38 protein-coding genes and 5 tRNA genes are annotated in these 42,793 nt (G+C 74.5%); 12 read left to right on the forward strand and 31 right to left on the reverse strand.

Annotated elements, in window-relative coordinates:
• Positions 1–122 precede the first annotated feature (122 nt).
• The 14 genes from ACGF5G_RS34060 to ACGF5G_RS34125 form a co-directional block, all read right to left on the reverse strand.
• Entirely contained in the window at positions 123–944 is an 822-nt protein-coding gene (locus tag ACGF5G_RS34060) for an HpcH/HpaI aldolase/citrate lyase family protein (protein ID WP_393270739.1), read from the reverse strand.
• On the reverse strand, positions 945–2,162 hold the full coding sequence (locus ACGF5G_RS34065) for a CaiB/BaiF CoA transferase family protein (protein ID WP_393270741.1): 1,218 nt from the start codon (positions 2,160–2,162) through the stop codon (positions 945–947).
• Positions 2,159–4,324 carry an alpha/beta hydrolase-fold protein gene (locus tag ACGF5G_RS34070; RefSeq protein ID WP_393270743.1) on the reverse strand — a complete coding sequence of 722 codons (2,166 nt, stop codon included), beginning with the start codon at positions 4,322–4,324 and terminating at the stop codon, positions 2,159–2,161. Before ACGF5G_RS34070 ends, ACGF5G_RS34065 begins: the two co-directional genes overlap by 4 nt.
• Positions 4,325–4,328: 4 nt before the next feature.
• Positions 4,329–6,278 (reverse strand): SUMF1/EgtB/PvdO family nonheme iron enzyme, encoded by a 1,950-nt coding sequence (locus ACGF5G_RS34075; protein ID WP_393270746.1) that lies wholly within the window; start codon positions 6,276–6,278, stop codon positions 4,329–4,331.
• Positions 6,275–7,213 (reverse strand): PfkB family carbohydrate kinase, encoded by a 939-nt coding sequence (locus ACGF5G_RS34080; RefSeq protein ID WP_393270749.1) that lies wholly within the window; start codon positions 7,211–7,213, stop codon positions 6,275–6,277. The genes ACGF5G_RS34075 and ACGF5G_RS34080 overlap by 4 nt, the downstream gene beginning before the upstream one ends.
• Complete coding sequence (locus tag ACGF5G_RS34085) at positions 7,210–8,604, reverse strand: ADP-ribosylglycohydrolase family protein (protein WP_393270752.1); 1,395 nt, start codon at positions 8,602–8,604, stop codon at positions 7,210–7,212. Before ACGF5G_RS34085 ends, ACGF5G_RS34080 begins: the two co-directional genes overlap by 4 nt.
• On the reverse strand, positions 8,601–9,797 hold the full coding sequence (locus tag ACGF5G_RS34090) for an ADP-ribosylglycohydrolase family protein (RefSeq protein ID WP_393270754.1): 1,197 nt from the start codon (positions 9,795–9,797) through the stop codon (positions 8,601–8,603). Before ACGF5G_RS34090 ends, ACGF5G_RS34085 begins: the two co-directional genes overlap by 4 nt.
• 2 nt (positions 9,798–9,799) lie before the next feature.
• Positions 9,800–11,092, reverse strand: coding sequence for an ABC transporter substrate-binding protein (locus tag ACGF5G_RS34095; protein WP_393270757.1), 1,293 nt, complete (start codon positions 11,090–11,092; stop codon positions 9,800–9,802).
• 37 nt (positions 11,093–11,129) lie between these two features.
• Positions 11,130–11,969, reverse strand: a complete 840-nt coding sequence (locus ACGF5G_RS34100; protein WP_357463140.1) for a carbohydrate ABC transporter permease — start codon at positions 11,967–11,969, stop codon at positions 11,130–11,132.
• A gap of 58 nt (positions 11,970–12,027) precedes the next feature.
• Positions 12,028–12,954, reverse strand: coding sequence for a sugar ABC transporter permease (locus ACGF5G_RS34105; protein ID WP_357463171.1), 927 nt, complete (start codon positions 12,952–12,954; stop codon positions 12,028–12,030).
• 5 nt (positions 12,955–12,959) lie between these two features.
• Positions 12,960–14,027, reverse strand: coding sequence for a LacI family DNA-binding transcriptional regulator (locus tag ACGF5G_RS34110; RefSeq protein WP_393270759.1), 1,068 nt, complete (start codon positions 14,025–14,027; stop codon positions 12,960–12,962).
• A gap of 218 nt (positions 14,028–14,245) precedes the next feature.
• The gene (locus tag ACGF5G_RS34115) at positions 14,246–14,872 is read right to left on the reverse strand and encodes a hypothetical protein (RefSeq protein ID WP_393270760.1); all 627 of its coding nucleotides are present in this window, start codon (positions 14,870–14,872) and stop codon (positions 14,246–14,248) included.
• Between the two features lie 145 nt (positions 14,873–15,017).
• Entirely contained in the window at positions 15,018–16,208 is a 1,191-nt protein-coding gene (locus ACGF5G_RS34120) for a snapalysin family zinc-dependent metalloprotease (protein ID WP_393270763.1), read from the reverse strand.
• Positions 16,209–16,446: 238 nt separating this feature from the next.
• Positions 16,447–16,866, reverse strand: coding sequence for an NUDIX domain-containing protein (locus ACGF5G_RS34125; RefSeq protein ID WP_357463128.1), 420 nt, complete (start codon positions 16,864–16,866; stop codon positions 16,447–16,449).
• Positions 16,867–17,209: 343 nt separating this feature from the next.
• Here ACGF5G_RS34125 and ACGF5G_RS34130 point away from each other — a divergent pair, with 343 nt between their 5' ends.
• The 4 genes from ACGF5G_RS34130 (at position 17,210) to ACGF5G_RS34145 (ending at position 20,927) form a co-directional block, all read left to right on the forward strand.
• Positions 17,210–17,788, forward strand: a complete 579-nt coding sequence (locus ACGF5G_RS34130; protein ID WP_393270766.1) for a hypothetical protein — start codon at positions 17,210–17,212, stop codon at positions 17,786–17,788.
• A 94-nt stretch (positions 17,789–17,882) separates the two neighbouring features.
• Positions 17,883–18,563 carry a response regulator gene (locus tag ACGF5G_RS34135; RefSeq protein WP_393270768.1) on the forward strand — a complete coding sequence of 227 codons (681 nt, stop codon included), beginning with the start codon at positions 17,883–17,885 and terminating at the stop codon, positions 18,561–18,563.
• A gap of 13 nt (positions 18,564–18,576) precedes the next feature.
• The gene (locus ACGF5G_RS34140; RefSeq protein ID WP_393270771.1) at positions 18,577–19,971 is read left to right on the forward strand and encodes an ATP-binding protein; all 1,395 of its coding nucleotides are present in this window, start codon (positions 18,577–18,579) and stop codon (positions 19,969–19,971) included.
• Positions 19,968–20,927 (forward strand): Gmad2 immunoglobulin-like domain-containing protein, encoded by a 960-nt coding sequence (locus tag ACGF5G_RS34145; protein ID WP_393270774.1) that lies wholly within the window; start codon positions 19,968–19,970, stop codon positions 20,925–20,927. The genes ACGF5G_RS34140 and ACGF5G_RS34145 overlap by 4 nt, the downstream gene beginning before the upstream one ends.
• Positions 20,928–21,066: 139 nt before the next feature.
• On the opposite strand, the gene ACGF5G_RS34150 is transcribed toward ACGF5G_RS34145, so the two are convergent.
• From ACGF5G_RS34150 to ACGF5G_RS34190, 9 genes are all read right to left on the reverse strand, one after another.
• Positions 21,067–22,635 (reverse strand): amidohydrolase, encoded by a 1,569-nt coding sequence (locus tag ACGF5G_RS34150; RefSeq protein ID WP_393270777.1) that lies wholly within the window; start codon positions 22,633–22,635, stop codon positions 21,067–21,069.
• Between the two features lie 152 nt (positions 22,636–22,787).
• Complete coding sequence (locus tag ACGF5G_RS34155) at positions 22,788–24,140, reverse strand: hypothetical protein (protein ID WP_393270780.1); 1,353 nt, start codon at positions 24,138–24,140, stop codon at positions 22,788–22,790.
• Between the two features lie 270 nt (positions 24,141–24,410).
• Entirely contained in the window at positions 24,411–25,499 is a 1,089-nt protein-coding gene (locus ACGF5G_RS34160) for an SRPBCC domain-containing protein (protein ID WP_393270783.1), read from the reverse strand.
• Between the two features lie 126 nt (positions 25,500–25,625).
• A tRNA-Gln gene (locus ACGF5G_RS34165) sits at positions 25,626–25,697 on the reverse strand.
• Between the two features lie 33 nt (positions 25,698–25,730).
• Positions 25,731–25,803, reverse strand: a tRNA-Arg gene (locus ACGF5G_RS34170).
• A gap of 39 nt (positions 25,804–25,842) precedes the next feature.
• Positions 25,843–27,042 (reverse strand): RtcB family protein, encoded by a 1,200-nt coding sequence (locus tag ACGF5G_RS34175; RefSeq protein WP_393270786.1) that lies wholly within the window; start codon positions 27,040–27,042, stop codon positions 25,843–25,845.
• Between the two features lie 155 nt (positions 27,043–27,197).
• Positions 27,198–27,275, reverse strand: a tRNA-Gly gene (locus tag ACGF5G_RS34180).
• 31 nt (positions 27,276–27,306) lie between these two features.
• Positions 27,307–27,379: transfer RNA gene (locus ACGF5G_RS34185), tRNA-Glu, on the reverse strand.
• A 38-nt stretch (positions 27,380–27,417) separates the two neighbouring features.
• Positions 27,418–27,490, reverse strand: a tRNA-Pro gene (locus tag ACGF5G_RS34190).
• Between the two features lie 479 nt (positions 27,491–27,969).
• Between ACGF5G_RS34190 and ACGF5G_RS34195 the strand changes: the two genes are divergently transcribed.
• The 3 genes from ACGF5G_RS34195 to ACGF5G_RS34205 are packed head-to-tail and all read left to right on the forward strand — an operon-like array spanning position 27,970 to position 29,643.
• The gene (locus tag ACGF5G_RS34195) at positions 27,970–28,425 is read left to right on the forward strand and encodes a helix-turn-helix domain-containing protein (protein WP_393270789.1); all 456 of its coding nucleotides are present in this window, start codon (positions 27,970–27,972) and stop codon (positions 28,423–28,425) included.
• Positions 28,418–28,810, forward strand: a complete 393-nt coding sequence (locus ACGF5G_RS34200) for a DUF4180 domain-containing protein (RefSeq protein ID WP_393270792.1) — start codon at positions 28,418–28,420, stop codon at positions 28,808–28,810. Before ACGF5G_RS34195 ends, ACGF5G_RS34200 begins: the two co-directional genes overlap by 8 nt.
• Positions 28,811–28,863: 53 nt before the next feature.
• Entirely contained in the window at positions 28,864–29,643 is a 780-nt protein-coding gene (locus ACGF5G_RS34205; protein ID WP_393270794.1) for an alpha/beta hydrolase, read from the forward strand.
• 64 nt (positions 29,644–29,707) lie between these two features.
• Here ACGF5G_RS34205 and ACGF5G_RS34210 read toward each other — a convergent pair whose 3' ends face one another.
• The 4 genes from ACGF5G_RS34210 to ACGF5G_RS34225 all read right to left on the reverse strand — a co-directional run bounded on the left by ACGF5G_RS34210 (position 29,708) and on the right by ACGF5G_RS34225 (position 33,677).
• Positions 29,708–30,166 carry a DinB family protein gene (locus tag ACGF5G_RS34210; RefSeq protein WP_393270824.1) on the reverse strand — a complete coding sequence of 153 codons (459 nt, stop codon included), beginning with the start codon at positions 30,164–30,166 and terminating at the stop codon, positions 29,708–29,710.
• A 235-nt stretch (positions 30,167–30,401) separates the two neighbouring features.
• Positions 30,402–31,262 carry a M15 family metallopeptidase gene (locus ACGF5G_RS34215; protein ID WP_393270797.1) on the reverse strand — a complete coding sequence of 287 codons (861 nt, stop codon included), beginning with the start codon at positions 31,260–31,262 and terminating at the stop codon, positions 30,402–30,404.
• A 122-nt stretch (positions 31,263–31,384) separates the two neighbouring features.
• Positions 31,385–32,200: a peptidylprolyl isomerase gene (locus ACGF5G_RS34220; RefSeq protein ID WP_393270800.1), complete on the reverse strand. Its 816-nt coding sequence runs from the start codon at positions 32,198–32,200 to the stop codon at positions 31,385–31,387.
• 220 nt (positions 32,201–32,420) lie between these two features.
• Positions 32,421–33,677, reverse strand: a complete 1,257-nt coding sequence (locus ACGF5G_RS34225) for a D-alanyl-D-alanine carboxypeptidase family protein (protein ID WP_393270801.1) — start codon at positions 33,675–33,677, stop codon at positions 32,421–32,423.
• Positions 33,678–33,948: 271 nt separating this feature from the next.
• Between ACGF5G_RS34225 and ACGF5G_RS34230 the strand changes: the two genes are divergently transcribed.
• The 4 genes from ACGF5G_RS34230 (at position 33,949) to ACGF5G_RS34245 (ending at position 35,937) form a co-directional block, all read left to right on the forward strand.
• Complete coding sequence (locus ACGF5G_RS34230; RefSeq protein WP_350712288.1) at positions 33,949–34,281, forward strand: cupin domain-containing protein; 333 nt, start codon at positions 33,949–33,951, stop codon at positions 34,279–34,281.
• Positions 34,278–35,066, forward strand: coding sequence for a YwiC-like family protein (locus tag ACGF5G_RS34235; RefSeq protein WP_393270804.1), 789 nt, complete (start codon positions 34,278–34,280; stop codon positions 35,064–35,066). The genes ACGF5G_RS34230 and ACGF5G_RS34235 overlap by 4 nt, the downstream gene beginning before the upstream one ends.
• Positions 35,067–35,156: 90 nt before the next feature.
• The gene (locus ACGF5G_RS34240; RefSeq protein ID WP_393270807.1) at positions 35,157–35,768 is read left to right on the forward strand and encodes a flavodoxin family protein; all 612 of its coding nucleotides are present in this window, start codon (positions 35,157–35,159) and stop codon (positions 35,766–35,768) included.
• 7 nt (positions 35,769–35,775) lie between these two features.
• Positions 35,776–35,937, forward strand: a complete 162-nt coding sequence (locus ACGF5G_RS34245) for a hypothetical protein (RefSeq protein ID WP_393270826.1) — start codon at positions 35,776–35,778, stop codon at positions 35,935–35,937.
• Here the strand turns inward: ACGF5G_RS34245 and ACGF5G_RS34250 are convergent.
• Positions 35,901–36,641: a MerR family transcriptional regulator gene (locus ACGF5G_RS34250; protein WP_393270810.1), complete on the reverse strand. Its 741-nt coding sequence runs from the start codon at positions 36,639–36,641 to the stop codon at positions 35,901–35,903. The two genes, ACGF5G_RS34245 and ACGF5G_RS34250, sit on opposite strands and share 37 nt — an antisense overlap.
• 132 nt (positions 36,642–36,773) lie before the next feature.
• On the reverse strand, positions 36,774–38,747 hold the full coding sequence (locus ACGF5G_RS34255; RefSeq protein WP_393270813.1) for a hypothetical protein: 1,974 nt from the start codon (positions 38,745–38,747) through the stop codon (positions 36,774–36,776).
• A 371-nt stretch (positions 38,748–39,118) separates the two neighbouring features.
• On the opposite strand from ACGF5G_RS34255, the gene ACGF5G_RS34260 reads away from it, so the two are divergent.
• Complete coding sequence (locus ACGF5G_RS34260) at positions 39,119–41,392, forward strand: ATP-binding cassette domain-containing protein (RefSeq protein WP_393270816.1); 2,274 nt, start codon at positions 39,119–39,121, stop codon at positions 41,390–41,392.
• A 67-nt stretch (positions 41,393–41,459) separates the two neighbouring features.
• Here ACGF5G_RS34260 and ACGF5G_RS34265 read toward each other — a convergent pair whose 3' ends face one another.
• The gene (locus ACGF5G_RS34265; RefSeq protein WP_393270819.1) at positions 41,460–41,708 is read right to left on the reverse strand and encodes a hypothetical protein; all 249 of its coding nucleotides are present in this window, start codon (positions 41,706–41,708) and stop codon (positions 41,460–41,462) included.
• Positions 41,709–41,833: 125 nt separating this feature from the next.
• The gene (locus ACGF5G_RS34270) at positions 41,834–42,253 is read right to left on the reverse strand and encodes a protein-tyrosine phosphatase family protein (RefSeq protein ID WP_393270821.1); all 420 of its coding nucleotides are present in this window, start codon (positions 42,251–42,253) and stop codon (positions 41,834–41,836) included.
• Between the last annotated feature and the right edge of the window lie 540 nt (positions 42,254–42,793).

Consider the following 42,793-nt stretch of genomic DNA (forward strand, 5'->3'; position numbering starts at 1 on the left):
CTGGATCACCACCGAGGCCCTCGCCGACTGGATCGCCACCCGCGGCTACGCCGCCTGATCCCACCACCACCAACGACAAGGGCCGGCCCCGAACGGGGCCGGCCCTCTCGTCGTACGCCCGGTCAGGCCGCGTAGCGGGCGGCCAGGTCGACCGTGCGACGGGCGGCGGCCACCATCGCCCGGTCGGCGAACCGGCCGTCCGGCAGCACCACGGTCCCGGAGTCCCGGGTCTGCGCCTCGGCCACCGCGGCGAGCAGTTCCTCGGCCCGCGCGACCTCCCGCTCCGCCGGCCGGAACGCCTCGGCAATCACCGGTAGCTGGCGCGGGTGGATGGCCGCCCGGCCGAGGAAGCCGAGCCGCCGGCCCACCGCGCAGGAGGCGGCCAGGCCGTCGGCGTCGGCCACGTTCGGGTACACCGACATGGCGGGCGGGGGCAGGGCGGCGGCGCGGGCCGCCACCACGATCCGGCCGCGCGCCCACGCCAGACCGGCCTCGTCGTCGACGCCGAGGTCGGAGCGCAGGTCGGCCTCGCCGAGGCCGATCGAGGCCACGGCGGGAGCGGCGGTGGCGATGGCGTACGCGGCCTCCAGACCGAGGGCCGACTCGACCAACGGGTGCAGCGGGGTGTCCACCCGGGCGGCAAGGGCGGCGACGGCGGTCGCCGACTCCACCTTCGGCAGCCGCAGGCCCGCCAGCCCGGGGCGGCCGACCACCGCGGCCAGGTCGGCGTCGACGTCCGGGCCGGTCAGCTCGTTGACCCGGACCTGGACCGCCACGGGGTGCGACTGCCCGAGGAACTCGGCGACGGCCTGCCGCGCGTACGCCTTGCGGTCGGCGAGCACCGCGTCCTCGAGGTCGAGGATCACCGCGTCGGCGCCGGAGGCGACCGCCTTGGCGAACCGGTCCGGCCGGTCACCCGGCACGTAGAGCCAGGTCAGCAGCATTCAGATCACCCCCTTCTCGCGCAGTGCCGCCAACTCGCCGTCGGTCAGGCCCAGCGACCGCAACACCGCGTCGGTGTCCTGGCCGTGCCGGCGCCCGGCGTGCCGGATGTCCCCCGGCGTCTCCGAGAGCCGGAACGGCACGTTCTGCATCCGTACCTCACCGAGTTCCTCGTCGGGGACCGTGCGGACGGTGCCGAGCGCGGCGTACTGCGGGTCGGCGAGGATGTCGCGTACGTCGTAGACCGGGGCGACGGCCGCCTCGGCGGCCTCGAACGCGGCCACCACCTCGTCCCGGTCGCGCCGCGCGACCCAGGCGCCCACGGCGGCGTCCAGTTCGTCGGCGTGCGCGGCCCGGCCGCTGCCGGTGGCGAACCACGGCTCGTCCACCAGTTCCGGGCGGCCGACCAGCCGCAGCACCCGCTCGGCGATGCTCTGCGCGCTGGTCGACACCGCCACCCAGCGCCCGTCGGCGCAGCGGTACGTGTTGCGCGGCGCGTTGTTGTTGGACCGGTTGCCCAGCCGGGGCTGGACGTAGCCGAGCTGGTCGTACCAGGTGATCTGGGGGCCCAGCATCGCCATGATCGGTTCGATGATGGCGAGGTCCACCACCTGGCCGGCGCCGGTGAGGTCGCGGGCCCGCAGGGCCAGCATGACCGCGTACGCGGCGGCGAGCGCGGTGACCGAGTCGGCCAGCCCGAACGGGGGCAGCGTCGGCGGGCCGTCCGGCTCGCCGGTGGCGGCGGCGAAGCCGCTCATCGCCTCGGCGAGGGTGCCGAAGCCCGGCCGCCGCGCGTACGGGCCGACCTGACCGAAGCCGCTGATCCGGGCGATCACCAGCCGGGGGTTGACCTCGTGCAGCTCGGCCGGGCCGAGCCCCCACCGTTCCAGGGTGCCGGGGCGGAAGTTCTCCACCAGCACGTCCGCGTCGGCGAGCAGGCGGCGCAGCAGTTCGGCGCCCCGCGGGTCGGACAGGTTCAGGGTCATCGTGCGCTTGTTGCGTCCGAGCACCTTCCACCACAGCCCGACGCCGTCCTTCGCCGGGCCGTGCCCCCGCGACGGGTCCGGCTTGGCCGGATGCTCCACCTTGACCACGTCGGCGCCGAAGTCGCCGAGGAACGCCGCCGCGAGCGGCCCGGCGAAGAGGGTGGCCAGGTCGACCACCTTCACCCCGTCGAGCGGGCGGGTCCGGTCGGCACCGGCGTCAGCTGGGCTGTTCAAGGCGTCCCTTTCGTCGGATCGACGGCGGCGAGGAAGACGTCGCCGTTGCCGAGCGCCGCCCCGCCCGACGTGGTCCCGGCGGTGAGCCCGGTGACCAGTAGCCGCCCGTCGGCACCGAGGGTCGCGTAGACGTTCTCCTCGCCGAAGGCGTCGGCGGCGTCGTCGCGGGCGGTGCCGTACTGGGCCACCCCGGCCTGGCGGCCCCGCGCGTCCAGCCGCAGGGTCAGCACGTCCGCGCCGCCGACCGGCAGGCCGAGCGCGCTGCCGGTGAAGCCGACCACGGCGACCGCACCGTCGGGCAGCGCCACCACGTCCGCACCCGCGTCCGCGCCCCGCCCGCCGGTCACCGTCCGCCAGCGCTGCCGGCCGGCACCGGTGTACGCCACGGTGAGCACGTCGCTGCCGCCGGCGGTGGCCTCGCCGCCGGTGGAGCCGGTGGCGACCACGAGGCCGTCGGCGCTGATCGCGACGCCGCCGAGCAGGTCGTCGCCGGCGCCGCCCACCGAGGTCACCCACGTGCGGGTGCCGCTGGCGTCGAACCGGGCGAGCCACCCGTCGCTGCCGCCCAGCGCGGTGGTGTCGGGCAGGCCGGCGGAGGTGCCGCCGGCCACGTACACGCCCTCGGCGTCGGCCGTCACCGCGTACGCCTTGTCCTCGCCGGAACCGCCGAACTGCCGGCTCCAGGCGATCCGCCCGTCCGGGGCGATGCGGGCCAGGATCGCGTCCTTGTCCCCGGCGCCGCTCTGCCCGGCGAACGAGCCGCTGGTGTAGCCGGCGACGTAGGCGCCGCCGTCGGGGGCCGCCGCGACGGCGTAGAACCGGTCGGCCTTGGCCGGGTCGCCGGCCTGGGTGAGCCAGGCCCGCTGCCCCGTCCCGGTCAACCTGACGACGAAGCCGTCGTCGGCGGGGCTGCCCGGGTGCGTCCCGTCCAGGTCGCCGCGGGTGTAGCCGGCGGCGACCACCCCGCCGTCGGCGAGCGGCACCACGCCGTGGAGGCGGTCGTTGGCGGCCGTGCCGAACTGCCTCGTCCAGGCCGGGGCCCCGCCGGCCGTGACGCGGCTGACCACGGCGTCCAGCCCGCCGGCGTACGGCTGGCCGGCGACCGGGCCGGAGGCGGCGTACCCGAGGGTGGTGCTGCCGTCGGGGTGGGCGGCCACGCCGCCGGCCCAGTCGGTGCCCGCGGTGCCGTGCGGCGGCCCGGGCAGCCCGGCCGGCGGGGTGACGCTCAGCGTCGCCGCCAGGTGCCTCAGCCCGTCCGCGAAGGCGGGTCGCCAGACGTCCCAGTCGTGCCCCCCGTCGAGCACCCGGAACTCCGCGGCGATCGCGTCGGAGCGGCGCACGGTGTTGTAGAGGGTGGCGGCCTCGTAGTCCAGGTCGTGGGCGGCGTCGGCCGGGTCGGGGTTCGCCCACTCGTCGTCGCCGACCGCGACGTACATCCGCACCGGGGACTCCGCGTCCAGGCCCGGCAGCAGGGCCGGGTAGTTCAGTCGCCGGTAGACCTCGTCGGAGAAGCGCTGCCCGCCGGAGCCGAAGCCGCCGAACTCGCGCGCCGACGAGTCGGCTGGCGGCAGCGGCCGGTACACCGCCGGGCTGAGCACCAGCGCGTGGCCGAACAGGTCCTGGTGGGCCAGGGCGTAGCGCAGCGCACCGGCGCCGCCCATCGAGTAGCCGCCGACCAGGCGCGCCCCCCGGTGGGCCGCGGTGCGGTAGGTGGCGTCGACGTGCCGCACCAGATCCCCGGTGAGGGCGGTCTCCACCGGCCGGCCGGGATCGTCCGCGCCGGTGTACCCGGAGTCGACGTACCAGCTGCCGCGGCTGCTCCACGGCGCGTCGGGCAGCACCGCGATCACCGGCGGCACGTCGCCGTCGGCGATCAGCCGGTCCAGGTCGGCCTTGACCCGGGTCCACGCCTGCATGGTGTCGCCCCGCCCGTGCAACAGGTACAGCACCGGGTAGCGGCTCGCCGTCGCCTCGCCGTAGCCGTGCGGCAGGTAGACCGTGTAGTCGATCGGAGCGCCCAGCGCCGCGGACGGCGCCGCGGCGGTGGTCAGCGTGCCCGCCCGGAGACGCTCCGCGCCGGCCGCGCCGGGCACCGCGCCAGCCAGGCCGAACACGAGGAGCACGGCGGCCACGCCGCCGCCGATCCGCCAACGTCTTCTCATCGGGTCACTCCTCGGCGGGAAGGTCGGCGGCGCAGCGGAAGCCGACCTGGTCGGATCGGGTCAGGCCGGCGCCGAGCAGCAGCAGCTTCACCGACACGTCCGGCGGTTGCGGGCCGCCGTCGAGATACCAGTCGGAGCCCTCCGCCCGGTACGCGGCGCCACCCTTGAGGATCACGAAGCGGGTCCGCCCGTCGGAGTGCTCGCTCTCGGTCAGGTTCCACACCAGCGGTTCCCGGCGGTGCAGCAGCCCCGCCTCGGCGGCCGCCTGCCACTCGTCCTCGGTGGGCAGCCGCAGCCCGGCCCAGGCCGCGTAGGCCCGGGCGTCGGCGAGGTCGACGCCGGTGACCGGGGCGTCGGCCGGGCCCTGTCCGGCGGTGAACCGCTCGGGGCGCGCCGGCCGGTGGCCGGTGGCGCGCAGGAACTCGGCGTACCGGCCGTGGGTGACCTCGTGGGTGTCGATGGCGAACCGGCCGAGCCGGACGGCGCGGCGCAGCGTGCCGGTGTGGTGCAGCCGGGGCGGCAGCGGCTTCCACTCGTCGACGTACGGGGTCTCGCCGTAGAGTCCGGTCTCCCGCACCCGGTGGCGTACGAGCAGCTCCCGTCGTCCGCCGTCGACCGCCACCATGCCGTCGGGCACGTCGCGCCGGGGCGCCCACGGCACGCGCAGCCGCTGCGCCGTCCGGGCCGGGAAGGACGGGTCGCCGACCGCCGCCGGGTGCGACGGCACCGACGCGTCGGCGGTGGCGACGACCGCGGCGACCGCCCCGGCCGGCAGCGGACCACCGACGGCGACCGTGCCGTCCGGCTCTGCGGTGACGGCCAGTTCGGCGCCGGTGACCAGGTCGACGAAGCGCCGGCCGGGACGCGGCGCGGTACGCAGCCACGGCCCGTCGTGGTCGTCGCCCCGGTTCACCACCGTCCACAGCGGCTCGCCGTCGTGCGTCCAGCGGGACGCGTACACCTGGCCGGAGCCGGGGTGGTCGGCGAGCGGAACCCAGTCCTCGGCGCGCAGCCACGCGGCGTGGCTGGCCTGCACCCGGCGCATCGCCCGCAGCACGGCCCGGTCCCGGTCGTTCCAGCCCACCCAGACGCCGAACACGCTCTCCCAGACCAGCACGCCGCAGCCGTTGAGCCAGGCGGAGTGCAGCTCGTCGAGGTGGCTGCGGTGCCAGCGGCGGGTGTGGTGCAGCACGTGCCGGCGCTCGAACCACTTGGCGCGCAGCACGCCGGGGACCTCGGAGTCGGCGAACCACTGCGCCCACGACATCGCGTGGTCGGCGATGCGGGCCAGCGGCACGCGGCTCTCGCCTTCGAGGACGATGCCGGGGCGAACGGCGTCCAACTCCCGGCGCAGCTCGTCGGCGCCCTCCTTGAGGGTGTCGAGGAAGACCCCGTCGACGCCGAGCTTGCCGGCCAGCGCGGCGACCTCCTGCGCGTCGGTGCCGGCCTCGCGCCGGGTGCCGGTGTCCCACGGGTTGTAGTCGACGAACACCCGCACCCCGCGCCGCTGGAAGGCGCGCACCACCTCGGGCAGCTCGGGGACGTCGCGGTAGTAGTCGAACTGGTTGCGTTCGTCCAGCCCGATCACCGGGTACGCGTGCCACAGGACGATCCCGTCGAAGCCCCCGAAGTCCCGCTCGGCGGCGTCGAGGAACGCGTCGACGGTGAAGACGCCCCGCTCGTGGTCGTAGAGCGTCTCGTCCCACAGCCAGGCGAGGCAGACGCTGAAGCAGTCGCCGGGGATCTCGTCGTAGTGCGCACCGGTGTAGCCGAGGCGGGCACGGGCGTCGGCGCGCCAGCGGGTGAGCTGCTCCCGCCAGGCCGGCCAGTCGGCCGGGTCGCCCGGGGCGGCGAAGACCTTCGCCTCGTCCAGCGTGGTCAGGTCGGCGTGCCCGCCCAGCGGGACCTCCGTCGGCCGGTCGATGGGGCGCGGCACGTAGGGGTTGAAGCTCACGGGGCACCTCGGTAGGTCGCGGCGTACAGGTCCTCGATGGCGGCCCGGTCGGGCAGCGCGGTGGACGCGCCGGGGCGTTGCGCGCACGCCGCGCCGGCCGCGCAGGCCCAGCGCAGGACGGCGGCGACGGCGTCGGCGTCGCGCGCGGCGCCGCGTTCGGCCCAGCCGACGGCGAGGGCGCCGGTGAAGGCGTCCCCGGCGGCGGTGGTGTCCACCGCCGCGATGCGCGGCGCCGGGATCTCCAGTCGCGAACCGCGCCGGTCGGCGTACGCGGCACCCCGCGCGCCGAGCGTCAGCACCACCCGGGGCACCAGCTCCAGCAGGGCGTCGAGCAGGACGCCCGGCTCGTCGGGGGCCGTCGTGGCGACGACGGCCGCCTCGTGCTCGTTGACGACCAGCACGTCGACCAGCCCGAGCAGGTCCGCCGGCAACGGCGCCGCCGGCGCGGCGTTGAGCACCACCGTGGTGCCCGCGGCGCGGGCCCGGCCGGCGGCCTCCAGCACGGTCGGCAGCGGCACCTCCAGCTGGAGCAGCAGCACGTCGGCCGCGCCGATCGCCGCCTCGTCGGCGGCATCCAGGCCGGTCAGCGCGGCGTTCGCGCCGGGGGCGACCACGATGAAGTTCTCCGCCGCCCGGTCGACCCCGATCAGGGCGACCCCCGAGGGGCCGGGGACGGTACGCAGGCCACGCACGTCCACCCCGGCGGCGACCAGGTTGTCCCGCAGCTGCTGCCCGAACTCGTCGGCGCCGACCGCGCCCACGAACGCGCAGTGCGCGCCCGCCCGGGCGGCGGCGACGGCCTGGTTGGCGCCCTTGCCGCCGGGCACGGTCCGGAAGTCCTCCCCGAGCACCGTCTCGCCGGGGCGGGGCAGGTGCGGCGCGGTGACCACCAGGTCCAGGTTGGCGCTGCCCACCACGACCACCCGCGCGCTCACGCCGGCCCGCCCTCGGTCGTGGCGACGCCGACGGGTGCCCCGGCGGCACCCGGCGTCGCGAGGGCGACGGTGCGGGCGGCCAGTTCGTCGAAGCCGATGCCGTCGAATCCGGCGATGCTGCTGGCGAGCCGGCCGCGCAGCGGGCCGACCCAACGCTCGGGCAGCCCGGACGCGCCGGTCAGCGCCCCGGTCACCGCGCCGACGGTGGCCCCGGTGGAGTCGGTGTCCCAGCCGCCGCTGACGACCGCGCAGATCGACCGCTCCAGCTCGCCCCGCCCGTACGCGAGGGCGGCGGCAACCAGCGCGGCGTTGTTGCGCACGTGCACCCAGTGCAGGTGGCCGTGCCGGGCGTACAGCTCGTCCACCACCGCCTCCCAGTCGTCCGTGCGCGAGCCGAGGGCGCGCGCCTCCCGGACCGTGGCGGCGAACCGGCTGCGCGGCGGCAGCACCGCCTCGCCGGCGTCGAGCACCTCGTCGACGTCGCCCGCCACCGTGGCGGCGGCGGCCAGGGCCGCGACCCACATCGCCCCGTACACCCCGGCGCGGACGTGGCTGACCGTGGCGTCGCGCCAGGCCAGCTCGGCGGCCAGGTCGGGGCGCCCGGGGTTGACCCAGCCGTACACGTCGGTGCGGATCTGGGCGCCGATCCACTCCCGGAACGGGTTGTGCCGCCGCGCCGTGTCCGGCGGGGCCAGCCCCAGCAGCAGGTTGCGGTAGGCCACCCGTTCGGCGGTGAAGACCCGCCCGCCGGGCAGCCAGTCCAGCCACGCCTGCGCCACGTCGGCGCTGGTGAAGTCCCGCCCGTACGTCTCCAGCACGCGCAGCGCCAGCAGCGCGAAGTTCAGGTCGTCGTCCTCGGGCATCCCGTCGATGTTCTCGGCCAGGCTGGTCGGGGCGCTGCGCCGGTTCCACGGCCAGCGGGCCGCCACGTCGGCGGGCAGCCCCCGGGCGGTGAACCAGTCGCGCAGCGGCCAGCGGCCGGTGGCGACGAGGATCTCCCGGATCCCGTGGCGGGGGATCTTCTCGACCGGCTTGCCGAGCAGGCAGCCGGCCGCCCGGCCGAGCCACGCGCCGCGCACCCGGTCGTACGCGGCCGGGCCGGCGGGCAGCGACCACTCCGCCGGCCAGGTGACGCGGACGGCGGCCAGCTCCTCGGGCTCGTCGGGGCTGCCGGCTCCCGGCAGCGCGTCGGCCTCGTCGAGCAGCCGCGTGGCGAGGGCCCGCAGCCGGGGTGCCGCGGGCGTGGGCGACGCCCCGCTGACCGGCGGGGTGAGGTTTCCGCCGGCCGCGCGCCACTGCTCGGCGATCGCGCCGACGTCGCGCCCCTCGTCCCGGCTGGCCGCGATCTCGTGCGGCAGCAGGTCCTCGGGCTGCACCCAGGTGATCCTCACCGGCCCGACTCCCCGGGCGCCTGCTCAGGCCCGGCGGGGTCGGTGCCCCGCGCCGGACCGTCGGCGAGGCCGGCGAAGCGCTCGGCACGGCGGGCGAAGCGCTCCCGGTCGCGCTCGAAGACCTCCGTGGCCACCGCGGCGAGCACCCGGGCGGGCGCGACCAGGTCGGTGCGGGAGGCGATGGCGACCGCCTCCGACCACTCCGCCGGCACCGCCGCCGCGCCGCCGAGCGCCCCGGCGATCGCCGCCGCCATGGTGGCGGTCGAGTCGGCGTCCCGGCCGTAGTTGACCGCGCCGAGCACCGCGTCGCGGAACTCGCCACCGGCCACCACCAGCATGCCGATCGCCACCGGCAGTTCCTCGATGGCGTGCAGCCGGCTCGGCCGCCGGGCGCCCAGCCCCGGGCTGCGGTACTCCTCCCCCACCGTGTCGAAGGGGGCGACCGCACCGCGCAGCGGGCCGATGGCGGCCCGCCAGTCGTGGTGGCCCCGGGCCTCCTTGACCACCGCGTCGATGGCCACCCGGGTGCCGTCGCGGGCCAGGTCCAGCGCGGCGGCGACCACGTCGTCGACGCCCGCGCCGGGGGTCGCGGCGGCGGCGACCGCGGCGGCGAAGACCGCCGCGGCCTCCCGCCCGTAGCTGTGCTGGTGCGCTCCGGCGATCTCCACCGCCTCGGCGTACGCCCCGGCCGGGTCGCCCGCGTTGACGATGCCGACCGGGGCCATGTACATGGCGGCGCCGCAGTTGACGATGTTGCCCACCCCGCCCTCGCGGGGGTCGGCGTGCGCGTGGTGCAGGCGGGTGACCAACCACCGCTCGGCGGCGGCGAGCCGGTGGAAGGTCACCCCCTCGCGCTCCAGGTCCGGGATGTACACCACCCGCTCGATCAGGTCGGGGACGAGCAGTTCCACCACGTCGTAGGCGTCGAGATGGTCGCGCTTGGCCGCGTACGCCCGCACCAGCGCGTGGGTCATCAACGTGTCGTCGGTGATGTGCCCGTCGCCCTTGTGGTACGGCGCGAGTGGCCGCGCGGTCGCCCAGTCGGCGTGGTACGGGGGCACGATGCCCTCCACCCAGCCGCCGAAGCGGGCGCGGATCTGCTCCGGAAGTGCCGTCTCGGTCGCCCCGCCGAGGGCGTCACCCACGGCGGCGCCGACGAGACATCCGACCGACTTGTCGAGAAGGAGAGACATGGTTACCTCAGAACCTGCTTGCCACCGTCGACCAGCTGCGTGCCGAGCTGATCCAGGGTGATCTTGTTGGCGAAGTACTGCTGGAGGGCCGGGGTGGCGTACTTGGTCTTCCACTCCGGGTAGCCGTCGGCCTTCTGGAACGGCGCGACGGTCAGGTCGGCGGCGCTGTCGGCGGCCACGTCCCAGCCCTGCTTGCCGCCGGTCAGCTTGACCAGCTCCGCGTTGGCCTGCTTGCCGGTCGGGATCAGCCAGTCGCCCTTGGCGAGGGTGGCCATGTTGGTCGGGTTGAGGAAGAACTCCAGGAACTGCGCGGCCTGCTTCTTGTGCGTGGAGTCCTCACTGACGGACAGCGTCTGCGGGTTCGCCGCGTGGGTCGCGGACAACCCCTTCAGCGGCGGCAGGGTGACCCACTCGAAGCCGGCCGGCGCCTGCTCGACCATCTGCTGACGCAGCGACACCGAGCCGGGCAGCATCGCGTACTTGCCGCCGAAGAAGCCGGGCAGGGTGTCCGCGCCGCTCATCCCGAGCGCCTCCGGCGAGGCCGACTTCGCGGTGTAGATCATGTCGTGGATACGCTTCGGGACCTCCTTCTCGGCGTCGCCCACCTTGACCTCGGTGCGGCCGCCGTCGGTGTGGAAGAACTTCCCGTCGAAGTTGAGCGCCAGGTTCAGCACGCGGTTGGTAGGCGACTTGAGGGCCCAGGCCGCGCCGTACTGACCCGGCTTGGTGAGCTTCTGCGCGTTGGCCTGGAACTCGTCCCAGGTCCAGCCGCCGTCGGCCGGCGGCACCGCGATGCCGGCGGCGTCGAGCAGCTTCTTGTTGGCGATGACGACCTGCGACTCCAGCAGGAACGGCACGCCGGTGATCTTGCCGTCGTAGGTGACGGTGTCCCAGATGCCCTGGTCGATCTGGCCCTTGAGGTCGTCGGAGACGAGCTTGGACAGGTCGGCCAGGTAGCCCTGCTTGCTGAACTCGCCGATCGCGGACGCCTCGTAGTGCACGATGTCGGCCGCGTCGCCGCCCTCGAAGGAGGTGAGCAGCTGGTCGTGGACGGAGTTCCAGTCGCCCTGGACGTACTCGACCTGGATGTCGGGGTGCTCGGCGTTCCACTTGGCGACCAGGTCCTTGTTGGCCTGGAGCGACTCCTTCTGCCAGGCCAGGCTGAGGAAGCGCAGCTTGACCGGGCCGGACGTGGACTCGTCGTCGCCGCCGTCGCCGCACGCGCTGAGCGCGCCGAGGCCGACGACCGCGACCGCGGCGGCCGCGGCGAGTCGACGGAATCTGGTACGGAGCATGGGGGGTTACCTCCTGGGTGGTGGGTGGGGGACGGTGTCAGCCCTTGACCGCGCCGGCGAGCGACCCGGACGAGAGCCGGCGTTGCATGAACGCGAAGAAGATCAGGCTGGGCAGGGTGGCCAGCAGCGAACCGGCCGCGAGGGGGCCCAGGCGGGCGGTGCCCTCGATGCCCACGAAGCGGGCGAGCGCCACCGGCAGGGTGGCCAGCTCCGGGGTCTTGATCAGCACGAGGGCGAAGAAGAACTCGTTCCAGGCCGAGATGAACGAGAACAGCGCGGTGGCGACCAGGCCGGGGGCGAGCAGCGGGAAGACCACCCGCCGCAGGATCTGCACGCGGCTGGCGCCGTCGACGGAGGCGGCCTCCTCCAGTTCCCGCGGGATGTTGCGGACGAAGCCCTGCAGCATCCACAGCGCGAACGGCAGCGCCCAGACCACGTAGATGAGCACCAGCCCGGCGTGCGTGTTGGCCAGCCCGACCTGCCGCAGCACCAGGAAGATCGGGATGATCAGCAGCACGAACGGGAAGAGCTGGGACAGCAGCACCCAGCCGAGGGCCGCGGTGCCGAGCTTCGAGCGGAACCGGGCCAGGGCGTACGACGCGGGCAGCGCGACCAGCACGGTGAGCAGGGCCGAGGCGAGCGAGACCTGGAGGCTGTTCAGCGCGGCCCGGCCCAACTCCTGCTCGGTGAACGCCTGGACGAAGTTCTGCACCGTCGGGTTGGCGGGGATCAGGGTCGGGTGCAGCTGGACCAGCTCCCGGGGCGGCTTGAAGGCCGTCGAGACCAGCCAGACCAGCGGGAACCCGAGGAAGACCAGGTAGCCGGCCAGGGCGACGTACTGCAACGCCCGCCCGGTGCGGCTCGGCTTTCCGAACATCACTGCCCTCCGATCCGGACTGCGGGGCTCGCAAGCTCACTCCTCGCACTGACCACGACTAGTTCGCCTCCCTCAACCGGCGACGGAGATACACGGCGAGCAGCGCCACGATGATCACGACCATCACGTTGCCGAGCGCGGCGGCGTAGCCGTAGTTGCCGTAGCGGAACGCCTCCTCGTAGGCGAAGAGCATCGGCAGCATGGTCTTGCCGCCCGGCCCGCCGGCGGTCAGCACGTAGACCAGGCCGAACGAGTTGAAGTTCCAGATGAAGTCCAGCGAGGTGATGGCCACGATCACCGGGGCCAGCGCGGGCAGCGTGACGTGCCGGAACCTGTGCCAGGTGCTGGCGCCGTCCACCGCGGCGGCCTCGTGCAGCTCGCGGCCGACCCCCTGCAGGCCGGCGAGGAGCACGACGGTGGTCTGCGGCATGCCCGCCCACACCCCGACGATGATCACCGCCGGCAGGGCGGTGCCGAAGTCGCCGAGCCAGTTGGCCCGCAGGCCGTCGGCGCCGACGCGGTGGAAGAACTCGTTCAGCAGGCCCGCGTCCGGGTGGTAGACCAGCTTCCACAGGATGCCGACCACCACCGGTGGCATCGCCCACGGCACCACGGCCAGCACCCGTGCCACGCCCCGGAAGCGCAACCGCTGGTTCAGCAGCAGCGCGAGCCCGAGGGCCAGCAGGAACTGCAGGACGGTCACCCCGAACGCCCAGAGCAGGCCGACCTGGAAGGAGTTCCAGAACAGCTCGTCGCCGAGCAGCTCGCGGTAGTTCGCCAACCCGGTGAAGCTGACCTCCACGTTGCGCCCGGCCCGGGCGTCGGTGAACCCGAGGTACATGCCGCGTACCAGGGGGAAGACCGACAGCACCAGGATCGGCAGCAGCGACGGGAGCAACAGCAGGTAGATCATGGTCCGGTCGGAGCGGGACCGGCTGTGCCGACGGGCCGCTCCGGCCCGGTCGACGTCCGGCCGCTCGGCCACAGTCGTCAAGACGGCACCTCTTCCGTGGACGGACGGGGGGTGGTCACGGCGGCCCGGCTGGAGGCGCGGACGACGAGGCTGGGCGACACCTGCTCGCGGCGGGGCGGCAGGGCGGGGTCGGCGATCCGCTGGAGCAGCAGTTCGGCCGCCCGTCGACCGCGCTCGGCCGAGCCGAGCGAGACGCTGGACAGTTGGGGGAACATCATCTGGGCCAGCTCGGTGTCGTCCATGCCGATCACCGCCACGTCCTCGGGCACCCGGTGCCCGGCGGCCAGCAGCGCGTGCAGCGCGCCGACCGCGATCAGGTCGTTGGCGCAGACCAGGGCGTCCGGGCGGGTCCGGGCGAGCAGCCGTTCGGTCGCCGCGCGGCCGGCCGCGTACTGGAAGTCGCCGACCTCGACCAGGCGTTCGTCGAGGGGAACGGCGTGCGCGGCGAGGGCGGCGCGGAAGCCGGCGTCGCGGGCGGCGCCGGGGACGGTGTCCAGCGGGCCGTTGACGAAGCCGATCCGGCGCCGCCCGCTGGCCACCAGGTGCTCCACGGCCAGCGCGACGCCGCGCCGGGAGTCGGTACGCACGTTGTCGACGGGCGCGTCGGCGCCGAGCTGGCCGATCACCACCACCGGCACCGGACTCTGCACGAGCGCGGCGAGGTGGTCGTCGGTAACTCGGATCGGCGACAGGATCATGCCGTCGACGTAGCGGTTGGCCAGCCGGCGCAGCAGTGCGGTCTCGTTGGCGATCTGCCCGCCGGTGGCGTGGACCAGCAGCTGCCGCCCGGACGCGGCCACCACCGCCTCGATGGCCCGCATCATCGACACGTAGACCGGGTTGCCGATGTCCTCGACCGCGAGCGCGACCAGTCCGGTGCGCTGGGACTGCAACGACCGGGCGATGGCGTTGGGCACGTACCCGACCTCCGCCGCCGCGGCGCGGACCTTGCGGATGGTCTCCTCGCTGCCGCCGACGCCGTTGAGCACCCGGGAGGCGGAGGCGATGGAGACACCGGCGCGGGCCGCGACGGTGTGGACGGTGGGCCGGCTGTCGGCCGACTCCGGTAAACGTTTACGACCCACGCCCCGGCACCTCCACCTGTTTCCTGTAAACGTTTCCGGGAGTCTGCGCCGCGCGTGGCGAGGAGGTCAAGGGCCCGTTACGAAAACGTTTCCAACAGGAGCGACGCGCTGGTCAGCGCGTCATCGCCGGACTACCCGGGGTGTCCACGGAACGGGGCGACGGTGCGTGCGGGTCCGCACGGAAACGGGGCGACGCTGCGTGCGGGCCGGCGCGTCCGTCAGGACCGGCGTTGGCGCTCCTGGCTCAGCCGCTCGTCGAGTCGGCCCAGCTCGTAGATGGCGTTCAGGTTCGTCGGCAACCGGGTCACGTTGTCGACCAGGGGTTCCCCGGCGGGATCGGGCGTGGGCGCGGGCGCGCCGGCCGGGCCCACCTGCGCGACGGCGGGCCGACGCCGGCGCAGGACGAGCAGCACCGGCACGGCCACGGCGGTCGCCGCCAGGCCGTAGAGAAGCCAACGCACCGCCGGATCCCCGTCGCCGTCCAGCGGCGGGGCAGTGACTGTGGACGCATCGCCCGAGGTGCCGGTCCGCCCGTTCGGGGCGGGCACCGCCGCCTTGCGCTCGCCCGGACCCTCGGCCGTCCGAGCCGAATCGGCGCGGGGGGACGCGGTGGTCGACGTGGACGGGCGCGGCGCGCCCGGCGCCGCCGACGGGCGGGGCGACGCCGGGGCGGTCGAGCCGGACGGGACCGGCGTCGGGGAGGCGCCCGGGGTGGTCCCACCCCCTCCGGTGAGCAGGTCGTCCACGATCTGCCCGATACCGCCGAGGAGGTCGCCGACGGGCCCGCCCGAGGCCGACGGCGTGGGCGCGGGAGCGAGCGCCAGGGTCAGGGCGAGTGCGGCCACGCCGGACATGGTTCACCTCGGAAGGGGTCGATGTGTCACGCACGGTACCGCACAGCGGGTGGTCGCCGCGTGACACCCCGGCGCGGCGGCCCGGCCGACGACGGACGGGGGGACGCCGAGCACGGCGTCCCCCGGGTCGGGTTCGTCAGACCGGCAGACCGCCGACCTGGGTGTTGATCCAGGATCGGATGGACGGCAGGTCGACGTAGATGGACGGGCCGGTGGCGCAGGTGGAGTTGTTGTTGCCGGACCGGCTGGTGGCGCCGATCAGGTTCCACACCCCGTTGATCCGGCGTACCTGCGGGCCGCCCGAGTCGCCGTAGCAGGCGCCCGAGTTGCCGTTGGTGTTGTTGGTGCAGATCTCGTACGGGCCGTTGATGCCGATGCAGCGGCTGTCCGACACGATCGAGGTGTCCAGTTCGTACGCGACGGTCGGGGCGCCGCCGCAGCCGGGGGTCGGGCAGGTCTGACCCCAGCCGATGATCCGGGTGGCGGTGCCGACCGCGCCCGAGGTGCCGGGGATCGGCGCCGGGGCGTAGCCGACCGAGCCGGACAGTTGCAGCAGCTTCACGTCGACGCTGGGGTGGCTGACCGCGCGGATCACGGAGACGACCGTGCCGCCGCTGTTGCGGTAGATGCTGCCCACCCGCACCGAGGACGGCGTCGAGCAGTGCCGGGCGGTGACCGCCCAGTTGGCCTTGATCAGCGTGCCGGTGCAGCCGGAGACGTACACCATCCACGGGTAGTTCTCGGTGGCCGGCCGGCCGCCGACGACGTACGGCTCGATGTCGTCGCCGTCGTTCCACGAGTACGTGCCGGTGGGCACCGCGGACGCGGCCAGGCCGCCGGCGAACAGCGAGTTCACCCGGGACGCCTCGGTGGCGCTCGGGTACGCGTTGCGGCAGGAGACCGGGGCGCTGCTGCCGGACATCAGGTCGGAACACAGCCCGGTGCGCCGGTCCGGCAGGCCGAGGATGTGGCCCAGCTCGTGGCTGGCGATGCGGGTGCGGTCGTACCCCTGGTTGACGGCGGTCCAGCCCATCCAGATCCGGCCGGAGCCGAGCCCGGTGACCTGCGCCCGCGGCCAGCCGCTGTCGACGTAGATGGTGACGTTGCCCGGCGTGCGGGCCACCAGTTGGACGTTGCTGACCTGGCTGTTCCAGATGGCTGCGGCCTGGTCGAAGTTGGTGCGGAACTCGCCGGCCCGGCTCGCGTCGTAGTAGACGGTCCGGGCGGCGGCGGACGCGCTGGCGTCGGTGGCGACCTGCATTCCGGTTGCGGCCAGGACCGCCGCCAGCACGGCGCCCGCCGTGCGCAGCAGTTGTCGTCGGAACATACACGCACTCCCTGCGGTTGTCCGGCGGCGTGCCACCGCCGGTCATCGATGTACGTGAATGTTAGAACGAGGGTCGTCGATATGGGGCATAACGGAACCGTCATACCGGCGCCCCCGCCCGTGCACCGCCAGGCCAGGTCGAGGGGCACCTCCGTCCACCGCCGGCCCGCCGCCCCGGGGACGACGGCGAGCGACACACGGGTGAGCGCCGACGGCGGCGGGCGGGCGGACGCGCCGGTCAGGGCAGCGGGTCGGGAAGCATCGCCAGGGTGGCCGGCAGCTGCGAGTGCAGCGGCGCGGGCAGGGCATCGCGGGTGAACCAGCCGATCCGGTCGAACTTGTGCGGCTCACCGATGGCCACCTCCGCCGGGTCCACCCGGACCGCGAAGAGCACCGCCACCCAGTGCGAGGGCGGGTCGTCGCGCAGCACGTTGCGCACGCCGAGCAGGGAGACCGACCGTGGCGTGGCCGCGTACTCCTCGGTGACCTCGCGGACGACCGCCGCCTCGAAGCTCTCGCCGAACTCCAGCGCCCCGGCGCCGGTGTCCCAGGCCCCCGGCTCGTCCCGGGCACCGGCCGCGCGCCGGGCCAGCAGCAGCCGGCCCGCGCCGTCGTGGCAGACGAAGACGCAGGAGACCTTCGGCGTACGGCCGGTCATCGGTGGTCCCTTCCGAAGAGTCGGGGTGGCAGTCAGCACCTCGGCGGCGGTGGTCCGCGCGTGCCGCACGAAGCGGCCGGCGCGGTGGGCGCCCACCAGCCCCGCGTCGCGCAGCGCCCCCGAGGTGCGCCGACACCGTACCCGGGCTCAGCCCGCACCAGTCGGCCGGTCCCGTGGTCGAGGTCGGCACCGCCCGATCGCGCGGCAGCGCCGCGGACACGAGCTGTTACGCGGGCGTTACCGCACGGCGAAGCTGCTGCCGTGGGGGCGTTCCACCGTGGACCCGACGACCCCGGCGACGAGGCCGGGCACCGACCGGGAAACGGAAGAACGGGAGAGGACGATGCGGATCAGAAGTGGACTGACGGCCCTGGTCGTGGTGCTCGCCGCCCTGGTGGCCGGCGCCGGCACCGGCACGGCGGCGACCACGACGGCGGCGGCGACCGGATCGCCGTACTGCGGGATCACCTGGGGCAGCGCGGAGAAATCGGCCGGCACGCCGAGCAGCGCGCCACTGGTCGACGTGCGCACCGGGCGGCACGACTGCTTCGACCGGGTGGTGTTCGAGTTCGCCGGCCCGGTCACCGGCTACACGGTCGGCTACGGCGAGACGTGGACCGAGGGCGAGGGCCTGCCGCTGTCGCCGTACACCGCCGGCGACGAACTGCTGCGGGTCTCGCTGCGGGCCCCGGCGCACGACGACGCGCACGTCGGCACCGTGCCCTACCAGGTCGGCGAGCACGCCGCGAACGTGCTTCGCCACCGGACGCTGCGGGACGTGGTCTTCGGCGGCAGCTTCGAGGGCTACACCACCTTCGCGGTCGGCGTACGGGCCCGCCTGCCGTTCCGGGTGTTCGTGCTGACCGGCCCGGGCACACACAGCCGGATCGTGCTCGACGTGGCACACCAGTGGCAGCAGTGACCGCCGCGGAACCGGGGGTCCGGCGCCGGCCGGGCCCCCGACACCGTCCGTTCCGCCAGGTCGGCGCGGGCCGGCGCGGGGCTACCCTCGGCTGGTGGAGGGCCGTGTGCTGGTCGTCGAGGACGATGCCTCCATCCGGGAGGTCACCGCACTCGGGCTGCGCCGCGCCGGTTTCCGGGTCGACACCGCGGTCGACGGGCGGGAGGCGCTGGCGGCGTGGCGTGCCCGGCCGCCCGACCTGATCGTGCTCGACGTCATGCTGCCCGGCCTGGACGGCATCGAGATCTGCCGGGAGATCCGGCGCACCAGCGGCGTACCCATCCTGATGCTGACCGCGCGCACCGACACCGTGGACGTCGTCGTCGGCCTCGAGTGCGGCGCCGACGACTACCTGCGCAAGCCGTTCGACCTGCCCGAGCTGGTGGCCCGGGTCCGGTCGGCGCTGCGCCGGGCGGGCGCCCCCGTCGCCGCCGCCGTCATCGAGGTCGCCGGGTTGGAGATCGACCCGGGCGGCTTCGTCGTCCGCAAGGCCGGCCGGGAGGTGGCGCTGACCGCCACCGAGTTCCGCCTGCTGCGCGAACTCGCCCGCCGCCCCGGCCAGGTCTTCACCCGGGAGGTGCTGCTGGAGCGGGTGTGGCAGCACGGCTACCTCGGCGACTCCCGGCTGGTCGACGTGGCGGTGCAGCGGCTGCGCGCCAAGATCGAGGACGATCCCGCGCACCCCCGGCTCCTGCGGACGGTGCGCGGGGCCGGCTACAAGCTGTCGCCGGGCTGAGGGAGGGTGCGCGATGGCCGGACGCGCCGTACCGCCCGGACGCCTGCGCCGCCGGCTGACCATCGCGTTCGTGCTCGTCGCCGGGGTCTCCGCCGGGCTGCTGGCCGGCGGCTCCTGGCTGCTGCTGCGGCAGGCCCAGTTCGACGCGTCGCTGCACCAGGCGGCGGCCGACGCCCGCTACCGGCTCGTCCTGGCCGGGCAGTTCCTGCCGTTGACCGAGGACCGTCGCGGCGAGCTGCTGACCAGCTTCGAGGGCAGCGGCCGGCACGTGGTGCTGGTCGACGACGGGCAGCACCCCTCCCACCCGGCGTACGCGCCGCCGCTGGGGGCGCGGCTGCGGGCCGCCGTCGCGGAGGGGCAGCTCGGGTACGAGCGGTCGTCGCCGCAGGAGCGGCCCCGGCTGCTCGTGGTCGGTGGCCGCATCCCCGGTTCGACGGCCGAGCTGTACGTCGTCACCGTCGAGGACGACATCGCCGCCGACCTGGACCAGCTGCGCACGGCCCTGCTGGCCGGCTGGGTGCTGGTGGTGCTGCTCGCCGCCGGGGTGGGGCACACCCTCGCCCGGCGCACGCTGGAGCCGGTCGGCCGGGCCAGCCGGGCCGCGCGGGCCCTCACCGAGGGGCTGCTCGACACCCGCCTGCCGGTACGCGGGCGCGACGAGTTCAGCGACTGGGCCGCCTCGTTCAACGAGATGGCCGAGGCGCTGGCGGCGAAGATCGAGGCGCTCTCCGCCGCCCAGGCGCGGGAGCGGCGGTTCACCGCCGACGTGGCGCACGAGCTGCGTACCCCCGTGACCGCCCTGGTGGCGGCGGCGTCGCTGCTGCGCGACCACCTGGACCAACTGCCGGGCGACGCGCGGCGCGCGGCGGAGCTGCTGGTCGCCGACGTGGTCCGGCTGCGCCGTCTGGTGGAGGACCTGATGGAGATCTCCCGGCTGGACGCCGGGCGGGAACGGCTCGCCGTCGCCGCCGTCGACCCGGTCGCCCTGCTGCGGGCGATCGTCGTGGCCCGAGGCTGGTCCGACCGGGTGCGGATCGACGGCGCGCCGGTGCCGCTGCGCACCGACCCGCGCCGGCTGGAGCGGGTGCTGGCGAACCTCGTCGCCAACGCGGTCGAGCACGGCGGCGGCGAGCTCCGGGCCGCGGTCGCCGGCGACGGGTCGCGGGTCGTCTTCGAGGTCAGCGACCAGGGCCCGGGCATCCCGGCGGAGCACCTGCCGCGCCTGTTCGACCGCTTCCACAAGGTCGACCCGGCCCGCTCCGGCCGGGGCAGCGGGCTGGGCCTGGCCATCGCCCGGGAGAACGCCCACCTGCTCGGCGGGCGGCTGAGCGTGCGCAGCGAGCCGTGGGTGGCCACCCGGTTCCGGCTGGACCTGCCCGCCGAGCCGGCGTCGGACGGTGCGCGGTGAGCCGGCACGCCGCGGTCGCCACCGCCCTCCCGCCCGCCCGCCGAGCCGGCGTCGCGGACGGGCGGTGCGCGGTGACCCGGCGCGCCACGGTCGCCGCGCTGCTCGCCGCCGCGCTGTTGCCCGCCGGCTGCGCCGCGCCCCGGTCCGGCTCGCTCGGCCCCGCGCCCGCCGCGCCGCCGCCGGTCACCGCCCCGTCCGTGCTGCCGCCCGGCTCGACCGCGGCGCGGCCGACGGCCGGCCCGGTCCGCTCCCCCACGCCCGCCGCGACCGCCGCCGCCCCGGCGCGGGCACAGACCGTCACCGTCGAGTTGTGGTACGTGCGGGACGGGCGGCTCGCGCCGACCCGGCGCACCCGGCCGGCCACGGTGGCGACGTCCCGGCTGGCGCTGGCCGAACTGGCCGCCGGGCCCACCCCGGCGGAGGCCGCCACCGGGCTGACCACCCTGCTGCCCGCCGGCGGCGAGGTCACCCGCATCGCCGACGGCGTGGCGACGGTCGCGCCCGCCCCGGCGGGCGGCGACGCGCCGAGCCGGCGGCTGCGCGAGGCGCAGGTGGTCTACACGCTCACCCAGTTCCCCACCGTCAAGCGGGTCCGCCTCGCCGCCGGTCCCCCGGTCGGCCGGGCCGACTACGCGGACCTGCTGCCACCCGTCGTGGTCACCGGTCCGACCATCGGCGCTCGGGTCGGCAGCCCGGTCACCGTCACCGGCACCGCCGACGTGTTCGAGGCCACCGTCACGGTCCGGGTGCTCGACGCGGCGGGCCGGACGGTGGCGACCACCTTCACCACGGCCACCTGCGGCACGGGCTGCCGGGGCGACTTCCGGGTCGCCGTCGCCTACCGGGTGCGGCGGGAGCAGCCCGGCAGGATCGAGGCGTACGAGGTCTCGGCGGCGGACGGGACGCGCCGGCACGTCGTCGCGGTGCCCGTCACCCTCACGCCCGTCCGATCCTGAGCACCGGGCCGGCGCGTCGGCGCGGGTGACCCCGCCGGTCACGTCCTCCCCCCGGTGCCGGCCACGTCACCGGGTCCCGGCGTCGGCGCCCCGGGCCGTGGCCGTCGCGCCGCTGGCCGCCGTCACGCCGTCGCGGCGCTCACCCGCGCTGCCAGCGGATCTCGCCGCCCACGACGGTGGTCATGACCCGGGTGCGCAGCACCGCGTCCGGCGACTCCAGCCCGGGGTCGGTGTCCACCGCGATGAAGTCGGCCAGCATGCCGGGCGCGAGGACGCCCTTGCGGTCCTCCTCGCCCGCGGCGTGGGCCGCGCCGAGGGTGTGGGCGGCGAGCGCCTCGGCCATGGTGAGCCGCTGCTCGGGCTGCCAGCCGCCCACGGGCGTCCCGTCGGGACGGGTACGGGTCACCGCGGCGTACAGGGCGGCGAAGGGGTTGGGGTGCTCGACCGGGGCGTCCGAGCCGAAGGCCAGGCCGACGCCGGCGTCGAGCATCCCTCGCCAGGCGTAGGAGGCCAGGTCGTGCCCGGCCAGCAGGGTGTCGACGAGGTCGATGTCGCTGGTGCAGTGCACGGGCTGCATCGAGGCGACGACGCCCAGCCGGGCCATCCGGGCCAGGTCGCCGGCCCGCAGGTGCTGGGCGTGCTCGATGCGGTGCCGCAGCCCCGGCGTGCGGCCGACGGCCTCGTAGGCGTCGATGACGAGGTGGTTGGCCTGGTCGCCGATGGCGTGCGTGGCCACGGCGATGCCGTTCTCCGCCGCCCTGGCGAAGAGCTTGACCAGGTCCTCGTACGGCGTGACGGCGATGCCGACGTTGGGGTGCTCGCCGGCGAAGGGCTCGCTCATGTGGCAGGTGTGCGAGCCCAGCGCCCCGTCGCTGAAGATCTTCACGGGCCCGGTGCGGAACCAGTCGTCGCCCTGCCCGGTGCGGCGACCCTCGGCGATCGCCTCCTCCAGGTGGACCGACGGAATGGCCTTGTGTACGCGCAGCTTCAGCTCGCCGGCCTCCCGCAACTCCAGGTAGGCCGCCCGGCAGTCCTCGCCGTCGATGTCGTGCACGCTGGTCAGACCGAGGGCGAGCAGTTCGTCCTGCGCGACGCGGAGTTGCTCGCGCAGATCGCGGGAGACCATGAGGCCCTCCAGCGGACGACAGGCCGTCTCGCGCAGGATGCCGGTGGGTTCCCCGCGCTCGTCCCTGACGATCTCACCGCCCACCGGGTCGGGGGTGTCGGCGTCGATGCCGGCCAGGCGCAGGGCCGCCGAGTTGGCCCACACCGTGTGGCCGTCCGCGTTCGGCAGCACGACCGGCAACTCCGGACAGACCGAGTCCAGGGCGTACCTGTCCGGCTGCCTCGGCGGATCCCAGGTGTTGCTGTTCCACCTGCCGCCGAACAGCCAGGCGCCCGGTCGCAGCCGCGCCGCGTGCGCGGCCACCATGGCCAGCGCGTCGTCCAGGGAACGCACGTCGCGCAGGTCCACCGCGTCCAGGCTGTGGGCGTACTGCGCGGTGTGGATGTGCGCGTCGTAGAGACCGGGGAGCACGGCGGCGCCCGCCAGGTCGACCAGCTCCGCGCCGGGTCCCGCGGCGGCGCGCACCTCCGCCTCCGTGCCGACGGCCAGCAGCCGCTCGCCGACCACGGCCATGGCCCGGGCCGTCGGGTTGCCGGCGTCCCCGGTGCGGATGGCGGCGTTGCGGTACACGCGGATGCTCATGTCACCTTCAGGGCTCGAGTGATGGGTGACCACCCACTGTAGGAGCGGCGGAGAGAAGTCGGAAGTCACCGCCCCGGTTGCCCGTGGCCGCCCCCTACGGCGGTGGGCGCGACCTGCGGCCGCGCCCACCGGTGCGTCCGGACAGCGACGGGTCAGCGACGCGGGAGGAAGGCAAACTGCCGCTCACCGTTGGTCGCGGCGGGCAGCGAGAATCCTCCGATTCCCGGCAGCGACAGGAACGGGATCTGGGTCTCCTGGGGAAGCTCCTCGATCTTCCCGGTGCCGACCGCGACGGTGACGGGCACGTCCGCGTCTCCCCCCTGCCCGTAGCCGTAGGCGGTGCCGTCGTCGTCGACCGACAAAAGGCGGACGCTCTCCTGCTCGCCGTCTCCGCCGAAGCAGTAGCTCTTGCCCTTCTCGAAGTCCACGGCGATGGTCCCCGCGACCGCGTAGCGGCCGTTCGGCGACAGCACGGGCTGGTGGGAGGCTCCGTCCAACCCGCCCCCCGGGTCGCATACCACGGACGTCCGCAGCTTTCCGGACTTCAGGTCGTGCACGGCTGCCACCGGGATGCCGCCCTGCTTCGTCAAGCCCTTCTCGGCGTTCCAGAGGGAGAAGACCTGCTCGCCGACGACAGCGAACACCCGGCCGTTCTCGTACTTGCTGACGAACTTCAGATCGGCGCCCGGCGGCACGGCGTCGCTGGCCTGCCAGACGCCGGGGACGCCGAAACCGGCCGGACTGAGCGTGACGACCGGGCCGTCCGGGGAGAGCCCTGCCACCGAACCGCTGATGCAGCCCGTCTGCTCGCAGTAGGGCAGTCGCACGCTCTCGTCGTACGTCTTGACGCGGTCCTTCGACAGGTCGATCGCCGCGGCGTGGTCGATGCCTTTCTCCTCCCAGCTGACCAGGAGCCCGTTCCCGCCGTCGACGACCTTCGCCGGGCCGTAGGCATCCATCGGCACGGTACGGGTGTGGGCGGCCGCGACCTCCGTTCCGGAGGAGTCGGCCGGGTAGGCGACGAGGGAGACCGTGTCCTCCTCCGTGAACCGAGGGGTGTACGCCCAGACGACCACGTACTCGCGCCCGTCCTCGTTCACGACGAGGAGCTGCGGAAGGTACGACGACTCCGGCGCCACGTTCTCGGGAAGGGCTGGCGGCTGCCACTCCTGGCTGTCCCAGCGGGGTGCACCGGTGACGGCGTCGCGGGCCTCGACGACGTAGCCCGCACCCTTCTTCTGGAGGAAGGCGACGATGCCCGCCTTCGCCGCGGCTCCCACCGTCAGGTTCTTCGCGTCCTCCGGCAGCCAACTGACGGTCTCGTGCCAGCCCTTGGCGGTGTCGAACCCCTCCGGCGCCTTCACCACAGGCTGCGGAGACGCCCCGGCGCTCGGCGACGAACCGCCCGGATCTCCGCCGCGCGCCCCGCCGTCGGCACCGTCGCCACAGGCTGCCAGCATCGCGGCCGCCACCATGATGGTGACGGCCCTTCCCATACCCCTCATGCACACCTCCCCAGAGCGCGGAGGCGTTCCTGGTACCGCGCCTCCCGCAAGATCATCCAAATCGCCGGGAGGGGAGCCTGTCAAAACGGATGGGCTCCGGCATGAGCACGGTGGCCGCGATCGGCGACCGGTACGAGCAGGTGGAATCCGGCCTCGTCGCCGCGGACAGTGGCCATCATGGGCATGATCACATCCGGGCCGTCAACGTGGTCGCCGCGCATGCCGGGCGTTCGGCCGCCGGCGGCACGGGCCGGGGCAGCGTCGCTGCTGTCACAGGCCGGCGCACGGGTCGTCACCCACCGCGCAGCCCTCGGGCGCCTTGGTCGCCGGGTCGCTGTCGCGGACCTCGAACGTGAACGTCCGCGACTGCCCGGCCTTCACGGGCGGCCCGGTGAAGGTGACGGTCTGCCCGTCCTGCCGCCAGTCGGCACCGCTGGCGTCGGAGACCCGGCCGCCCTCGGCCAGCGTCACGACCACCGTCCAGTCCTTCGCGGCCGCGCCACCCGAGTTGTCGACCACCACCTCGCCGGTGTAGCCGAAAATCCGGGACGGGGGCGACACCGTCTCGTAGCGGGCGGTCACGGCCGGCTCCGACGGCGCGGCGGCGGTGGGCGTGCGCGAGGGCCTCGCCGTGGGGGTGCGGCTCGGGCGGGTGGCGTCCGGGGTGGCGGTCCGGGTGGGGCGGGCGGAGGCGGTCGACCGGGGCGAGCCGCTCGGGGTGGTCGTGGCGGTGGGCACCGGCGCGGGCGCCGGTGCGGCGGCCCGGTCCGGCTCGGTCGGCAGCACCGCCCACACCGCCACCCCGGCGGCCAACGCGGCGCCGGCCAGCCCGGCGACCAGCAGCGGTCGGCTACGGCGGCCGGCCGGCGCCGGCTCCTCGTCGAACGCCTCCGTGACCGGCATCTCGGCCGTCATCCCGGCCTCGCCACGGCGCAGGTCCACCTGCCGGAAGGCCAGCCAGTCGAGGATCGCGGGCAGCCGATTGGTCAGGGCCTGCCGATAGCACTCCTCGCGGCGCTCGCGCTGCTCGTCGGCCCAGACGCCGTGCTCCAGCACCTCGCGGACCGACAGCCGACAGCCCTCGGCGGTGGCGGTGACGGCACAGGTCAGCCGGCTGCGCCGGCCGCCCTCGAGGCACCGCAGCGCGATCAGCTCCGGCTCCTGCCGTTCGGTGACCTCCGCGTCGACGGCGGCGTCGAAGCCGGGCAGCCCCGCCGTGCGCAGCAGCAGCCGGTTCCGCGTCCCCGTCTTCGTCTCGACCTCGGCGAACCACCGGGCGAGTACCTCGCGATCCGTCAGTGCGTGCCACACCCGCTCGGCGGGGTGGAACAGGTCGACCTCCGTGCCGATCTCGCTCACGGCGAGACTCTACGATCCCGGGAGCGGGACCGCCGGGCGGGGCGGCACCGACGGGCGGATCCGACGTCCATCTCGGACGCCCAAATCCGCCGATGCGCGGGCCGCCCCGGCGCGGCCCCGGCCTCGCTGCGAGCGGAGGACTCGAACCTCCATCGCCCGTTCCAGAGACGGGTGTGCTGCCGATTGCACCAGCTCGCAAGGGGTTCCGTCCCGCGTCGCGGGTCCGGACCGTGCCCCGACCAGGATTCGAACCTGGGCTCTCCGGTTTCGTAGACCGGCGCTCTCTCCGCTGAGCCACCGGGGCGGAAGACCGGCGCCCGCCCTCCTGGGCGCCGGTCGGCGGTCATCCCTTAACGCAGACGACCTGCTTGAGGTGCGCCACCACCTCGACCAGGTCCTCCTGCTGCGCCATCACCTGGGTGATGTCCTTGTACGCGCCGGGGATCTCGTCGACCACCCCCGCGTCCTTGCGGCACTCCACGCCGGCGGTCTGCGCGGCGAGGTCGGCGGTGCTGAACGTCCGCTTCGCCTGCGCCCGCGACATCCGCCGCCCGGCCCCGTGCGACGCGGAGCAGTACGCGTCCGGGTTCCCCTTGCCCCGCACGATGTACGACCCCGTGCCCATCGACCCGGGGATGATGCCCAGGTCCCCCCGACCGGCCCGGATCGCCCCCTTGCGGGTCACCAGCACGTCGACGCCGTCGTAACTCTCCTCCGCCACGTAGTTGTGGTGGCACGAGATCGGCTCGTCGTAGCGCACCTGCGGGAACTGCTCCCGCACCACGCCGCAGAGCAGGGCGAGCATGACCGCCCGGTTGCGCCGCGCGTACTCCTGCGCCCACCACAGGTCCCGGCGGTAGGCGTCCATCTCCGGCGTACCGGCGAGGAACACCGCCAGGTCCCGGTCGGGCAGGTCGGTGTTGTGCGGCAGCCGCCGGGCGACGGCGATGTGCCGCTCCGCCAGCTCCTTGCCGATGTTGCGGGAGCCGGAGTGCAGCATCAGCCACACCCGGCCCTCGTCGGCGCCGCCCTGCTCCAGGCACACCTCGATGAAGTGGTTGCCGCCGCCGAGCGTGCCCAGCTGCCGCTGGGCCCGCGTCTCCAGCTGCGCCACCCGCCGGTCGAGGTCGGCGAAGCGGCGCCAGAAGTCGTCCCAGCCGGCCTGCTCCAGGCCCCGGATCCGGCGCGGGTCGACCGGCTTCTCCCGCTGGGCGAACCCGACCGGGATGGTGGCCTCGATCGCCGACCGCAGGCCGGCCAGGTCGTCCGGGAGGTCGGCGGCGGTCAGCGAGGTGCGGACCGCGGACATGCCGCAGCCGATGTCGACGCCGACGGCGGCCGGCGAGACGGCCTGCCGCATCGCGATGACGGAGCCGACCGTGGCACCCTTGCCGAAGTGCACGTCGGGCATGACCGCGACGCCCTCCACCCACGGGAGCGCGCCGATGTTGCGCAGCTGCTGGGCGGCCTGCGGCTCGATGCCGTACGGGTCGGTCCAGACCCGGACCGGCGCGCGGGTGCCCGCGAGCGGGGTGAAACTCATGGTCGTCTCCTCGTGTCGTCGGCTGGTCGGCACCCGTCTCGGCGCGACCGGAAGGATCGACGACCGCCCGGGAATCGAACCCGGTGGGAGGGGGTGTGCGCGACCCCCTCCGCGCCCAGCGCGCGGCCGGCCCGGCGGGCGCGGGGCCCGGCGGGTGGAGCGGTTGGCCGGATTCGAACCGGCGATCTTCACCGTGGCAGGGTGACGCGCTGATCTGACTGCGCCACAACCGCGTGCCTGCGACACCGCTCGGGCGTCGCCGCGTAGGCCGTACGGGGTTCGAACCCGTGACCTCCCGGCTGAGAACCGGGCGAGCTTCCCGTTGCTCCAACGGCCCGTGCCAGGGCAGGGTCGCCACCCTGCCCTGCCCTGCCGTCCGGGACCGGGGAATCGAACCCCGTGTCTCTCGCGCCCAAGGCGAGCGGGTCAGCCAGCTCCCTCGTCCCGGTGACGGTGTCGTCTTCCCGGTCGACCGTGATGGGCGACCGGGGCGTTGCTTCCACTGTGGAGTTGAGAAGGGTCGATGGCGCCGAAACAGGGCGGAGGGACGTCGGTCCGGGTGGACGAAAAAGCCGCCCGGTCCCCGGTGGGATGGGCGGCTGCGCGTACGCGCTGGCGCTAGTCGCGCCGCCACCCCGACTGCCGGCCCTGCTCGGGACGGCACCGACCTGGGGCACGCTCCCCTGTGGGCAGCGAGGCACCGTCGTGCGGCGTCGGCCACACGGCGTTGGTGCGGGTGCGCTGCGACACGGCGTACTCCCCTGGGTCGTTCGGTTGACCTTGCGCCGATGACGGTAGGCGCGCCGGACGGTGGCCGCAATGGATATTCGGCTACGGGCGCCCGAGCGCACGAGCCGCGCGTCACAGGCACCGGAATCACTCCCCCGGCTTCCCTATCACTCCCTATCTGCACTAGGCTAGGGACTGATGAGTGAGGGAATGTACTCCGTCGAGCAGGTAGCCGAGCGGCTCGGCCTGCACGTGCGCACCGTGCGCGGCTACATCCGCGCCGGCCGACTGAGAGCGGTACGGATCGGCAAGCAGTACCGGATCGCCCGCGCCGACCTCGACGCCCTGACCGGGCGGCCGGAGTCGGCCCGCCCCGCCGCCGGCCCGGCCGTGGAGGTGTCGAGCATCGTGCAGATCGACGGCGTCGACCGGGCCGCAGCCGACCGGCTCGGCACGCTCGTCCTGGCCGGGGCGAACACCGGCCACGACCCCGGCCACCCGCTGCGCATCCAGACCGTCCACGACGAGGAGCGACACCGCATGAAGATCGTGATACTCGGCGGCGCCGCCGCCACCGCCGAGGTGCTGCGCCTGCTCGACGCGGTGCTCGACGGCGACAACGGCCTACTCACCCGGGAGGTCGGGAATGCCTGACGTGGTGCGGGAGCGGGCCGGCGTGCCGGTGCTGGTGTGCGAACCGGACGGCCCGCCGGTGGCCACGGCGCAGGACGCGCTGGACCTGATCGGTGCGGCCTTCCTCGGCGCCGAGGTGGTGGCCGTGCCCGCGAGTCGGCTGGACGCGTCGTTCTTCTCCCTCGGCACCCGCTTCGCTGGCGAGATCATGCAGAAGTTCGTCAACTACCGGCTGCGCCTGGTCGTCGTCGGCGACATCTCCCGACACCTCGCGGCCAGCGCGGCCCTGCGCGCGCTCGTCCACGAGTCGAACCAGTCCGACCACGTGTGGTTCGTCGCCGACCTCGACGCGCTCGACGACCGGCTGCGGGCCGCGACCCGGCGGACCGGCCCGGCAGCCGGCTGAGCCACCGCACCGCCCCGGTGGCGCCGGCCGAGGATGGGCTACGGTCGACGACCGTGGCCCTGATGCGTGCTGACTTCTACTCCGACGTGCTCCGCGTCAACACCTCGATGACGGTGATCCTGCCGCAGCGGACCTCCTCGCAGATCGGCCTGTCCGGCAGCGCCCCGGACGGCGACCCGCCCGTGCTCTACCTGCTGCACGGCCTCTCCGACGACGACACGATCTGGCTGCGCCGCACGTCCATCGAGCGGTACGTCGCGCCGCTCGGCCTGGCGGTGGTGATGCCCCAGGTCGGGCGCAGCTTCTACAGCGACGAGGAGCACGGCAACCGGTACTGGACCTTCCTCAGCGAGGAGTTGCCGGGGCTGTGTCACGACTTCTTCCGGCTCTCGGCGCGGCGGGAGGACACCTTCGTCGCCGGGCTCTCGATGGGCGGCTACGGGGCGCTGAAGTGGGCGCTGCGCGACCCGGGCCGGTTCGCGGCGGCGGCGAGCCTGTCCGGCGCGCTGGACGTGCCCGGCCGCCGGCACCATCCGGTCCACCCGATCGACACCCAGGTCTGGCACACCGTCTTCGGCGAGCGCACCATCACCGGCAGCGACGACGACATCCTCGCCCTGCTCGACAAGGCGGGCGCCGACCTGCCCGCGCTCTACGTCGCCTGCGGCACGGAGGACTTCCTGTACGAGGACAACCTGACCTTCGTCGCGGCGGCCCGCGAGCGGGGCGTCCCGCTCACCGTGGACTTCTCCCCCGGCGCGCACGACTGGGCGTACTGGGACGCGAAGATCCAGGACGTGCTGGCCTGGCTGCCGCTGCGCGCCGACGGCTGACCGCCGCGCCCGGGCTCCGCTGCCGTCGCTGCCCGTCAGGCCCCGGCGATGCCGTCGATGCCGGTCAGGCGCCGACGGTGCCGTCGATGCCCTCGCGCAGGAAGTCGGCGTGGCCGTTGTGCCGCGCGTACTCGTGGATCAGGTGCAGCATCACCAGCCGCAGCGACACGTCCTCGCCCCACCTGGCGTTGTGGCCGGTCACGTCGAGCGACTCCGCCTCCCGCTCGATCCGGCGGGAGTGCGCGACCTCCCGCTGCCAGGCATCGAACGCCTCCGCCCGGGTGGCGCCGCTGGCGTCGTACGCCACCTGGAAGTCGCCGGAGTCCGACCAGACCAGCGGGATGTCCTCGCCGTCGATGGTCCGCCGGAACCAGTTGCGCTCCACCTCCGCCATGTGCCGGACGAGGCCGAGCAGTGACAGCGTGGACGGGGGCATCGACTGCCGGCGCAGGTCCTCGTCGGACAGCCCGTCGCACTTCATGGCGAGGGTCGCCCGGTGGTAGTCGAGGAAGGCGCGGAGCATCTCGCGCTCGCCCCCCGTGAGCGGTGGGCCGATGCGTTCGGTGGTCACTGCCGCTCCCCTCGCCCGACGACGCGCCGCCGTCGGAGTTCCTGCGGGCCCCGCGCGGCGCCCTCCCGAGTGATCATGCCGGACGGGTCCGCCCCGCGCCGCGCCGCGTCCCGCCGCGCACGTCGCCGAGGCCGGCCCGTGCCCCGCCGCGCCGATCGCCCGCCGCGCCGGTGGGCCGCTCCGCAGGCTATCCGCTCGGCACCGAGGAGCGGGCCACCGGCACGTCGAAGTACGTGTCCGGCCAGGGCTCGTCGCGGTAGCGGTAGTGCCACCACTCGCGGTCGTAGTTGACGAAGCCGCCGTCGGTCATCAACTGCCGCAGCAGCCGCCGGTTGTCCCGCGCGGTGCCGGTGATCCCCGGCGAGTCGGTGTGCGCGAGCGGGTCGAAGCAGTCGAAGCCGGTGCCCATGTCGACGCTGTTGTCGCCGAACCGCTGCCCCCGGGGGGCGGTGCAGGAGACCAGCGGCTGGCCCGGGGCGTACGCGGCCTGGGTGGAGGTCGGCACGTCGACCAGGGTCAGGTCGACCGTGCTGCCCCGGCTGTGCGCCGTGGGTGCGCCGATGTAACCCTCGTCGAACAGCTTGAACTTCGCCACCCGGGGATAGAATTCCGCCCTCATCTGCTGCTCGCCGGGCTGTTTCGCCCAGGCGACGAAGTCGTCGGCGGCGCGCCGGGGGCGGTAGCAGTCGTACACCTTCAGGCTGCGGCCCCGGGCGAGCGCGGCGTCCTGCACCCGGCGCAGCGCCTCGGCGGCCCGCCGGGTGAGCAGGCAGAGCGGTTCGGGGTAACCGGCGACCGGCCGACCGACGAAGTTGTGCGCGGTGGCGTACCGGATGTCGGTGCGGATCCTCGGGTCGACGTCGGTGAGGACGACGAAGTCCGGTGGGCGCGGCGTCACGGTCGCGCTGGGGGCCGCCGACACCGACGGCGACGGCGACGGCCCGGGCCGGGCGCAGGCCGGCGCCAGCGCCGCGACCACCACGGCCACGGCGACGGCCCGGGCGGCGGCGCCGCGGGGCCGCCGGCCGGCCCGGCCCGCCCTGTCCACGCCTCCTGTCTACCAGGGTGCCGGCCCGTCGGACCCCGGGTCCGGCGACAGGCGTACGCGCGGGAACCGCCAGCCCCTCCCCCACCCGGCCGGGGGACGGCCGGGCGGGGCGGTGGAGACGGTCAGTGGTGGTGGTGCCGGACGGCCCGGCGGATGTCGACCGGCAGGGCGGGCGCGCCGTCGACCGGCGCCGGGTCCTCGGCCGTGGGGGCGATGCCGCCGGCGGCGATCCGGTCGAGCGTGGCCAGGCCGGCGGCGTCGATCGAGCCGAAGACGGTGTAGTTGGGGCGCAGCGCCGAGTCGGACTGCACCAGGAAGAACTGGCTGCCGTTGGTGTCCGGGCCGGCGTTGGCCATGGCGAGGGTGCCCCGGGCGTAGAGCCGGCGCACGCCGGTCGGGTCGGTCGGTGCCGGCGGCAGGTCGGTGGGCAGTTCGTCGAGGTACCGGTAGCCCGGGCCGCCCGAGCCGGTGCCGGACGGGTCACCGCACTGGAGCACCTTCAGCGTCGGGTACGCGGTGAGCCGGTGGCAGGAGGTGCGGTCGTAGAAGCGGTGCCGCACCAGGTGCAGGAAGCTCTGCACGGTGCACGGCGCGGCCTCGCCGTCGAGCGTCAGCCCGATGGGCCCCTGGTTGGTCCGCAGCGTCACCCGCACCGTGCCCCGGCCGGGCGTGCGCCTCGGGTCGGGCGGCAGCGGAACCGGCCGGGCGGCGGGCTCCTCCGGTGTCTCCGTGTAGGCGCACGGTCCCGGCGTGACCCGGGGACCGGCGGCGGAGCCGGCCGGGGACCCGGCGGGCGCGGCGACCGCGGCGGCACCGCCACCGGTCACCAGCGCGCCCGCCACCAGGGCCACCCCGGCGAGGCGGGTCAGCGCGCGGGCCGGACGGCGGGGCGCCGCGATCGACGGCGGGACGGGGTGCGGTCGGGATTCGCTCGGCACGTGGATCCTCCCTGGACGTGTGGCACCAGAAAGACCGGAGTCTATGGATCCCGTCGTCGGTTGTCGATCCGCTCCGCACCCGCGGCGACCTGCGGCAGGTGGGTGGCCACAAGTGTCTGCTGGCTGCGGCGACACACCCTGCCCGCGCCGGTGCCGCCGGCCCGCGCACAGGGCCCGGCGCGGCCCCCGGCCGGTGGCCGCCTCGCCGCCCGGCCCGCGGTCACGGTGTCCGGCGTCGCCCCGCCCGACGCCAGAGCAGCGCCACCGCCGCCAGCCCGAGCGCGGCCACCGCGAGCGCGACCGCGCGCCACCGTCCCAGCAGCCCGTCCTCCAGCGGGCCGCTGGCCGCAGCCGGACGAGGTTCGCCGGTGGCGGCGAGCGCGGGCGGCGTGGCGGCCGCCGAGGCGGCCAGCTCTCCCGGCTCGACGAGCCGGCCGACGGCGGAGTCCCGGGGCAGCGAGAAGCCCCAGTCGAGCAGCGCGGCGCCCTGCTCCCAGCCCCGCGCGGGCCGCGGTTCGGCGCCGAGCAGCGTGACGACCAGCCGGCGGCCGCCCCGGTGGGCCGCCCCGACGTAGGTGTGCCGGGCCAGGTCGGTGAAGCCGGTCTTGCCGCCGAGCGCCCCGGGGTAGCGGTAGATGAGCTGGTTCTCGTTCTGGATCTCGAAGCCCTTGGTCCGCTGCGCCGGCTGGGCGGGAATGTGGTGGGTCTCGGTCAGCGCGTACCGGCGGAAGGTGGGGTCGGCGAAGCAGGCCCGGGCGATGAGCGCCAGGTCGTACGCGCTGGTGAACTGGCCCTTCCCGTCGAGGCCGGACGGGGTGACCGCGTGGGTCTGCAGGGCGCCGAGCCGGTGCGCCTCCTCGTTCATCGCCCGTACGCCGCCGGCCTTCCCGTCCGGGCCGCCGCCGAGGCGGGCCAGCAGGTTGGCCGCCTCGTTGCCGGACTGCAGCAGCAGCCCGAGCCAGACGGTCTCGATCCGGTAGCGCCCGCCGGCGACGAGCCCGACGGCGGAGGAGCCCGGCTCGATGTCCATGTCGCCGTCGGTGACGGTGACGACCTGCTTCGGGTCGAGCCGGGGCAGCATGGTGGCCGCCAGCAGCAGCTTCTGCACGCTGGCGGGGGTGCCGTACTCGTGCGGGCCGCAGCCGCCCAGCACCTGGCCGGTGTCCAGGTCGGCGACCAGCCACGAGGTCGCGGTGACCGCCGGCGGTCGCGGCACCCCCGCGGGGACGACCAGGCCGGCGGTGGCCAGCGCCGGCCCGCCCACGGCCCGCTCCTCGGGCACGGCCGGCGGCGGCGACGGGCGCGGCGGCCGGGACACCGCCGGCGCGGGCGCTTTCGGGCACGGCGCCGGCGGCACCGCGCCGGACACGCCCGTCGCGGCGACGGTACGAGCGGTCGGGGCGGCCGCCACCGGGGCGGGCGCGCCGGCGGCGAGGAGGACGGCGGTCGCCGTGGTCACCAGCAGCCGAACCTTCATGCCCCGCACCCTAGTCGGCACGATCCGGGGCGCGGGCCGGCTTCCCGATGCTCCGGCGTTCGACGTGGCGGCGGAGAACGGAGGGGTCCGCCGGCGCGGGCGACCCGGGCGGCCCGGATTCCGGGACCATCGGCCCTTCCGCCGGGCGAGCCCGGCGCGGAGGCTGGTAACCGAAAGCGGTAGCGGATCTTCCGGTTTGCGCGGCGGTCGCCGCCGAACGGACTGCCCCGCCCCGCGCGCCGGCGCGCCAACCCACCCGGAAGGACGCACGATGGAAGGCCACTCGCTGACCCGCCTCGCCGACGAACAGCTCGCCGCCGCCCGGGAGGCCGACAGTGGACGCAGCGCCCACAACCTGCACCGCGGCCGGGACCGCCGGCTGCGGCAGACCCTGCTCGCGCTGCGGGGCGGCCGCTCGCTCGACGAGCACGACAGTCCGGGCGAGGCGACGCTGCAGGTGCTCCGGGGGCAGGTACGCCTGGTGGCGGGCGACGAGTCCTGGGAGGGCCACGCCGGCGACCTGGTGGTCGTCCCGCCGCGGCGGCACGCGCTGCACGCCGTGACGGACGCCGCCGTCCTGCTCACCGTGACGCCACGCCCGTGACCGCCGTCTCCGCCCGCCGTCGCCGCCCGGCCGGGCGGCCCACCGCGAACGCCACCGGCCGCGCGCGGGCCGGGGGCCGGTCACCCGGCTGGCTGCCGCCGCAGCACGGCGCCTGGGCGATGCTGCTGCTGCCGTTCCTGGCGGCGGTGACCGTCACCGGCCCGCACCCGCTGCACCTGCCGCTGCTCGGGGCGGTGCTCGCCGCCTACCCGCTGTCGTACTTCGGGTTGCAGGCGGTCAAGACCGGCCGGTTCCGGCGGGTACGCCCGCAGCTTGCCGCGTACGGCGTCGCCACCGTGCTGTGCGCCGCGCCGGTGCTGGCGGCCCGGCCGGCGGTCCTCGCGTACGCGCCGCTCTTTGGCGTCCTGGCCGCCGTCAACGCCGGCTACGCGCGCCGGCGCCGGGACCGGGCGCTCGTCAACGACCTCGCCTTCGTGGCGCAGTGCGGGCTGCTCGGGTTCGTCGTCGCCACGGTCGCCGGGGTGCCGCCGGCCCGGGTGGCCGGCGCGACGGTGGTGGCGCTCGGCTACCTCGTCGGCACGATCCTGTACGTCAAGACGATGATCCGGGAGCGGGACAGTGGTCGGTACCGGTGGGCGTCCTGGGCGTACCACGGCGTCGCCGCGCTCGCCGCGGCGCTCTGGGCGCCGACGCCGGTCGCCCTGGTCTTCGCGGCGCTGCTGGCCCGGGCCGTCGCGCTGCCCGGGCGCCGGCTCACGCCGAAGCGGGTGGGGCTGGTCGAGACGGCGTACACCCTGCTGGTGCTGGTGGCGGTGACCTTCTGAACCGGGTACCGGGCCGGTTGGTCGTGCGGCGGCAGGGCGACAGCCTCCGCGAGCCCCGCACGACCGCCCGGGTGGGTACATTCGACCCCGATGGACATCGACGGTGCGGTCAGACGCTTCCTCTTCCTCCTGGGTAGTTCACGCCCCGGTGGCAACACCGAACTCCTGGCCCGACGCGCGGCAGCCGCGCTGCCGGCCGGTGTCGAGCAGCGCTGGCTCCGCCTGGCCGACCATCCGCTGGCGCCGTTCCACGACATCCGACACGGCCAGTTCCCTCCCCCGCCGTCCGGCAACGAGGCGCTGCTGCTGACGGAGACCCTTGCCGCGACCGACCTGGTGATCGCCTCACCGGTCTACTGGTACAGCGTCAGCGCCCCCACCAAGCTCTACCTCGACCACTGGTCGACCTGGCTGCGGCTGCCCGGTGTCGATTTCCGGCCCCGCATGCGCGGCCGCACGATGTGGGCGATCAGCGCCCTCAGCGACGAGGACCCGGCCAAGGCAGACCCGATGGTGAACAGCCTCTGGATGAGCGCCGACTACCTCGGCATGCGATGGGGCGGTGCGCTGCTCGGCCACGCCGACCGCCCCGGCGACGTGCTCGGCGACGCGGCCGCCCTCCGCGCCGCGGACGCCTTCTTCGCCTCGACGGCGCCCGACGACGCACGGGACGGGCGACTCCCTCGCACTGCCGTTGTCTGACTCCACGATGGACGCCTCGTGGCTGTCCACGATGATCCATCACATCGCCGACCTGGACGCGGCGGCCCGCGAGCTGCGCCGAGGCGACCGGCCCGGTCGTCGACCACCTCGACCTGCTGGTGCTGCGCTGAGTCAGGCCGGCAGGGTCGGGTCGCGGTGCCGCAGGTAGTCGTACAGCGCCGCCGAGGCGCGCAGCCGCCGCAGGCTCCGCCGGTGCAGCTCCTGCTCCCGCCGGGCCAGCTCCGCGTGGACCCGTTGGGCGCTGCCGGTCGTACGCATCTCGTCGAGCACGGCCGCGATGATGTCGAACGGGTACGCGCCCCGGCGCAGCAGCGCGACGACCTGCGCGGCCCGCAGTTCGGCCTGGTCGTACACCCGGTAGCCGGTGCCGCGCTCGCGGGCCGGCCGGACCAGGCCGCGTTGCTCCCACAGCCGTAGCTGGGAGGTGCGGACCCCGACCAGGTCGGCGACCGCGCCGATGCGCACCCCGCGCCGCGGCGCCGGCAGGGTCGCCGGCGGGCTGGTCACCACGGTCTCGAACGCGCCGAGCACCCGCCGGATGTCCGCCCGCTCGCGGTCCAGCTCGGCGTGGCCCCCGTCGAGCGCCGCCAGCGCCGCCGCCAGGTCGCCCCGGTGCACGGCGGCCATGATCTCCCGGGTACGCGCCCAGCCGTGGCCCTCGGCCATCCGGCGGGCCACGGCCAGCGCCCGGAGGTGGTCGGCGGTGAAGATGCGGTAGCCGGCGGGGGTGCGTTCGACCGGTGGCAGCACGCCCAGGTCGACGTAGTTGCGGACCTGCTGGACGGAGATCCCGGCGGTCGCGGCGAGGTCCACGGCCCGCAGCCGGCCACTGCCCTTCCGCGCGGTCACCACCGGGCCACCGTACCGCCCACCCACCGGCCGGAATTCCGTGCCCGCCCGGCGATCGACGCCGCCTGGGGGGTGTACGGAAGGGCCCCTTCCCGTCCAAGACAGGAAGGGGCCCCGCACACCGGGCCGTCGGGCTCAGCGCGTGAGCCGGTACAGCTCCCCGCCCCGGGCGTAGTACATGACCCCCGACGCGTCCATCGTCCACACGTCGCTGATGCCGGTGGCCAGCTTCTGGACCGAGAGCGTCGCGGGGTCCACGCACGCGACGGTGGTCCGGAAGTTGCCGCACACCGCGCCGTCCGGCGCGACCGCCAGGTGGTCACTGCGCCAGACGTGGGAGACGTTCCAGTCGAACGGCTCCACCTCGACGGTCCGGACCACGCTCCGGCTCACCGGGTCGAACTCGAAGAGCGTGCCGGAGGTCGACCCCCAGATCCGGCCGTCCGGCGCCACGATCAGACGGGTGATCGCCTTGGCGCCCGGGATGGCGGTGCCCTCCCAGACCTTCGTCGCGGTCGCCGGGTCCCAGAGGAAGAGCTTCGCCTCCGTCTGGGTCGGCGCGATGCCGAGCCCACCCCAGATGCCGGTGCCACCCAGGATCAGGTTGCCGACGGTGGCCAGGGCGGTGACGCTCTGCTCCGGTACGACGTTGCGGTGCACCTCCTTCGCCCCGGTGGCCGGGTCGACGAGCGTCAGCGCCCCGCCGAGCTGGCCGTACTCGGGGATGGTGCCGAAGGCGATCCGGTTGCCGACCCCCGTGATGGCGAACGGCCGGTCCTGGTGTTCGGTGCGGAGCGTCGCGAACTGCCGCGGGTTGGTGCCCCGCACGACGGGCTTGGTCGGGTCGAGTTCGAGCAGGTTCGCGCCCGGGTACACGCCGGCGTAGATCTTGCCCTGGTAGGAGAGCAGGCCCTCGGCCTGCCCGAGCGCCCCGGCGTTCTCGCTGAAGGCGCCGGTCGCCGGGTCGAAGGAGGTGATGCCGCCGCTCGGGTAGGCGCTGGACCAGATCTTGCCGTCCGGGCCGGCCTCCACCGTCTGCAGCTGGGCGGGCAGACCCTTGACCCCGGCGGAGACGACCTTCTTGGCGCCGGTCTGCGGGTTGTAGTAGGACAGGTTGCCGCTCAGGCTGATGGTGACGAGCGTCCTGCCGGGCCACGCCGGGTCGTCCAGGTGCGCCCAGCCGAATCCCCGGGCGGTGCCGAACCCGGTGAAGCCGGTCGGGGTGAGCGTCCGGGTGTCGAGGTTGTAGGCCATCAGGCGGCCGGCCGACGAGCCGAAGTAGACGTTCTTCTTCGCGTCCGGCGGGGAGAAGTTCAGGCCCGCGGCGGTACCGAGTTCGCCGATCCACCGGCCGGCCTTCAGGTCGTGGACGAGCACCTGGTTGCTGTTGGCGAGCCGGGCGAAGAGCGTCTGCTGGTGGACGTCGAGGTCGTAGACGAACTGCTCGCTGCGGTACTGCTCGGGCAGCGGGATCTCCCGCCGCTCACCGGAGTCGACGTCGACCTCGACGAGCCGGGCCACCGTGCCCAGGCCGACGTAGATCTTGCCGTTGGCGACGCCGATGCTGCGCGCGTACTGCTCGCCCGGCCAGATCTGCCCGTAGTCGCGGACGGCACCCGTGCGGTGGTCGAACGAGTAGACCTTGCCGGTGGGGAAGGTGCCGACGAAGACCCGCTCCCCGTCGTTGGCCAGGCGCCACGTCGTCGTCTCCCCCGGCACCGGCGAGCCGAGGTCCTCCACGTGGTCCGCGCCGGGCCGGTAGCGGAACAGCTTGCTGTCGGCGCCGATGTACGCGGTGCCGTCCGGGGTGACGGTGCCGCCCCACGAACCGCCGGCGCCGGGCAGCGGCAGGGTTCGGACCACGGTCGCGGTGCGGGTGTCGATGACGTTGAGCGCGCCGGTGGTCCCGCGCGCCACGGCGTACGCGTAGTCGCCCGCGGACGTGGAGCCGAAGGTCGCACCGTAGATGGCCAGGTTGTGGTGCGGCACGCCGACCAGGGTCTCGGTCGGCGTGGCGGCCACGGCCGGGGTACCCGACACGGCGGTGGCGGCGACGAGGGTCGCCACGATGGCGACCGACGCCAGGCGGCGACGCTGCTGGAGAGGCATAGGCATCCCTTCTTCAATTTCGGCCATCACCGTAAATCTCGGCACATCGAAGGTCAACCACGGATCGCAGCGAGTTCGTGCATCGCAGCAGACCTCGCCGGCGGGCTTCCACTCAGAACGACGGTTACGGCCCGTCCGTTATCCATCGGCGCCGGGTTGACGTGCCGCGTCCCACGTGGACCGCACCCTCCGGACGCCAGCGCCACCCCCGCTTACACGTTATTTGAGACTTCCCCTACCTCTCTGGGTGCGAGAGGCAGGCCAACGCGGCAGAACCCTCCACATGGACGTTAATGAGACGATCGAAGGAAGCCGTCCCCCGAAGACACGACCCGGGCGGAACCCCGCCCACGATCTCGCGAAGGGTTCGCATGCAGCAGCCAGCACGGTCCGCCGCCGACAGCCACGACATGATCGAGGTACGCGGAGCGCGGGAGAACAACCTCGCGGCCGTCTCCGTCGACATCCCCAAACGCCGGCTGACCGTCTTCACCGGCGTCTCCGGGTCGGGGAAGTCATCCCTGGTCTTCGGGACCATCGCCGCCGAGTCGCAACGCCTGATCAACGAGACCTACAGTGCCTTCCTCCAGTCGTTCATGCCGAGCCTGAGCCGGCCCGACGTCGACTCGCTGCGCAACCTGACCCCGGCCATCGTGGTCGACCAGGAGCGGATGGGCGCCAACTCCCGCTCCACGGTCGGCACCGCCACCGACGCGTACGCGATGCTGCGGATCGTGTTCAGCCGGCTCGGCACCCCGCACGTCGGCGGCGCCGGGGCGTTCAGCTTCAACCTGGCCGAGGGGATGTGCCCGACCTGCGAGGGCCTCGGCCGGGTCTCCGACCTCGACGTCAACGAGATGGTCGACGTCGAGCGCTCCCTCAACGACGGCGCGGTCACGGTGCCCAACTTCGCCGTCGACTCCTGGTACTGGCAGACCATCGTCAACTCCGGCCTGTTCGACCCCGACGTCAAGCTCCAGGACTACACGCCCCAGCAGTGGGAGGACTTCCTCCACAAGCCGGCCACCAAGATCAAGGTGGGCAGCAACAACTGGACGTACGAGGGCCTGGCGGTCAAGGTCCGCCGGCTCTACCTGGCCAAGGACCGCGAGTCGATGCAGCCGCACATCCGCGCGTTCGTCGACCGGGCGGTCACCTTCACCACCTGCGCCGCCTGCCGGGGCGCCCGGCTCAACGAGGCGGCGCTCTCCTCCCGCATCGCCGGGCGCAACATCGCCGAATGCTCGGCGATGCAGATCAGCGACCTGGCCGGGTTCGTCAGCGGCATCGACGACCCGTCGGTCGCCCCGCTGGTCGGCAACCTGCGTGAGCTGCTCGACTCGCTGGTGGAGATCGGCCTCGGCTACCTCAGCCTCGACCGCGAATCCGCCACCCTCTCCGGCGGCGAGGCGCAGCGGGTGAAGATGGTCCGGCACCTCGGCTCCAGCCTCTCCGACGTCACGTACGTCTTCGACGAGCCGACCGTGGGCCTGCACCCGCACGACATCGCCCGGATGAACGGCCTCCTGCTGCGCCTGCGCGACAAGGGCAACACGGTGCTGGTCGTCGAGCACAAGCCGGAGACCATCGCGATCGCCGACCACGTGGTCGACCTCGGTCCGGGGGCGGGCGCCGCCGGCGGGCGGGTCTGCTACACCGGGGACGTGCCGGGCCTGCGCCGCTCCGACACCCTCACCGGCCGCCACCTCGACCACCGGGTCCGCCTCCGCGAGCACGTACGCCATCCCTCCGGCCACCTGTCGATCCGCGGCGCCGACCTGCACAACCTGCGGGACGTCAGCGTCGACATCCCGCTCGGGGTACTGACGGTGGTCACCGGCGTGGCTGGCTCCGGCAAGAGCTCACTGATCCACGGCTCGCTGCACCGCCGCGACGGCGTGGTGGTCGTCGACCAGACCTCGATCCGGGGTTCCCGGCGCAGCAACCCGGCCACCTACACGGGCCTGCTGGACCCGATCCGGACGGCCTTCGCCAAGGCCAACGGGGTCAAGGCGGCCCTGTTCAGCGCCAACTCCGAGGGCGCCTGTCCCACCTGCAAAGGCATCGGCCTGGTCTACACCGACCTGGCGATGATGGCCGGCGTCGCCTCCGTCTGCGAGCAGTGCGACGGCCGGCGCTTCACCGACGAGGTGCTCACCTACCGGCTGCGCGGGAAGAACATCAGCGAGGTGCTCGCCATGTCGGCCACGGAGGCCCGGGACTTCTTCCCCAGCGGCCCGGCCCGGGTGATCCTCGACCGGCTGGTCGACGTCGGGCTCAGCTACCTCACCCTGGGGCAGCCGCTCAACACCCTCTCCGGCGGCGAGCGGCAGCGGCTCAAGCTGGCCATCCACATGGCCGACAGCGCGAGCACCTACGTACTGGACGAGCCGACCACCGGCCTGCACCTCGCCGACGTGGACCAGTTGCTCGCGCTGCTGGACCGGCTCGTCGACGCCGGCAACACGGTCATCGTCATCGAGCACCACCAGGCGGTCATGGCGCACGCCGACTGGCTGATCGACCTCGGGCCCGGGGCGGGGCACGACGGCGGCCGGATCGTGTTCACCGGCACCCCGGCCGATCTGGTCGCCCACGGCGACACCCTGACCGCCCGCCATCTGCGCGAGTACGTCGACCGCTGAGAAAGCGGCGCGCCCTGGTCCCGGTGCCGCAGATCCGGGACCAGGGCAGCCACGCGGCACGGAACGCTCAGCGGCCGGGCACCGGGACGGCCCGGGCGGACGGGGCCGCCAGCCGGCGCACCCAGCGCCGCAGCGGCGACACCGAGGCGGCGACAGGGGTGAACAGCCCGACGGTGATCAGCAGGGTGTCGAGGAAAAGCGTGGCGAGCACGACGAGCACGGCCAGCGACGCGACCGTGCGGGCGATCGTCGGCACCCGGCGCGCGGCCGCGCGGTGCACACCGTGGTAGCGGACAAGGGTGCGGGGTGGGGCCATGGTGCTGGTACCTGCCTCAAGTTCGGACGAGGTGCCCCTCATACCCAACGTGAGCTGTACAAACCTCGCCGATGACACGAACCACAACCAGGTGGCCGGGCCACGCGTGCCACGATCGCGCCGGATCAGGCGAGGCGGCGCAGCCAGCGACGCTGCCAGGGGGTCTCCACGGCCCGTGGGCGGTAGGCGGCGCGTACCCAGTCCACGGCCCGCTCCGGCGGCAGCCCGTCCAGGATCGCCAACCCGGCCAGCGCCGTGCCCGTGCGTCCGGTGCCGCCCTTGCAGGCCACCTCCACCCGCTCGCCATCGCGGGCCCGACGCAGCGCCTCCGTCAACGCGTCGACCGCGTCCGCCCGGTCCACCGGGACCCAGAAGTCCGGCCACCGGATCCGCCGGTGCGGCCACGCCGGCACCGGCCCAGGTGCCAGCAACAGCGCGAAGTCGGCGGGCGAGGCCACGTCGGCGACGCGGCGCCCGCGCACGGCCGCCCCACTCGGCAGTACGACCACACCCGGCTGGTCACGCCACTCCCGCTGCACATCCACCGGCCCATTCTGCCTCCACCGCGCCCATTCCCCCGCCCCGCCTCGCAGCACGCGAGGTCGTGGCGGCGTCGACCCGCAGGGGTCCGCCACCGTCGCCCCACGGGGACGGATGCGGTCACGAGACAGCACCGCCCCCGGGCCGGATCGGCACGGGGGCGGCGCTGGGCGTCGGTGTGCAGGTCGCCTCTCGGCGCGTGGCGCGACGCGGCTCCAGCCGAACGGTATTCCGCGAAGGCAATTCAGGTGAGGCCCGGGGACACTGGGCACACCGACACCTCATTGAACCAGCCGGCGGCCGTCGGTGTTCCCGCACCAGCCGCCTTTTCCCGGCCGGCCGACTGTCGGCTGGTGGAGATGTGCCGCTGGCCGGCACCCGTCACGGGCGCCGGCCGGCGATCCCCCTTGTTGGTGAATGTCTGTGTGTCAGTTGTTCCAGTGCTCGGCAACCAGGTCGGCGGCCTGCTGCTCCCACTGGGCGTAGTGGTCCGGGTACGCCGACACCTGCACCGTCTGCGCGGCCTCGGTCAGCGGCATGTCCTG

Source organism: Micromonospora sp. NPDC047730 (genome assembly GCF_043204765.1).
GTDB lineage: Bacteria > Actinomycetota > Actinomycetes > Mycobacteriales > Micromonosporaceae > Micromonospora.

Coding starts and splice junctions, on each gene's coding strand:
- ACGF5G_RS34175 (WP_393270786.1), bottom strand. CDS start 27,042: ATGAGTTTCACCCCGCTCGCGGGCACCCGCGCGCCGGTCCGGGTCTGG.
- ACGF5G_RS34255 (WP_393270813.1), bottom strand. CDS start 38,747: ATGCCTCTCCAGCAGCGTCGCCGCCTGGCGTCGGTCGCCATCGTGGCG.
- ACGF5G_RS34095 (WP_393270757.1), bottom strand. CDS start 11,092: ATGCTCCGTACCAGATTCCGTCGACTCGCCGCGGCCGCCGCGGTCGCG.
- ACGF5G_RS34230 (WP_350712288.1), top strand. CDS start 33,949: ATGGAAGGCCACTCGCTGACCCGCCTCGCCGACGAACAGCTCGCCGCC.
- ACGF5G_RS34225 (WP_393270801.1), bottom strand. CDS start 33,677: ATGAAGGTTCGGCTGCTGGTGACCACGGCGACCGCCGTCCTCCTCGCC.
- ACGF5G_RS34200 (WP_393270792.1), top strand. CDS start 28,418: ATGCCTGACGTGGTGCGGGAGCGGGCCGGCGTGCCGGTGCTGGTGTGC.
- ACGF5G_RS34265 (WP_393270819.1), bottom strand. CDS start 41,708: ATGGCCCCACCCCGCACCCTTGTCCGCTACCACGGTGTGCACCGCGCG.
- ACGF5G_RS34155 (WP_393270780.1), bottom strand. CDS start 24,140: ATGAGGGGTATGGGAAGGGCCGTCACCATCATGGTGGCGGCCGCGATG.
- ACGF5G_RS34195 (WP_393270789.1), top strand. CDS start 27,970: ATGAGTGAGGGAATGTACTCCGTCGAGCAGGTAGCCGAGCGGCTCGGC.
- ACGF5G_RS34060 (WP_393270739.1), bottom strand. CDS start 944: ATGCTGCTGACCTGGCTCTACGTGCCGGGTGACCGGCCGGACCGGTTC.
- ACGF5G_RS34125 (WP_357463128.1), bottom strand. CDS start 16,866: ATGACCGGCCGTACGCCGAAGGTCTCCTGCGTCTTCGTCTGCCACGAC.
- ACGF5G_RS34210 (WP_393270824.1), bottom strand. CDS start 30,166: ATGCTCCGCGCCTTCCTCGACTACCACCGGGCGACCCTCGCCATGAAG.
- ACGF5G_RS34260 (WP_393270816.1), top strand. CDS start 39,119: ATGCAGCAGCCAGCACGGTCCGCCGCCGACAGCCACGACATGATCGAG.
- ACGF5G_RS34070 (WP_393270743.1), bottom strand. CDS start 4,324: ATGAGAAGACGTTGGCGGATCGGCGGCGGCGTGGCCGCCGTGCTCCTC.
- ACGF5G_RS34140 (WP_393270771.1), top strand. CDS start 18,577: ATGGCCGGACGCGCCGTACCGCCCGGACGCCTGCGCCGCCGGCTGACC.
- ACGF5G_RS34100 (WP_357463140.1), bottom strand. CDS start 11,969: ATGTTCGGAAAGCCGAGCCGCACCGGGCGGGCGTTGCAGTACGTCGCC.
- ACGF5G_RS34245 (WP_393270826.1), top strand. CDS start 35,776: ATGGACGCCTCGTGGCTGTCCACGATGATCCATCACATCGCCGACCTG.
- ACGF5G_RS34120 (WP_393270763.1), bottom strand. CDS start 16,208: ATGTTCCGACGACAACTGCTGCGCACGGCGGGCGCCGTGCTGGCGGCG.
- ACGF5G_RS34240 (WP_393270807.1), top strand. CDS start 35,157: ATGGACATCGACGGTGCGGTCAGACGCTTCCTCTTCCTCCTGGGTAGT.
- ACGF5G_RS34130 (WP_393270766.1), top strand. CDS start 17,210: ATGCGGATCAGAAGTGGACTGACGGCCCTGGTCGTGGTGCTCGCCGCC.
- ACGF5G_RS34150 (WP_393270777.1), bottom strand. CDS start 22,635: ATGAGCATCCGCGTGTACCGCAACGCCGCCATCCGCACCGGGGACGCC.
- ACGF5G_RS34090 (WP_393270754.1), bottom strand. CDS start 9,797: ATGTCTCTCCTTCTCGACAAGTCGGTCGGATGTCTCGTCGGCGCCGCC.